This is a genomic window from Pseudomonas sp. Z1-14, assembly GCF_051132005.1.
In the GTDB taxonomy this organism is placed as follows: Bacteria; Pseudomonadota; Gammaproteobacteria; order Pseudomonadales; family Pseudomonadaceae; genus Aquipseudomonas.
In genome coordinates this window covers 225225-279794 of record NZ_CP071646.1, presented here as the reverse complement: position 1 = coordinate 279794, position 54570 = coordinate 225225, and the positions used below count along the sequence as shown (strand labels likewise).

The following is a 54570-nucleotide window of genomic DNA, read 5'->3' as shown; positions in this document are numbered from 1 at the left end:
GTCCGCATCACCGAGGCGTTGCTGCAACGCCTGCGCACTGAGCAGCAAGCTCGCGTCCGGCGCGCCGTTGAAAGTCCCGCGAGCAGCCTGCGGCGGATCCAGGCTCAGGGGCAGGCCGGCCGCATGCCAGGCCTTGAGCCCGCCGTCGAGAATATGCACGCCATCGCGTTTGCCCAACCAGGCCAGCAGCCACCAGGCCCGGGCGGCATAGGCGCCGGGGCCGTCGTCATACAGCACGACCTCGTTGTCATTGTTGATCCCCCAGGCCCGGAGACGCTCAACCAGCGCCTCGGGCTCCGGCAGCGGATGACGTCCCGTGACGCCCTTGATGACCGGTCCGCTCAGATCCCGCTCAAGGTCGACGAACGACGCGCCGGCGATATGGCCCTCGGCGTAACTGCGCTGGCCATAGTCCGGGTCCTCCAGGGCAAAACGACAATCGAGGATCACCAGCCCGGGCTGTGATCTCCGCTGTTCCAGGGCCTGAGGGCTGATGAGTTGCGCGATGGGCATGGTGAGCTCCTGTGGCTGAATCAAGGGGTCCGATCTACTGCCCTTCCTCCAGGGTCTGGGCCAGCGGGACATAAAATTCTTTGAACAGGGCATCTACCGCTTCGCGGGCCTGCTCGGTCACAAACCCCGCCTCGAGCACCAGCACCTGATACACGCCGCGCTTGATCGCCTGTTCGCTCAGGTGGTTGGAGTTTTCGCGCGTGGTGCAGAGGAACCGGACCCAGGACGTGAGGACAATCCAGGCATTGAGGGTCAGGGACTCGATCTGGACGCGGTCCATTGCCAGGATGCCGGCGTCGACGAAGCCTTCGTAGATAGCCGTGCCATGGATCAGGCAGCGTTGGGAAAAGCGTCGGTAGCGAGCCGCCAGTTCCGGGTCGCTGTCGAGCAGGTGCTCCAGGTCCCGGTGCAGGAACCGGTAGCGCCACATCGCCGAGAGCAGTTCCTGCAAGTAGAAGCGTTTGTCGTCCACCGTGGCCGCCCGCCCCTGGGGTGGACGCAGGAAGCTGTCCACCAGGTTTTCGTATTCGCTGAACAGCACGGCGATGATCGCCTGCTTGTTGGGGAAGTGGTAATAAAGATTGCCCGGGGACATGTCCATGTGGGCGGCAATGTGATTGGTGCTGACACTGCGCTCACCCTGCCGGTTGAACAACTCCAGGCTGTTCTGCACGATGCGCTCGCTGGTTTTTATTCGTGGGGCCATGGCTTGGGCTTAATTCGAAAAATCATGTGATGGGCATCTTACGACCTATCGGTCACGGGAGAAAACCCACGCCATCGCGGAGGCGGCATTTGACTTTTTAGAGCACAAGCTCTAGAAATCCACCATTCCAACAATAATCCGGTGCCGACATGCCAGCCGACGTTGCTTACCTGCACCAGTCTCAACAGCAGCTGGATGAAATTCGGACGATCTTCGAGGCCCAGCGCCGTGCTTTCAACGCTCATCCCATGCCAACGGCCGAGCAGCGCCGGCAGTGGCTCAAGGCATTGCGCGAACTGTTGAGCAATGAACGGCAAGCCCTGATCGACGCGATCAGCCAGGACTTCAGTCACCGCAGCGCCGACGAAACCCTGCTGGCTGAGCTGATGCCGAGCCTGCACGGTATCCATTACGCGAGCCGCAACCTCAAGGGCTGGATGAAACCTTCCCGGCGCAAGGTCGGCATGGCCTTCCAACCGGCATCGGCCAAGGTGATCTACCAGCCATTGGGCGTAGTCGGGGTCATCGTGCCGTGGAATTACCCGCTCTTCCTGGCCGTGGGCCCATTGGTCGGCGCCTTGTCAGCGGGCAACCGGGTCATGCTCAAGCTCAGCGAGGCGACCCCGGCCACCGGGCTGCTGCTCAAGCGACTGTTTGCCCGTATCTTTCCCCAGGACCTGGTGTCGGTGGTGCTGGGCGAGGCTGACGTCGGCATTGCATTCTCCAGGTTGCCGTTCGATCACCTGTTGTTCACCGGCGCCACCAGCATCGGCAAACATGTGATGCGTGCCGCCGCGGAAAACCTCACCCCCGTCACCCTCGAGCTGGGTGGCAAATCACCCGCCATCGTGTCCGACGACGTACCGCTCAAGGACGCCGCCGAACGCATAGCCTTCGGCAAGACCCTGAATGCCGGGCAGACCTGCGTCGCGCCGGATTACGTGCTGGTACCGCAGAGCCGCGTCGGAGCGTTCGTCGAGGCGTATCGCGAAGCGGTCCGCGGGTTTTATCCGACGCTGGCGGACAACCCGGACTACACCGCCATCATCAACGATCGCCAACTGGCGCGGCTCAACGGCTACATCGGCGACGCCACCAGCAAAGGCGCGCTGCTGATCGAGCTGTTCGACCAGGGCCAGGGACGCCGCATGGCCCACAGCCTGTTGCTCAATGTCACGGATGACATGACGGTGATGCAGGATGAGATCTTCGGCCCACTGCTGCCCATCGTGCCGTATGAAGGCCTGGACCAGGCTTTTGCCTACATCAATCGGCGGCCTCGTCCGCTGGCGCTCTACTACTTCGGCTACAACAAGGCCGAACAGCAGCGAGTACTCAATGAAACCCATTCCGGCGGCGTCTGCCTGAACGACACGCTGCTGCATGTGGCCCAGGACGACATGCCGTTCGGCGGCATTGGCGCCTCGGGGATGGGCCACTATCACGGTCACGAGGGATTCCTGACCTTCAGCAAGGCCAAGGGCGTCCTGATCAAGCAGCGCTTCAACGCCGCCAGACTGATTTATCCGCCCTATGGCAAGCCTTTGCAGAAGCTGATCCAGAAGCTGTTCATCCGCTAACAAGCGTCTCCCGGGTAATAACAATAATGAGCCCAAACCTGACCGATACGCCCGCCCTGACACGGCGTGGTTTGCTGCAACTGAGCCTTGGCGCCAGCGTTTTCCTCGCCTCCGTCGGCCTGGGCGCCAGCCTCAGCGGCTGTTCGTCCAGCCAACCGGCGGACGGCCTGAAGGCCCTGCGCGACAGCGACCTGGCATTTCTACGCGCCGTCATTCCGGTGATGCTCGACGGCGCAGTGACGGCAGGAACGATCCAGGCCGCCACCGACGCCACGCTGCAAAGCCTGGATCGCGGCCTGGCGCACTTGTCTGCGGCGATGCTCAAGCTCACGCATCAACTGTTCGACGTGCTCACGTTGGGTGTGACCCGCGGGCCGCTGACCGGAATCTGGGGCGGGTGGGAAAACGCCAGCGCCGATGACATTCAACAATTCCTGACACGCTGGGAAAACAGCTCGCTGAGCTTGTTGCGCCAAGGCCACAGCTCTTTGCTGCAAATGGTGATGATGGCCTGGTACAGCCGGCCCGAGGCCTGGGCACACTGCGGGTATCCGGGCCCGCCAACCGTCTGAAAGCCAGCCCCAATTCCTGTGGGAGCGGGCTTGTGTGGGAGCGGGCTTGCTCGCGAAGGCGGTGTATCAGCCGACATTAGTGTTGCCTGAATTACCGTTTTCGCGAGCAAGCCCGCTCCCACAAGGGCTCAGTCAGCTCACGACAATAAGGGAGTCTCAAGCATGCCCGTACCCGATCCGTTCCGCGAAGGCCTGGCCCGTGGCTGGACCACCTACAACGGCGCGCAACTGACCCAGGACCTCACGCTGGAAGCCGACGTGGCGATCATCGGCAGCGGCGCCGGCGGTGGCACCACGGCGGAAATTCTCAGTGCCGCCGGCTACAAGGTATTGCTCATTGAGGAAGGCCCGCTCAAGACCAGCCAGGACTTCAAGCTGCTTGAGGATCAGGCTTACACCAGCCTGTATCAGGAAGGTCTCGGGCGAATGAGCAAGGACGGCGCCATCACCATTCTCCAGGGCCGAGCCGTGGGGGGTACCACGTTGATCAACTGGACCTCGAGCTTTCGTACGCCTGACCAGACTCTCGAACACTGGGCGACCGAGCATGCCGTCCGGGGCCACGGCCCCGCCGAGATGGCGCCCTGGTTCGAACGCATGGAGCAGCGCCTGGGGGTGGCGCCATGGCTAATTCCGCCCAATGCCAACAACGACGTCATTCGCAAGGGCTGCGAGCAATTGGGCTACAGCTGGCATGTGATCCCGCGCAACGTGCGTGGCTGCTGGAACCTGGGCTATTGCGGGATGGGCTGCCCGACCAATGCCAAGCAATCGATGCTGGTCACCACCATACCCGCCACGCTGGACCAGGGCGGCGCCCTGCTCTATCTGGCGCGGGCCGAACGCCTGATCATCAGCAACGATGCGGTAGTGGAATTGCAATGCCAGGCCATGGACGAACGCTGCGTGGCGCCGACCGGACGGCGCATCAGGGTCAAGGCGCGGCATTACGTGCTGGCCGGTGGCGGCATCAACAGCCCCGCCCTGCTGCTGCGCTCCGACGCGCCGGATCCGCATCGATGCCTGGGCAAGCGCACCTTCCTGCACTTGGTGAACATGTCAGCCGGACTGTTCGACGAAGTCATCAACCCTTTTTATGGGGCTCCACAGTCGATTTATTCAGATCATTTCCAATGGCAGGATGGCGTCACCGGCAAAATGTCCTACAAGCTGGAAGTCCCGCCTTTGCATCCGGCCCTCGCCGCCACGCTGTTGGGCGGCTTTGGTGCGCAGAACGCAGCGCACATGGCAAAGTTGCCCCACACCCACGCCATGCTGGCGTTACTGCGCGACGGCTTTCACCCGGACAGCCCCGGCGGTACCGTGGAATTGCGCAGCGACGGCACGCCCGTGCTCGACTATCAGGTCTCCCCCTACACTTGGGACGGTTTGCGCCGGGCATTCCACAGCATGGCCGAGATCCAGTTCGCCGCAGGGGCCAGGTCGGTCATGCCGATGCACAGCGATGCCCGGCACGTGAAAACCCTGGCCGAGGCCCGCGCGCTGATCGACGGGCTGGACCTGGCCCTTTTCCGCACCCGCCTGGGCAGCGCTCATGTCATGGGGGGTTGCGCCATGGGCGAAGAGCCGAAACAGGCGGTGGCCGACAGCCTCGGCCGCCACCACCAACTGCGTAATCTTTCCATCCACGACGGCTCGCTGTTCCCCACCAGCATCGGCGCCAACCCGCAGTTGTCGGTGTACGGCCTGACCGCCAAACTGGCGACCTTGCTGGCCGAACGTCTGCAAAACACATGAAAAAACCGACTATTCGCAGCGCCTATAGTGCGTTCTTATCCCATCGCCGACTTGGCCGACCGAGTCGGCTGCGATACCATCCGACTCCCCAACGGACTCCCGCCAGGACGACGCGATGAACCGAGTGTTGTACCCAGGTACCTTCGACCCCATTACCAAGGGCCATGGCGATCTGGTCGAACGCGCCTCGCGCCTGTTCGACCATGTGATCATTGCCGTCGCCGCCAGCCCGAAGAAAAACCCGTTGTTCCCGCTGGAGCAACGTGTGGAGCTGGCCCGTGAGGTCACCAAGCACCTGCCGAACGTGGAAGTGGTCGGCTTCTCGACGCTGCTGGCGCATTTCGCCAAGGAAAAGAACGCCAATGTGTTCCTGCGCGGCCTGCGTGCGGTCTCGGATTTCGAGTACGAGTTCCAGCTGGCCAACATGAACCGCCAGTTGGCCCCGGACGTCGAGAGTCTCTTCCTGACGCCATCGGAGCGTTACTCCTTCATCTCGTCGACCCTGGTGCGGGAAATTGCGGCCCTGGGCGGCGATATCACCAAGTTCGTCCACCCGGCCGTGGCCGACGCGCTGACCCTGCGCTTCAAGAAGTAACCCGCCGACGCTGCGACTCGCTCGCAGCACAGCGCAGTCCATCGCCCCCGCGTGCACTGCGCTCGCCAATGCGGCACAATTGCGCCCATACGTTTTCAAATGCCCGGGCTCAACGCCCCGGCCGGAGCTTGCATGTCCCTGATCATCACCGACGACTGCATCAATTGCGACGTCTGCGAACCCGAGTGCCCGAACGCCGCCATTTCCCAGGGCGAAGAGATCTATGTCATTGACCCGAACCTGTGCACCCAGTGCGTCGGGCACTATGACGAGCCTCAATGCCAGCAGGTCTGCCCGGTGGATTGCATCCCGCTGGACGAGGCTCATCCGGAGACTGAGGAACAGTTGATGGCGAAATATCGCAAAATTACTGGCAAGGAATGAATCGGTAATCTGTAGCGCCTTTACTGGCCTCATCGCGAGCAAGCTCGCTCCCACAGGGGATCTATGGACATCGCAGCATCTGCGTACTGAGCAAATACCTTGTGGGAGCGAGCTTGCTCGCGATAGCGCCATCAGCGACACCCAATACCTCACTCCTGCCGCTCAAACCCCTCCCCAACACACCCCAGGCACCGCACAAACGTCGCTTTCGCCGGGTCGACCACCAACGCCTTCCCCGCATCGCCAACCCCGCCACCCAGCGCCGTAAAGGGCAACGACACGACAAACGCCCCGGCACCGATCACGGTAGCAGCGAGCAGCAACGGACGAGCAATCAGCAAGTCGCCGAGCATGGCGTACGCGGGTGGATTCTGGATGGTGTAGCGCGGGTCACCGCTTTCGGTGTTCGCCAAGGCAGGCAAGCCGACACTCAGCGAGAGTGCCAGGAGGAAAGTTCGAAGCAGAGTCATGGGGCGATCCTTCGGCTGAAACAGTATGACTACTGACTATAGACCGTAAGACGAATCACCTCTGGCAGCGAGGACACCAGACGCTGGCGCGCTGGCCCAGGCGGATTTCCCGCAGCCCCGTGCCACAGATCTTGCACAACTCCCCACCCCGACCGTACACGAACAGCTCCTGCTGGAAATAACCGGGCTGGCCATCGCCGCCGATGAAGTCTCGCAGGGTGGTTCCACCGCGTTCGATGGCATGGGCAAGGATGCGCTTGATCTCGATCGCCAGTTTCAGATAGCGCGCCCGAGCAATGCTTCCGGCGGCGCGCCGTGGGTCGATTCCGGCGGCGAACAGCGCTTCGGTCGCGTATATATTGCCCACGCCCACCACGACCGCGTTGTCCATGATAAACGGCTTGACCGCCATCGAGCGCCCACGGGAAAGCTGGAACAGCCGTTCGCCGTCGAACAGGTCAGTCAGCGGTTCCGGCCCGAGGCGAATCAGCAGTTCGTGATTGAGCGGGTCGAGGCTCCAGAGCATCGCCCCGAAGCGACGCGGATCGGTGTAGCGCAAGGCCAAGCCGGACTCCAGTTCGATGTCGACATGTTCATGCTTGAGGGCGGGCATGCCGATCTCGACCAGCCGCAGATTGCCAGACATGCCCAGGTGGCTGATCAGCGTGCCAACCTCGGCGTTGATCAACAGGTACTTGGCCCGACGTTCCACCTGCACGATGCGCTGCCCCGAAAGACGCACATCGAGGTCTTCGGGAATCGGCCAGCGCAAGCGGCGGTCACGTACGACGACGCGGCTGACCCGTTGCCCTTCGAGGTGTGGCGCGATCCCGCGGCGGGTGGTTTCGACTTCCGGCAGTTCTGGCATAGGGCTCTCGAATCAAGCGAAAGCTGGCACTCAACGAGAGGCCAGGTCGCGGATTTCCTGTTTCTGGGTCTCGAAGTCGTACTCCGGCAGACCGATGTAATCGAGCACCAGTGGCCCGACGCAATTCCACTCGTGGTCCTCGGCCTGGTTGCCCAGCACGCGATGGGAAGCACAGATGTTCTCGGACATCTTCAGGATCGCCAACAGGTTTTTCAACTGACTGTTATTACGCGAAGATTCGTCGCTGAAAATCGCCAGGGCGTTGTGGTGATTGGCGATGGCCTGGCTGACGTGGTCCGGCAGGCGCCAGGACTTGGAGGTGTAGTAACCGACCACCGCATGGTTGGTGTTGAACACGCGGTTTTCGGTGTCCACCACTCGGATCTCGGCGCTGGCATTGGCATAGGCCTCCTCCAGCACGCCCATGTAGGTGGGGAACTGCTTGAGCATCAGCGGCACGCCGCAGTCATGGAACAAACCCAGGGCATAGGCTTCGTCGCCGTTCTGCAGGCCGACGCGCTTGGCCAGGGTCAGGCAGGTCATGGCCACGTCCTGGGCGGTGTCCCAGAAGCGGTTCAAGGTGACGATGGCATCGTCGTGCAATTCTCCCTTGATCGACTGCGCGTTGATCAGGTTGATAATCGACCGGCTGCCCAGCAGGTTCACTGCGCGCTGGATCGAAGTGATCTTGTTGCTCAAGCCGTAGTACGGCGAATTGACGATCTTGAGCAAGGCACCCGAAAGGCCCGGGTCCTGGGAAATCAGCTTGGCAATGGTTTCCAGGTCCGGGTCGGGCATGTACTGCTCCATCTGCAAATCCACCATGATTTGCGGCTGGGGCGGCACACTGATGCCCTGCAGGGACTGTTGGATCTGTTCGGCGGAAAGTTCTTTGGACATGGGTACACACTCTGGGTAAGGCCGGGAGTCTAACCCCTAAATCTGGATCCGACACACCACTGGTAAATTGGCGGAACTTTCGTACAAGCCTGAGCTTCGGAATCTGTAGGACCAATGCCCAAGTCTTGTAATAAGGCTTAGGTCGGCAGCCAACCCATTCAGCTTTAGGAGATTTTCATGCCCGCTAATCTGAACAACAAGCGCGTCGCCATTCTGGTCACCGACGGTTTTGAACAGGCCGAACTGACCGGTCCCAAAGAAGCGCTGGAACAGGCCGGGGCCAAGGTCGACATCATTTCCGCCAGCGACGGCCAGGTCAAAGGCTGGAACCATGACAAGCCGGCCGACGACTTCAAGGTGGACCTGACTTTCAAGGCGGCGAATGTCGATCAGTACGAAGCGGTGGTGCTGCCCGGCGGCGTGCAGAATTCCGACACCATCCGCATCGACCCCGACGCGCAGAACCTGGTCAAGGGCTTCGAAGCGGCTGGCAAACCTATCGCGGTGATTTGCCATGGCGGCTGGTTGCTGGTGTCCAGTGGCCTGGTCAAGGGCAAGACCATGACCAGCTACAAGACACTCAAGGATGACCTGGTCAATGCCGGCGCGAACTGGGTCGACCAGGAAGTCGTCCGGGACGGCACCTGGATCAGCAGCCGCCAGCCGGATGATATTCCCGCGTTCAACCGTGAACTGATCAACTCGCTGTCGGCCTGAAGCCCTTGTGGCGAGGCGAGCAGCGCAGGCTCCCTCGCCACATGTCCACCGCCGGCCCCGCAAGGGTTGCAACACGGTATACTCCCGCTCTTTTTTCCGGAGCGACGTCATGTCCTTGCCCAGCCTGCGCCTCAAAGCCAACGCCGACCGTCGCCTGCGCGCCGGCCACCTGTGGGTCTACAGTAACGAAATCGATGTGGCTGCCACCCCGCTGCACGGCTTCAAGGCCGGCGACCAGGCGGTCCTCGAAGCCGCCGGCGGCAAGCCGCTGGGCATCGTTGCGATGAGCCCGAACAACCTGATCTGCGCACGCCTGCTGTCCCGCGACGCGAAGCTGGCGCTGGACAAATCCCTGCTGGTGCATCGCCTCAACGTGGCGTTGTCCCTGCGCGAGCGGCTGTTCGACAAGCCGTTCTATCGCCTGGTCTACGGCGATTCCGACCTGCTGCCGGGCCTGGTGGTCGACCGTTTCGGCGACATCCTGGTGGTGCAGATCGCCTCCGCCACCATGGAAGCCCACAAGGACGACGTGATCGCCGCCCTCACCCAGGTGCTCAAGCCTAGCGGCATCCTGTTCAAGAATGATTCCGCGGCACGCGACGCCGAAGGCCTGGAGCGCTACGTCGAGACCGTGTTCGGCCTCGTCCCGGAATGGGTCGCCCTGGAAGAGAACGGCGTGAAATTCGAAGCGCCGGTCATGCAAGGCCAGAAAACCGGCTGGTTCTACGACCACCGCATGAACCGTGCGCGCCTGGCACCCTACGCCAAGGGCAAGCGCGTTCTGGACCTGTTCAGCTACATCGGCGGCTGGGGCGTGCAAGCCGCGGCGTTCGGTGCCAGTGAAGTATTCTGCGTCGACGCCTCGGCCTTCGCCCTCGACGGCGTCGAGCGCAACGCCGCGCTGAACGGCGTTGCCGAGAAGCTGACCTGCATTGAAGGTGACGTATTCGAAGCCTTGAAGGAACTCAAGGCCAGCGAAGAGCGTTTCGACGTGATCGTTGCCGACCCGCCGGCCTTCATCAAGCGCAAGAAAGACCTGAAAAACGGCGAAGGCGCCTACCGCCGCCTCAACGAACAGGCCATGCGCCTGCTCAGCAAGGACGGCATCCTGGTCAGTGCGTCATGCTCGATGCACCTGCCCGAAGACGATCTGCAGAACATCCTGCTGACCAGCGCCCGTCACCTGGACCGCAACATCCAACTGCTCGAACGCGGCGGCCAGGGCCCCGATCACCCGGTACACCCGGCGATCGCCGAGACGCGCTACATCAAAAGCATCACCTGCCGGTTGCTGCCTAATAGCTGAGGCCGGGCGGGGCCACAGCCGTAGTGCTGTGGCCCTCATCCATTAACAATCTGATCGCAGCCTTGGCTGCGATTTTTTTTGCGCCTGATCATGACTTCAGCTCAAGCAAGAACCTGTAGGAGGTCCCCCACGCAATTACCAGAGCCTTCCTACACGATCTCTCCGTGCCTGGCGGGCGTTAAGCATTAGGATTGAAAGCTACTCCTCAGGTGCGCCTTGGAACTCGTCATGACTGATCCGCAAACCCGCCTGGCTACTCGAAAACATGCCACCGTCGGCTTACTGCTGACGCTGACATTACTCGGTGTTTTCCCGATTGATGTGGTGTTGCCCTCATTCCCTGCACTGTCCGAGCATTTTCAAAGTCCCTCATCCGATATTGCCCTGTCCGTTAGCCTGTTCGCGGTGGGCATCGCTCTTTCGCAACTGCTGATCGGCCCGCTTTCCGATGTCATGGGGCGGAAAAACCTGCTGCTGATCGGGATCGCCATTTCAGCGGTGGGAGCAACGGGTTGCGTGCTCGTCGACAGCTACTGGTCCTTTCTGTTCTTCCGTGTCATCCAGGCCTTGGGATGCGGTTGTTTCGTCCTGTCCCAAGCGCTGATCCAGGACCTGTTCACCGGCCAGGAACAGCAGCGGCTGCGAATTTTGCTGGTCACCTGCGGCGGTATTTTCATTTCCTTTTCGCCCCTGGCGGGCACTGGGCTGCAAAGCTGGATGGGTTGGCGAGGCAGTTTCCTGGTGTTCACTGCACTGTCGATTGGGGTGTTCGCAAGCGTCTGTCGTTTGCTTGAGCACTCTCGGGTCGACGGTCATCCCAGGCGTTTCAACTTCGTCGCATCCTATCGAAAGGTCTTCGGTGACTTCAGCTTCCTGGCCTATTGGTTGATTTCGGCGCTGGCTTTTTCCTGCCATTTTTCATTCATCGTCATTTCACCGCTGATCCTGATAGACCAGTTGCACTTATCATCCGAGGCTTTTTCGCTGGTACTGCTCGGCTATGGGCTGGCCTACATTGGCGGCGGCCTCATCGCGACCATGCTGAGTAACCGGATCGACCCCCAGACGCAAACCATGACGGGGCTGGGCCTGATCCTCGCCGCTGGCCTTCTGATGCTGGGGCTCGCCAACCAGCTGGGCTTGTCGGTGACCACTCTGTTGCTACCCATGATCGTATGCACCGCCGGAACGACCATCGCCCGGGCGGCAGCCAACAACCAAGCCATGACGCTGTTTCCGGGACAGGCCGGCACGTCCGCCTCGGCCGGTAGCGTACTGGTGTTCATCGTCGGCGGGCTGACCAGTGCCGTGATCAGCCTCATCCCGCTGGACTTGCAAGTCGCCCTGGCCCTGTGTCTGGTGTTGCTCAGCCTGCTCGGGCTGACGCTCAATGCCTTGGTCCGGCAACGTGACGGGGGGCTGTTGCCCGGCTGAACGCTGCCAGTCGTCATTCCAGGCGCGAGAATGGTCTCGATCGGCGCTTTGCGTCATTTCATCCTGACGCCAGCGGTGTAGAATCGCGACATTCATCGCCATTCATCCCCGGCGGGTTTATGAGCTCATGCTGAGGCGCGCAGCGATCCTGCAAAGTCATCAGCCACGTCCGGACTCACGGCCAAACCCGAGTGTTCCAGACGTCGACAGAAGCTCACTTCCCCATTGATACCTGATAAGTACCTGATTAGCCGCCCGGAGTGCTCCATGCCTGATTACCGTTCGAAAACATCCACCCATGGCCGCAACATGGCCGGCGCCCGTGCCCTGTGGCGCGCCACGGGGATGAAGGATGACGACTTCAAGAAGCCGATCATCGCCATTGCCAACTCCTTCACGCAATTCGTTCCAGGCCATGTTCACCTCAAGGACCTGGGCCAACTGGTTGCACGGGAAATCGAACGCGCCGGCGGGGTTGCCAAGGAATTCAACACCATCGCCGTGGACGACGGCATCGCCATGGGTCACGACGGCATGCTGTATTCGCTGCCCAGCCGCGAGATCATCGCCGACTCGGTCGAATACATGGTCAATGCCCACTGCGCCGACGCCATCGTGTGCATTTCCAACTGCGACAAGATCACCCCCGGCATGCTCATGGCTGCCCTGCGCCTGAATATCCCGGTGATCTTCGTGTCCGGTGGCCCGATGGAGGCTGGCAAGACCAAGCTCGCCAGCCATGGCCTGGACCTGGTGGACGCCATGGTGATCGCCGCCGACTCCAGCGCATCCGACGAGAAAGTCGCCGAGTACGAGCGCAGCGCCTGCCCGACCTGCGGTTCTTGCTCCGGCATGTTCACCGCCAACTCGATGAACTGCCTGACCGAGGCCCTGGGCCTGGCGTTGCCTGGCAACGGTTCGACTCTGGCCACCCACAGCGACCGCGAACAGCTGTTCCTGCAGGCCGGCCGGACCATCGTCGAGCTGTGCAAGCGCTACTACGGCGAAAACGACGATTCAGTGTTGCCGCGCAACGTCGCCAACTTCAAGGCGTTCGAGAACGCCATGACCCTCGACATTGCCATGGGCGGCTCGACCAACACCATCCTGCACCTGCTGGCCGCGGCCCAGGAAGCCGAGATCGATTTCGACCTGCGCGACATCGACCGCCTCTCCCGCCACGTGCCGCAACTGTGCAAGGTCGCGCCGAACATCCAGAAGTACCACATGGAAGACGTGCACCGCGCCGGGGGGATCTTCAGCATCCTCGGTTCGCTGGCCCGCGGCGGCCTGCTGCACACCGACCTGCCAACCGTACACAGCAAGACCATGGCCGAGGCCATCGCCAAGTGGGACATTACCCAGACCAGCGACGAAGCCGTGCATCACTTCTTCAAGGCCGGCCCGGCGGGCATCCCGACACAAACCGCGTTCAGCCAGTCGACCCGTTGGGAAACCCTGGACGACGACCGTGAGAACGGCTGCATCCGCAGCGTCGAGCACGCCTACTCCAAGGAAGGCGGCCTGGCCGTGCTGTACGGCAACATTGCCCTGGACGGCTGCGTGGTGAAGACCGCCGGCGTCGACGAGTCGATCCATGTATTCGAAGGCAACGCGAAGATTTTCGAAAGCCAGGACAGCGCCGTGCGCGGGATTCTCGCCGACGAGGTGAAAGCCGGCGACATCGTGATCATTCGTTACGAAGGTCCGAAGGGCGGCCCGGGTATGCAGGAAATGCTCTACCCGACTTCCTACCTGAAATCCAAGGGCCTGGGCAAAGCCTGTGCGCTGCTGACCGACGGCCGTTTCTCCGGCGGCACGTCGGGCCTGTCCATCGGCCACGCTTCGCCGGAAGCAGCGGCTGGCGGTGCCATCGGCCTGGTGCGCGATGGCGACAAGGTGCTGATCGACATTCCGAACCGTTCGATCAATCTGTTGATCAGCGATGAGGAACTGACTGCACGCCGCGTCGAACAGGACAGCAAAGGCTGGAAGCCGGTGGAAGTGCGTCCGCGCAAAGTCACCACCGCCCTCAAGGCCTACGCCCTGCTTGCCACCAGTGCCGACAAGGGTGCGGTGCGCGACAAGGCGATGCTTGACGGGTTGTAAGCGCCCCGAGCCACATAAAAATGCCCCGCCAAGTGCGGGGCATTTTTATTGGACCAGAGATATCCCCTGTGGCGAGGAAGCCGTAACTGATCCGGTTTACTGGACATCTTCCGGCTTGACGATCACCCAGTTCTTGTCCGCTGTCACGGGCAGTCCTTCCTTGGCCTGGGCGGCCGCGTGCTTGGCCATCATGCCGTTTATCTGCGTCATGTATTTATCCTTGCGATTGACCCACAAGTGGATGCCGCCCTTGGCCACGTCTACGTCATGGAACAGCATGTAGCCGTCGCTGCTCGGCGTGTCACCAGCCACCAGCACCGGTTTTTTCCATTCGTCGATGTAGGTCAGGATCGCCGCGTGCTTGCCGGCCATCCAGGTCGCCGGCGTCCACAGATACGGTGTGTATTCCAGGCCAAGATTGGCCTTTTCGTCATATTTACCGTTGGTGATTTGCTTGCGGGCGGTGGTCAGTTCGCCGGTCTTGCGGTCCTTGAGCAGCGTGGTTACGCCAATGACGTTCTGCGGCTTGAGGTTGTAGCCATACTTCGGGTCGGAGGCAACCATGCGCACCAGCTCTTCGGAAGCGGCGGTCATGACATAGACCTCGATGCCGTTCTCCATCAGCTTGTTGTACAGCTCGGCCTGCCCGGTGAATATCTTCGGTGGGTTGACGTTGTACTGGACCACTTTGTCGCCATCGTAATACGTGGTCGGTACCGGTTTGCCGGAAGCCATCAGCTCATCGACGTAGCCCTTCAGCTCCTTGAGGGTGTAGCCGGAAAACACCTGGGCCACCCACGGGTAGCAGACCATGTCGTCCACTTCGCAGAATCGATAGTAATAACTGAACAGGCTTTCCTTGTGGTCGGCGGTGTCCTTGAATGGCATCAGCTTCAAGGACGGGTCCAGGCTTTCCCGGGTGATGAGCCCCTTGTTCTCCATGAACGGTAGCAACGATTCTTCGAGATCGTAGCGGTAGCTGGTGTTGTCCATGTCGAACACCGCGTAGTTACCTTTGTTGGCGTTGGCCGCGATCATCGCTTCCAGCGCCTTGGCCTGTTCCGCGGGCCAATGCTTTAGGTCAGTGGCGAGCGCCTGGCCGGCGAGGCCCAGGCCTATAGCGACAGCGAGCAAGCGAGGTACGAGCTTCATCGACATTTACTCCCAGGTTGTAGGAGCTCGACGCTAACAAATGCCTGTGACAGATCTCGCCTGTGCGCGACCGCTTGCGTCTCGATAACGCCAGCGGCATACCCCTGGGCGTCAACGCTTATTCCAGAAGCGACAGTAAACATTCTTTTTAAGTATTAATTCTTTAGATATCAGGCTGTTAGGCTTTCCGGCTCACAGTCGCGACGCTTGGCGGCTGGCAAAGTCTTTTCGGAGTTTTTCATGAATCTTCCGCTGATCCTCAATCTGTTGGTGTTCATCGCCTTGCTGTACGGCTTGGCGCAAACCCGTCACAGCACTTGGAGCCTGGCCAAAAAGGTGCTGCTGGCGCTGGTCCTGGGCGTGGTGTTCGGTATCGCGCTGCACACGATCTATGGCGCAGGCGACCCGGTACTCAAAGCCTCGATCGGCTGGTTCGACCTGGTGGGCAACGGCTACGTGCAGTTACTGCAGATGATCGTGATCCCGCTGGTCTTTGCTTCGATCCTCAGCGCCGTGGCCCGCCTGCACAACGCCTCGTCCCTGGGCAAGATCAGCTTCCTGACCATCGGCACGCTGCTGTTCACTACCGCCATCGCCGCCCTGATCGGCATCGCTCTGACCAACCTGTTCGGCCTCACTGCCGAAGGCCTGGTGGCCGGAACCCAGGAGCAGGCACGGCTGCAAGTGATCCAGAGCGATTACGCCGGCAAGGTCGCCAACCTGAATATCCCGCAACTGCTGCTTTCGTTCATCCCGCAGAACCCCTTCGCCGACCTGGCCAGGGCCAAGCCGACGTCGATCATCAGCGTGGTGATCTTCGCGGCGTTCCTCGGTGTCGCGGCGTTGCAATTGCTCAAGGATGACGCAGAGAAAGGCCAGAAAGTGATCAACGCCATCGACACCCTGCAAAGCTGGGTGACGCGCCTGGTGCGCCTGGTGATGAAACTGACCCCGTATGGCGTACTGGCGCTGATGACAAAAGTGGTGGCTGGCTCCAACCTGCAGGACATCATCAAGCTCGGCAGCTTCGTGGTGGTGTCGTACCTGGGGCTGGGGCTGATGTTCGTAGTCCACGGCCTGCTGGTGTCCGCTGCCGGGATCAATCCGTTGCGCTTCTTCCGCAAGATCTGGCCGGTGCTGACCTTCGCTTTCACCAGCCGCTCCAGCGCGGCGACCATTCCCCTGAGTATCGAAGCCCAGACCAGCCGCCTCGGCATTCCCCGGGCGATTGCCAGCTTCAGCGCATCGTTTGGCGCCACCATCGGCCAGAACGGTTGCGCCGGGCTGTATCCAGCGATGCTGGCGGTCATGGTCGCGCCTACGGTGGGGATCAATCCGCTGGACCCGGTGTGGATCGCGACGCTGGTGGCCATTGTGACCTTGAGTTCAGCGGGCGTGGCCGGTGTCGGCGGTGGCGCAACGTTCGCCGCGTTGATCGTGCTGCCGGCCATGGGCTTGCCGGTCTCGCTGGTGGCGCTGCTGATTTCGGTCGAGCCGTTGATCGACATGGGCCGTACCGCGTTGAACGTCAGTGGCTCGATCACCGCCGGGGCGATTACCAGCCAGGTGATGCAGCAGACGGACAAGGCCTTGCTCGATGCCGAGGAGCATGGGGAGTTGGTGCACGCTTGATTGGTGGCGCCAAGTAGATCGCCTTCGCGAGCAGGCTCGCTCCCACAGTTGACCGATTTCCTGACCCAACTCGGTTACCTGTGGGAGCGAGCCTGCTCGCGAAGCCTTGGCTTCTAAAGCTTCTCCCACACCTCAAAGCTGTAGGCCGGCTTGTCCCCTTCAGCCGGGTTCAGCTGGTTCGACACCAGTTTCCACTGGCTCGAAGCAAACTCCGGAAACCACGCATCCCCTTCCGGGCTCAGCGCCACGCGGGTCAGGTACAACCGATCCGCCTGCTCCAGTGCCTGCGCGTAGAGCTGGGCGCCACCGATCAGCATCAGCTCGTCAACGCCCTGTTCCAGCGCCCAGGCTTCGGCCCGTTCCACTGCGGCCTCCAGCGAAGAGAAGACTTCCGCGCCTTCCAGCACCAGGCCCGGCTGGCGGCTGACGACAATGTTCAAGCGTCCCGGCAGCGGCCGACCGAGGGAGTCCCAGGTCTTGCGCCCCATGATGATCGGCTTGCCCAGGGTGGTGGCCTTGAAGTATTTGAAGTCCCCCGGCAAGTGCCAGGGCATGCTGTTGTCGATGCCGATCACACGGTTTTCACCGAGGGCTGCGATCAGGCTTAAGGGAAGAGTTTTTTTCATGACGGCGAGGATACCAGAGGCCCGGACCGGTGCCACAGCGGTTATGCTGATTGCTCATTCGAGCAACGGAAGCCCTCGTGACTGAACTGCAAAACCTCTGGTTGACCGAGACGATACGCCTGCGTGAAGAACATGCCGGCCCGCTCGAAGACCAGGAAGCCAATCGCCTGGCCCGCGCGGCCGGCGGCGATCTGTCCACGCGCATCCGTCATCGCGCCCACTGGCTGGCCGAGCGCGATGGCCTCGTCCAGGCCCTGCGTCACTGGCTGCAAGGCGCACGGCTGGCGCCGATCGCATTGGCCGTGCTCGCCGTGGCCAGCGGCGCCGGCCTGGGCTTTGCCGCCCTCGGCGATGGACGCGCGCCGGTCAACGTATTCTGGGCCCTCGGCAGTCTGTTGGGGCTGAACCTGATCCTGCTGATCGGCTGGGCCCTGGGCCTGCTGTTCGCCGGTGAGCAAGGCGCCACGCTCGGCCGCTTGTGGCTCTGGCTCAGCGAAAAACTCGCCCGCGACGCCAAGGCCGCGCAACTCGCGCCGGCCCTGCTGCTGTTGCTGCAACGGCACAAGCTCAACCGCTGGGCCCTCGGTGTGCTGGTCAATGGCTTGTGGTTGCTGGCGATGCTCAGCGCGCTGGTCATCGTTTTGTTGCTGATGGCGACCCGGCGCTATGGCTTCGTATGGGAAACCACCATTCTCGGTGGCGAGACCTTCGTCGCCATGACTCAGGCCCTCGGTGCGTTACCCGCCCTGCTGGGCTTCAGCGTGCCGAGTGTCGAGATGATCCGCGCCAGCGGCGACGCCGCGCTGGACATCGAAAGCGCCCGCCAGGCCTGGGCCGCCTGGTTGGTGGGCGTGCTGCTGGTCTACGGCGTGCTGCCGCGCCTGGGCCTGGCGCTGTTGTGCCTGTGGCGTTGGCGCCGTGGCCGCGCCAGCCTGCGCCTGGACTTGAACCTGCCCGGCTACGCTCAGCTGCGTGAGCGATTGATGCCAAGCAGCGAACGCCTGGGCGTCAATGACGCCGCGCCCGCACAATTGCATCAAGTCGAAAGCGCCGTGGGCGCCATGGAAAGCGACGGCGCGCTGCTGGTGGCGATCGAGCTGGATGAACGTCCCTGGCCGCCGAAGCTGCCGGGCACCGTGAAAAGCGCGGGCATCCTCGACAGCCGCGAATCGCGCCACAAATTGCTTGAACAACTTTCGCGCTTCCCGCCCGCGCGCCTGGCGATTGCCTGCGATCCCCGGCGCTCGCCAGACCGTGGCAGCCTGGCATTGATCGCCGAACTGGCTCGCAGCGCCAGCGCCACCCGCGTCTGGCTGTTGCAGGCGCCGCCCGGCGAAGCACTGGATGTCGAGCGCCTGGGTGACTGGCACAGCGCGTTGCAGCAGCTGCAGTTGCCGTTCGCCGACTGCGCGCCGTTGAACTGGCTGGAGACGGGCCATGACTGAAGCCATCAAGCCATTGAAGCTCGCCGTGGTCGGGCACACCAACGTCGGCAAGACCTCCCTGCTGCGTACCCTGACCCGGGATGTCGGCTTCGGCGAAGTCTCCCACCGCCCGAGCACCACCCGTCACGTCGAAGGCGCGCGTCTGTCGGTGGACGGCGAGGCGCTGCTGGAGTTGTACGACACGCCTGGGCTGGAAGACGCCATCGCCCTGCTCGATTATCTCGAACGCCTCGAGCGTCCCGGTGAACGCCTGGATGGCCCGGCACGCCTGGCCCGCTTCCTCGAAGGCAGCGAGGCGCGACAACGCTTCGAGCAAGAAGCCAAGGTGCTGCGGCAGTTGCTCGCCAGCGACGCCGGGCTTTATGTGATCGATGCCCGCGAACCGGTGTTGGCCAAGTACCGCGATGAACTGGAAGTCCTCGCCAGTTGCGGAAAACCGCTGCTGCCGGTGCTCAATTTCGTCAGCAGCGCCCAGCACCGTGAAGCCGACTGGCGCGAAGCCCTGGCGCGGCTGGGCCTGCATGCACTGGTCCGTTTCGACAGCGTCGCCCCGCCCGAGGACGGCGAGCGACGTCTGTATGAAAGCCTGGCGTTGCTGCTGGAAAGCGCTCGCGGGCAATTGGAGCGGCTGATCGCGGACCAACAGGCCCAGCGTCTGGCACGCCAGCAGAGCGCCAGACGGCTGATTGCCGAATTGCTGATCGATTGCGCCGCTTGCCGGCGCAGTGTCGCCAGCGACGCCGAACTGGAACGCCAGGCCATCAGCGAACTGCGCAACGCGGTGCGTCAGCGCGAACAGCGTTGTGTCGAGGCCCTGCTCAAGCTCTACGCTTTCCGCCCTCAGGATGCGGCGGCCAGCGATCTTCCCTTGCTGGATGGCCGCTGGGGTGATGACCTGTTCAACCCCGACACGCTCAAGCAATTGGGCGTACGGGTCGGTGGCGGCATTGCGGCGGGGGCGGCGGCCGGAGCCGGTGTCGACCTGCTGGTGGGTGGCCTGACCCTGGGCGCCGCCGCCCTCGCCGGGGCGATTGCCGGCGGCGCGCTGCAAACGGCCCGCAACTATGGCGACCGGTTGATCGGCAAGCTCAAGGGCCAACGTGAACTGAGCGTGGATGACAACGTGCTGCGCCTGTTGGCCCTGCGCCAACGGCAACTGCTGCAAGCCATCGACCAACGCGGCCATGCGGCGATGGACAGCATCCGTATCGCCACGCCCCAGGACAAGACCTGGAGCGAAGGCAAGCTGCCCGAAGCACTGGGCAAGGCCAGGGCGTATCCGCAGTGGTCGTCGTTGAATCCCCAGCCACGACTGAGCCAGGCCGAACGACAGGAACAGATCGAGCTGTTGGCTGAACAGCTCTAGACACCACAACTCCTGTGGCAAGCATCCCCCCGTGGCGAGGGAGCTTGCTCCCGCTGGGCTGCGCAGCAGCCCCAAAACCAGACACTGCGGTAGGTCAGGCTAAATCAATGGGGCCACTGCGTGGCCCAGCGGGAGCAAGCTCCCTCGCCACAAGAGCGACCGCGCACGCGTCTACAGTTCGCTAAGCGCTTGAAGGGCCAACGCCGCTTCAGCCAGCTCCAGCTCGCTGAACACCCGAACCCCATTGCGCTTGAGCAATGCCGCTGTCACGCCTTCGCCACTTACCTTCACCCCGCTGAACGTGCCGTCATACGTCAGCAGGTTGCCACACGAGGGGCTGTTGGCCTTGAGCACGGCGATGCGGATGCCGTGCTCGCGCACCAACGCCAGCGCTTGATACGCACCGGACAGAAACTGCGCGCTCACATCCTCGCCCTCGGTGGTGATCACCGCCGCGTTGCCATCGAGCACTCGCGCGCCCTGGCCGCCTGGAATCTCCGCCGCCGGCCGAGGCGTGGGCAGGCCGCCGGCGACTTCCGGGCACAGTGGCACGACGCGGCCTTCGTCGAGCCAGTGCTGGAGCAAGTCGAACGGCCCGCTGGCGCCACCGTCGTAGCGCACGCGATGGCCGAGCAGGCAGCGGCTGACAAGGATCTTTTGCATGTTCAGAACAACTCGTTGCCACGGCGCCGGAACCAACCGGTCAAGGACAGCCGATCACGCGTGGCCGGCATGACTTCATGCGGTATATCCCCCGACAGAAACACCACCAGGCAGCCGCCCGTGGGCACCACGTCATGCTCCACGCCTTCATCCAGGTACATGCGCAACTGGCCGCCGTGCTCCGGCAGCCAGGCGTCATTGAGGTAGAGCACCGCCGAGACCATGCGCCGGTCATCATCGCGGAAACGGTCGACGTGCTTGAGGTAGAACGCACCCGGCGGGTACAAGGCGAAATGACTTTCAAAATCCTCCAGGCCCAGGAACAACCCCCGGTTCAAGGCCTCGCGCAGGCTGTCCATCAGCCCCAGGTAACGATCACAGGCCTCGACCTGGCCGGGCTCGATCCACTGGATGCGATCGCCACGAACCCCTTCGCGAATTTCCGAAAACGGCCCACGCCCCACCGCGGCTGGAGCCAGTTCGCCTTCGGCGGCGCGCTGGCGACATTCGGCCGCCAGCGCGCGGGTGAGCGCATCCGGCAAGAAGATGTTCTGCTGCGACCACCCGCGCTCGGCCAGGTCGTCGACGATACGTAACAGCAACGGATGATCAGAAGGTATTCGCATGGCGCGCATAGTATTCCTGTGCCTGCAAAACCGACAGCGCCGCGCAGCGGGTTGGCTGCGCCTGTCAGCACCGTCGTACGAACTTGATACGAATTCTCGACAAGACCCCGCCCCCCACGGAGAATAGTCGGCTGCTGACAGGAGTCCCTATGCGCCGTTTGCTTTTCTCACTGTTGATGTTCTGCGTATTGCCCGCCTGGGCAGACAGCTATGACCAGTTGTACAAGGTCGCCGGCTGGCCGGAACAGCGGGCGCATTTCAATGATGCCTTGAGCGCCGCGCAGCAGCGCTACCAGAACAGCTTGCCGCCGGCGGTCTTCCAGGCGCTGGTGAACAACAGCAACCAGCGTTTCGCGCCCCAGGCCATGGACCAGCGGGCCGAGGCGCAACTGCGCAGCAATCTTGCCGACCCGAACCCGGCCCTGGCTTTTTTCCAGTCGCCACTGGGCCGCAAAGTCGTCGCCGCCGAACTGCTCGCCACCCGCCGCGACCAACTGGCGAAGAACGCCAAGGGCCTGCCGAAGATGCAAGCCAGCGACAATCGCCTGCTGATCATCGGCCACCTGGCCCAGGCCCTGCCTGCCCGCGAAGCCGGCGCCGAAGTCAGCCTGGCGATCGCCGGCGTGGCGGCCGACAGCTTGAGCTCGATGATTCCCGGCCTGCTCGGCGGCGGCCAGGCCCAGGGCATGCTGAACGGCCAGCGCCAGCGCCTGATGGATCAGATCGGCGCGGACCTGAACAACACGTTGCTGTACGTCTACCGCGACCTGACGGATACCGAACTGGAAGAATTCGCCACGTTTGCCGAGTCGGCCGAGGGCCAGGCTTATTATCAGGCGGCATTGGCGGCGATCCGGGCGGGGTTGGCGGTGGGGCAGAATCTGGGGCAGTAATCTTCAGCGCCTGTTGCATCGTCTTCGCGAGCAGGCTCGCTCCCACACTGGTCCCCCAGCACACCCAATACCCTGTGGGAGCGAGCCTGCTCGCGAAGGCCATAGCCCGATTACCGCCGAATCCGGCCCATCCGCTTGCTCAAAAACTCAAACATCTCCTGCCGTATCGCCAAGGTCTCGTTCGCCAGGTGATGCCGCCCCTCGGGCAACATCAATACCTGGGGCCGATCGAACTTGCCGCGCAACACTTGCAGGTTATGCCGCCAGTCCACGGTCATGTCCGCCTGCCCCTGCACGATCAGAGGTTGGCGCGGGCTGCTCGGCGCCGCCTCGATACGCCGGATCCACTGCGCCAGCGCCCCGACCCACGCAGTGGGCAGGCGCAGCGGTTGCAACGGATCGGCCTGCAGGAACGGCAGGAAATCCGGGTCGCTGGAGTTCTCGCTGAAGCGCCGGGCGATGCCGCTCACAAAAGGTTTGAGCAGGTAATAACTGAGGCGCGACCAGCCCCAGGCCCGTGGCCGAACCAAGGGCGACAACAGGATGACCTGGCCCTGGGCCGGGCTGTCCGCGCCGTGGTGCAGCACATGGTCCACCACGATCGCGCCGCCGGTACTCTGGCCGCACAGGTGCCAGGGTTGCGGCAGGTCCAGCGTCTCGGCTTCGGCCAGCAAGCCGCGCAAGGTCGCCTGGTATTCGGCGAAATCGCCGATGCTGGCGCGTTCGCCGCTGGACAGGCCGTGGCCCGGCAAGTCGCAGCTGATCACCGCCCATTGCTGATCGAGCGCCCACTCGACCAAATGCCGGTACAGCCCCATATGGTCGTAATAGCCGTGAAAGAGGAACAGCGTCCCCACGGCTTTTTCCGGCCACCAGACCTGGCCGACCAGTTCATACCCGGCAATGTCGAAACGTCCCAGGCCCCTGCGCAAGGTGCGCGCCGGAAAGTCCAGCCCATAGAATTGCTGGTAGGCCTGCGCTTGCGCAGACAGCGGTTGCCACTGCGCCAGGGGTTGCAGGCTGGCGCGCAGGTGATCGGGGTCGAAGGAGGCGGGCATCAATATTCCAGGCAAATGCGCATCGCGCGAAAACGGGCGTTATACGCCTGCGATATTCATCTGTCGCGCCAGCCATGGCAAGCTACGCGGCTTCAGAGGATCGACTCCATGCGCCCGTCCCACCGCACGACCTTGCTTGCCAGCCTCCTCGCCCTGACGTGCGCCGTCATCCTGTGGTTCGCCTACGACTGGTTCCAGGGGCGTTTCCTCCGGGCGTTCAGTCAACACACGGCGGTGTTTTCCGGCGACCCGCTGCGCCTGCCCGCCGACCTCGCCGGTCCGGGCGCAATCCGCCTGGTGCACTTCTGGGATCCGGCCTGCCCATGCAACGTCGGCAATCAGCAGCACCTCTCCGAGCTGATCGACAAATATGCGCCGCAAGGCGTCGAGTTCTACTCCGTACAAAAGACTGGCAGCCAAGGCCACTTGCCCAGCACGTTGAGCAATCTCAAACCCCTGACGGCGTTACCAGGCTCGGCAGAGATTCCCGCCAGCCCCGCCGTGGCGATCTGGGACCGCAGCGGCAAGCTGGCGTACTTCGGGCCTTACAGCGAAGGCTTGACTTGCAACTCGAGCAACAGCTTTATCGAGCCAATACTTGAAGCACTCAATATTGACCGGGAAGTTAATGCGACTCACACGTTGGCGGTCGGCTGTTATTGTCCGTGGTCGAACTCAAACTAATCCAACCCAACTACGATACGTATTGTTTAAACGTCTGTAGGCGCCTTACAAAATCAGAGCTATTGCTCTTTTCTAGAGTACTTGCTCAAACAGCGAGCTGGCGCTGAACCGTTTGTCGGATCCAATTTTTCGAAAAGCCTCCGAGATCCCCCGATTTTCGCTCCAGACGCCAACCAGGCCGGTCGCGCAGGGGTTTTCGGGGCGTTCTGGCTGCCGAGCTGAATCGTTTAACAACCGTCGGCGCTACGTGAACTTTTCTTTAATCGCTTCTCTAACCCTCGTACAGAAGATGTTGATTTTCCCTGCGATTGCGCGGCGGCGCTATATATCGAGGAAGTTGGATACGCCTTTTCATCGTTTTACTTGTCGACCCTCCTAAACCAAACAAAAAATGGAATCGTCAGTGATGCAAAAGTTGTTATGCGCTGCACTTTCCACTCCCACGAAAGAGGATGCTCTCAATCTTGAGGCGTTTGCCCAGTGCGTCGCCCCGCTAGGGGTCGATGTGCTGTTGCGCGGCGAGACCGGCACTGGCAAGGACACGCTGGCGGAAAAAATCCACCGCATGTCCGGCCGCTCCGGCAAGTTCGTCGCCATCAATTGCGCCGCTATTCCCGAGTCCCTTGCGGAGAGCCAACTCTTCGGAGCCAATACCGGCGCGTTTACCGGTGCCAGCCAGAATCGCGCGGGCTTCGTCGAAGCCGCGCACAACGGCACGCTGTATCTGGATGAGATCGACAGCATGCCGTTAGGGCTGCAAGCCAAGCTGCTGCGCGTCCTGGAGTCCAGGACTGTGCAGCGGCTGGGCTCGACCCAGAACATCCAGGTGGACATGCGGGTGATCGCCTCGGCCCAAAGCCCGTTGGCAGAAATGGTCGAACGTGGCGAGTTTCGTCGGGATCTCTATTTCCGCTTGAACATCATCAGCCTCAAGCTGCCACCGTTGCGCAGCCGCAAGGAACGCATCGTGCCGCTGTTCCAATCCCTGGTACGCCGGGAAGCCCAGGCACTCGACCAGCCCTACGTCGCGCCTTCGCCAGCGCTGTTGCGCCAGTTGCTCGGCTACGCCTGGCCTGGGAACATCCGCGAGTTGCAATCGGCTGCCAAGCGCTACGTGCTCGGCTTGCCGGCACTGCCCCGCGCCGAGCAGCTGGAGCACAACAGCTCGACCCTCAAGCTCAAAGAGCACCTGCAGCAGTTCGAAAAGATCCTCATCGAGGACTGCATGCGTCGCCACCATCACTGCATCGATAAAGTCATCGCCGAGTTGGGCATCGCCCGCCGCACGCTCTATTACCGGATGAAATGCCTGCAAATATCGACGAGCTGAGTGGATTGGTGGAACCGTTTTCGCAGCGGTCGCCACTTATTCGTCGAGACGTTCACGATCGTCTCGCCATTCCACAATCCGGAGATACGACTATGAGTTTTGGTGGAGCTTCTCTCGCCGCCTCCACGGCAGCCATGCAACAGATGGACGCCACGTCGGCGGCGATGACGACCATGAAATCCCAATTCGACCAGAAAAAACTGGTTGCCGACACCATGAACGCAATCGCGGCAGGGTCGATGGACACCGCGACCAAGGCCATCACCGCCATGGGGGAGGCATCCAAGAACATACGCTTCTGACCCTCTCGCTCCAGCCCCGCTCCGGCGGGGAATCCCATGCGCGTCGAGGGAGAAACCCGATGCAGATCCATTCGCCAGACAACCTTCGTAGCACCAGAGATTTGCTCGGTGACGACCCGACACTGCGCCAGGCCTCGCCTGCGAACGGCCTGGCGGATCGGGTCGTCGAGCACCTGGCGCTGCACGGTGCGAGCGATCGGCTGCGCGAGTCGCTCGTCCAATGGAGCAGCGAACACGGCTCGACTGGCGGGCAGCCCCGGTCAGGTTTATCCACCCCGCAGGACAGACTGGCCGCCGAGACCCAGGCCCCTCTGCATCTGGTGCTCGAAGATATTCTTGAGGAGATCAACGGAGGTACCGGGTCCACCCTCGATGTCGACAGCGACGATGCCTATTCCAACGAAGATCTGTTCAACGACCTGGCGCAGATGCTCGCCCACCGCCGGCAGCCTATCGGCGATAACGACGTCGACAGCCAGAGCGATTTCGGCAACGCCAACAACCCGTTCTGCGGTGCGCTGTTCGGCGCCTGGGAGCTGGAAGGCGACCGCGCCACGCGGCGCGACCGCTACGACACCAGCCTGTCGTTGTTGCTCAAGATCATCGCGGTGCTGGGCCGAAGGAAACTGCTGACCCTGCTGGACATCGACGAAGAACAAGGCCAGGCGCGTTATGAACAGGACGACCTGGACCTGCTGTTCGAGGTCGCGGCATTCATGGACCAGCACCCGTCGCGATACCCGCCACCGGCGAGCTTCGACGGGCAAGACTGGACATGGACCGAACGGATTGCCTGTGGCGCATGGCTGGAGTCTCAAGAGACACGGCTGTTCCAACTCGCACTGGAGGAACTGGACCTCGCTCTCGCCCGCCTGGCCGGCCAGCAGCCGTCCATGCAACGGCGCGGTCGACGCAGCCGGGAAGAAATCGAGTTTCATCTGAGCGTGACGGGTAGCGCTCGCAACGTCTTGAGGCTGATGTACGCCTGAAGGCCCACCTTGTAATCGGAGATATGCCATGACCGTACAAGCCATCGACACCACCAGCGTGGTTTCCACCGCAACCAAACCTGGCGCCAGTGCGCGGGCAGGCGCCGAGACCAGCGATGTCAGCTGGTTCAACGCGCAAATGCGAGAAAAAGCCCCCGCCCCCGACAGTGAAAACAACGTCGCGGCGAGGATCATCGATTCGTTGTCCAGCCGCTCCGGCGAATTGCAACGGCTGGACGATCGCGCCAACCGGGACATGCTCAAGGCCATCCGCACCGCCGATCCCCAGGACATGTTGCAGTCCAACCGGTCGCTGTCTTCCTTTCACCTGGAAAGCCTGATGACCGCAAAGATCGTCAGCAAGGGCTCCCAGGCCATCGAGAAGCTCACCAATCTCCAGTAAGGGAAAGCCGGTCATGTTCATGCGCGCATTCTCACCCCTAGTGCTGTGCCTGCTGCTCGCCGGATGCGACGAGAGGACAGCGCTGCACAGCCATCTTTCCGAGCAGGATGCCAATGAAGTGATCGCGGAACTGGCGGACAAGAACGTCGAGGCCAGCAAGCAGGTCGATAAGGACGGGCTGACCGTGCTGGTCGAGCCAGCGGACATGAACAGCGCGGTACAGGTTCTCGAAGCCGCTGGGCTGCCGCGTCGATCGCGCTCCAGCCTGGGGGAAATCTTCCGCAAGGAAGGCGTGATTTCCACACCGATGGAAGAGCGTGCCCGCTACCTCTACGCGCTGTCTCAGGAGCTCGAATCGACACTGTCGCAAATCGATGGCGTGGTGCTCGCCCGGGTCCATGTGGTGCTGCCGGAACGGGTCGCTCCCGGCGAGCCGGTCCAGCCCGCGTCGGCCTCGGTGTTTATCAAGCACACCAGTGCGCTGGATCCTGACAGCATCACGCCGAGAGTGCGCAACCTGGTCGCCAGCGGGATTCCCGGCATGGCTGACGCGGCCCAGAACCCGGCCAAGCTGTCAGTGGTCTTCGTCCCTGCGGCGGCTTATCAGGAACGGCGCAAGATGGCGTATTTCGGGCCGTTCCTCATGCAGGCCGACGACATCGGCTATTGGCGGGGAGTAACCCTGGCGGCCGGCCTCACCTTGCTCGCCCTCCTGCTGGGCGCCTCGTACGGCCTCTACCGGTTGTGGCGCAACGGCGTACTGGTGCTGCCGCGATTTTTCGAGCGCAAGAGCGCAACGCCGGCGGGCGCGCAAAACGGCACGGCGCCACCACTGTTCGCGGTGAAGAACCCGGGCGCCAAGCCTGACAGCAAGGGGACTGCTGCATGAACGCAGCGCTTGAATGGGCTCGCTGGTGGTGCCTGGCGTGGCGCGAAGCAGACCGTGATTGGTACCCAGCGGCGCTCGGCCTGCTGACCGGGCCACAAATCGACGCCTTGAGCCGCGGGCATCACGCCGCATTGGCCCGCGGTTTCGGCATGACGCCGTGCACACCGCCACAGCCCGACCCGGCGGTGTTGTCACTCTGTTGCGGCACGCCCCGAACCTTGGTCCTGGGCTGCCAATTAGTGGCGAACACATGCTCGCCGTTGACAACGATGGACACGCTTTCGCCGCAGGACCGGGCGTGGTGCGAGCGCACCGCCAAGGCGTTGCGCCCCGGACACTGGCTCGAACCAGGCCACGACCCGCTTGTACTGCTGCGCGCCTGGCTGGGGGAGCGGACCTGGGAGCGTACGCGCCTGGCCTTCCCGCGCAGCAGGATCATTGCCCTCGAATCACAGCCCACCCCACGGCCGCCTGCCGCCAAGCTCAACACGCTCTGGCAGTCCGCGTGCTGGAAAGCCGAGCAAAGCCTGGCGCCAGCGCCCCCCCAAACGGAGATACACGATGCTCGCTCGGCGCTCGCTTGACCTACGTCCCGGTGGCCAGGGCCTATTGCAACCCTGTATTCCTCGCGAAACCCTGGTGGACTGTGGCCGAGCACAGGCCGTTCTCGAACAGGCCCAGGCCCACGCCACGCAGCTGATCCAGGGTGCCGCCGAAGAGGCGGGTGCCGCAGTGCTCCAGGCACAGGCGCAGTTCTGGGAAACAGCCGAAACCGTGCTCGCCAGCTGGGAAGCCGAGCGCCAGGCCATGTGGGAACGGATCGAGACCAGCGCCGCGCAGTTGGTCAACGAGGCCTTGGGAACGCTGTTGAACGAAGTCCCGGATCAGACCCGCATCGATGCACTCGTTCGTCAGCTTGCCTCACGCCAGCATGATTCGGTCAGTGCGACTCTTCGCTGTCATCCCGACGACTTGGCGAAGCTGAGCCAAAGTCTGGACTCATCTGGCGAACGTCCCTGGACGCCGGTGGCGGATCCCGGCATGGAGGCGCATCAGCTGAAGCTGGAAACACCAGGTGGCATGTTCCTGCTCGATTGGGCCACGGCTGTTGAAGCGTTGCGCCTGCCCGAGCCGCAGCGGTAGCCCAAACGACCCGAAACCCGTGGCGAGGGAGCTTGCTCCCGCTGGCCTGCGCAGCAGGGCTCAACTTTATTCAGGCAGACCGCATCAGCCGGTTTTGCGACTGCTGCGCAGCCGAGCGGGAGCAAGCTCCCTCGCCACGGGGATTCGGATGTTTGACAGGTCCATCCTCGCCCCCCAACTGATCTTTTGCTCACTTTTCGCGGAACCGTCAGCGGCGGAATCACCACTCATCCGGTGAATACGCTTACCTCGGAGCAACCGCCATGTCTTCTACCGATGCCATCCAGCGCCGTCTCGATACCTATTTCCAACGCGCCAGCGACAACGTCAACAACGCTGCAATGAACGCCGCCGAGAGCCAGTCCCTCGACGATATGCACTCGTTCGTGACCAGCATGAACGGCATGTCGGTCGCGGTGAACGCGGCCACTCAACAGACCACCGCCCACCACAACCTCGCCAAGGCGATCATCGATGCAATGCCATGAGCTGCGCACACAGCTCGCCCGCTGGAACGCCGACGTCGACGGCGCGGAACATTTCGCCATCGTCATCGATGATGGCGAAGCGATCTTCAAGAAGCTGGATGACGGCCTGCTGGTATCGGTCGAGTTGAACTTCCCGCCGGGCAACGAAGGGTCCCTGGAAGACCTTCTGCGGCTGGCGCAGCCAAGCCTCTCGCGATTCCCCGGTGCGTTGGCCCTTTCGCCTCAGGACGAGCGTTTATGGCTACTGGCGCAACTGGCGACAGACGCGCACATCGACGACCTGGTCGAAGTGCTCGAAGCGCTGCTCAACCAGCGGGACACCTGGCAATCGATTCTCCATAAAGAACAACGTGCCGTGGCGCGACGCCCCTCGCACTTTCACTCGCTCGGAACAGGAATCCGCCATGCCTAACAGGTGGCTTGCACCGTACCGCTCGATGGCCGCCGGCCAGGTACACTTTCGCCGGTCCATCGTCCGTCGCTGGACCAAGACATCGCTGCTTGCACTGGCATTGGCCGGCGCGCTGGGCGCGGGCATGCCGGTCGAAGCGGCGGTACCGACCGACTGGAAAAACACGCCCTACGCCTACGATGCCCAGAACACGCCCCTGCCCAAGGTACTTGGCGACTTTGCCAATACTTTCGGGGTGCAACTGGTGCTCGATGGCACCGTGAAAGGCAGCGTCGATGGCCGGATGCGCGCCGAAAGCCCCCAGGCATTCCTCGACCGGCTCGGTCTGGAAAATCGTTTCCAGTGGTTCATGTACGGCAACACCCTGTACGTCAGCCCTTTGCAAAACCAGGATTCCACGCGCCTGGAAGTGTCCGCCGATGCCGCGCCGGACATCAAGCAAGCCCTGACCGACATCGGCCTGCTGGACCCGCGTTTCGGTTGGGGTGAGTTACCCGACGAAGGCGTGGTGCTGGTCTCCGGCCCGGAACGCTACGTGCGCCTGGTGGCGCAGTTTGCCGAGGCGCGCAAGACACCTGAAGAGAAGCAGGAGGTGATCAGCTTCCCGCTGCGCTATGCCACCGCCGCCGACCGGAGCATCAAGTACCGCGGCGATACGCTGGTGATTCCCGGGGTTGCCAGCATCCTCAAAGGGCTGCTGGAAAGCCGCAGTGCGGTGTCCGGCGGAATGCAGGCGACCTCGCCCCAGGCCTCGTTCCAGAACATGCAGGCCCAGCAGTCCATGACGATGGGCAATATCGAGCAGCTGGCATTGAGCGGCATGGGCCGCCCGAACACCAACCGCGTGCAAGGCCCGGAAAGCGCTGGCAAGGGCGGCCGCGGTCGGATCCGCGTCGAAGCCGACGTGCGCAACAACGCAGTGCTCATCTACGACTCGCCCAAGCGTCGGGAGATCTACACGCCGCTGATCCGTGACGTGGACGTGCCACGCAAACTGGTAGAAATCGATGCGATCATTCTCGACATCGACCGCACCCAACTGGCCGAGCTGGCGTCGAACTGGAACGTCGAGAGCGGCGATCTGATCGGCGGCGCCTCGATGATTCGCCCAGGCGCCAGCTCGACGGTATTCATCCAGGACTACGGCGACTTTTCCGCGCAACTGCGAGCACTGGAAGGTCGCGGCCTGGCCTCGGTCGTGGCGAATCCATCAGTACTGACCCTGGAAAACCAGCCGGCGGTCATCGACTTCAGCCGGACCGAGTACATCTCCGCCATTGGCGAACGGGTGGCGACCGTCGAGCCCATCACGGCCGGCACCAGCCTGCAGGTCGTGCCCCACACCATCGAGACCGGCGGCCGCAACCAGATCCAGATGTTCCTGGACATCGAAGACGGCAAGATCGAGCCCTCGGAGGTCGGCCAGCAGACGCCCAGCGTTCGGCGAGGAGTGGTCAGTACGCAGGCGGTGATGGGGGAAAGCCGGTCACTGGTGGTGGGTGGTTTTCATACCGAGGAAACCGGCGACAACCTCGAGCGGGTGCCGTGGCTCGGACGCATCCCGCTGATCGGACCGCTGCTGTTTTCCTCGACCACCCGCGAGACCAGCCGCCGTGAACGCGTATTCATCCTGACGCCCCGACTGATTGGCGACCAGGTCGACCCGGCCCGCTACATCTCCGAGCTCGATCGTGAACAGGTGGACAGCGCAATGGCACGCCTGGAAGAGCGGCGCAACGGCACTCGCCCCATCGGTCGCATCGAGATCAGCGACGTGCTCGCCCAATTGGCCGATGGCAACATTCCGCCGACGTTCAAGCAAGCCGCCTCGATTCCTTATTCGGCCGACACGCTGTGCGCGTTGCAACCGGGGCTATCGCTGGACGCCGGGCGCGCCCAGTGGTTTGCCGGGCCGGACTACGGCATCGCCGTGGGCGTGGTGCGCAACGATGGCGACCGACGGTTGCGCTTCGACGAGGCCAGTTGCAGCACCCGCTGGACCATGGCCACCTCCGCCTGGCCGAAGGTGTGGCTCGAGCCCGGTGAGGAAACCGAAGTGTTCGTCGTCATGAGACAACCCAAGCGCACACCAGGTGGCGGGCGCTCTTCCCTCTTGCAAACCAGTGCGAGGATCACGCCATGAGTCGCACCCCGAAGCTGCTCGTCTTGTTGCTGTGCCTGCCGGTTTTCGCCGGCTGCGCAAACCGTTGGGGCTGCCAGGGCGATGCCTGTAGCCGCGCCGAACCCGACAACGGCCGTCTGGTGATCTGGTGGTCGCCGGGTATGCGCGGCGGCCTGGGCTCCCCCGAACATCCGCTCGACCACTCGGTCGTTCCACTGGAGAACTGAAACGGTATGTCTTTTTCGGTACACAGCGTAAGCACCCGCCAGGCCTTTCAGAAAAACATCATCGCCGGCATCGCGACGTATTGGGAAATAGCCCCAGGCATCGAGTTCTGCCTGCGACGCGAGCCCCACAGCTTGGGGCTCGCGTTACAGATACAAAGCCAGGCACTAGGCGTGAGCCAGGTGCGACGGGCGCTCGAACGACGCTTTGCCCACCCGAGTGACTACGCGCAACTGTTCCTGTTTCTCGATCCGCAGCGCGCGCTGGTGGTCTGGCAGGCGCTGCCCGAATCACCGATCTCGTCGCAGATGCTCGACGAGATCCAGTCCCGGCAATTGTCGTTGCTGGGCCTGGAAGACCTTGACGATTATTCGGTTACTTACTGAAGGCCCGTGGCCGAGGGAGGCTTTGCATGACCACCACACCGCTCGCCCAGCGCTTGATCTCAGCCCTCGCGGAACACCTGCATGCGCAGTTGCAACTGGAGGGCGGCGTCTGCGCGCTGTATGACGCAAGCAACCGGGAAGCCGTGATCATCGAGCTGCCCGATCACGGCGATGTGGCCATCCTCCATTGCGCGATCGATGTGCCAGCCCATGCACCTGGCCTGCATAAACGCCTGTTGGAACTCAACTTTCGACTGGATCTGCTCGGCGGCAGTTGGCTGGCCCTGGACGAAAAGGGCAGCGTTCGCCTGTGTGCCCATTGCCCGTTGTCGATGCTCGACGAGGCGCGGTTCTGCCATTGGATCGTCGGTTTCATCGGCCAGGTCGGCGAAGTGCGCGCACGCTTGATGCCGTCCGCTACGTCAGCGGCCTCACGTCCAACCTCGCTCAATGCGAGCCGCACCCGACTCGGCTAGACAACAAAAAACCGTGGCGAGGGAGCTTGCTCCCGCTTGAGGGCGAAGCCCTCACAAAAGGTCTGCTGCGCAGCCCATCGGGAGCAAGCTCCCTCGCCACGGGTACAGCGTTTTTCCAAGTCATTGCGAGCCTTACCGAAGCTTCATCGCCTCACCTCCCTCCTGCATGACTCTCCTCGCAGTGTCCATGAAGCCCTTGGTGACTTCCGTCACCGTGTCGCTCATCAACTTGGCCATGTCGGCCGAGCTCTTGACGATCATCATTTCGCTCTGACGCTCCTCCATTCGCATCTGCATATCGAACTGCTTTTCCATCAACTGCTTTTGACGGGTTTCCATCTCGCTCATGAATGAGTCAGGGGTGCGAGGCGGCGCGGTGGAACCGGGGCTTTGCGTGTCATCCAGCGGTCGATCGTCAGACGGCGTAGCCGTGCGCTCGGCACCCCGTGTCCGGGTCCGGCCGCGCTGGTGGACCGCAGGGGGCGACGAAGACGAGCGACCCCGCCCATGCAGGCTTTGAGTGCCGGTACGCTGCTGGGCGTCGCGAGGCTGCTGGCTCAACGAGGGCGAGCGCGACGAGTGCAAGCCGTCGACGCCATGCAGGGCACCAGTGCCCCTTATGGAATTGGCCAGTGAATTGGGTTCAGGCATAGGGGAATCTCCACGAGTCGGTGTGTGCGGTGGGACTGCCGGCAAACCGGCATCGCCCGGGCGATCCCGGGCTCACTACCTGAGTGGCATCCCGGTGCGCACCGGTTCCATCGGCCTCAGCGCAGGTTCAGTTCCGGGATTTCGATCACCTCGCCCTTGGCCTCGTCATCCAGCTCGCGCAAAACCCGATAAATGTGCGCAACCGCCTGAAGCGTTTCCCGCGGGATATATCCACCTACGTCTTCCTTGTAGATCGTTCGCGCCAGCCAGATGCATTGAATGACCGGGATACGCGCCGCCTTGGCTCGCTCGATCAGGGCACGGGCGTCGGCATCGACGCCCTTGGTAATGAGCTGCGGCAACGGCGTCTCCTCCGGCCGATAAAGCAGCGCGACGGCGAAGTGAGTCGGGTTGACCACCAACACATCGGCCTCTTCCACCGGCTTGGTTTCCTTGCTGGCAGGTTGGTCTACCAACTGCCGGGCCAGGCTGCGTCGATGCATCTTGACGTGGGGATCGCCCTCCATTTCCTTGAATTCCTTACGCACCTCTTCTTCGCTCATACGCAGGCGCTTGGCGAAGAAATATTTCTGCAGGCCAAAATCGAGAATCGCCAGCACCAGCAACACGCCCAGACAGATGTGCATGATGTGCCGGAACAGGCTGGCGAGCCCGCGCCAATAGCCATGCAGGTCACCGTTGACCAGGCTGATCAACGACCCGAGGGCAGGCATCGTCACCAGGTAAAGCACGCTGGCGATGAACACTGCCTTGACCAGCCCCATGAACAGCTGGATCAGCGCCTGGGCGGAAAACATCTGCTGGGCCTGGTTCAACGGGTTCAAGCGGTTCGGATCGGGGTGAAGGGCTTCGGGCGCGAACAGGAAGCCGAACTGTACCCAACCGGCGATCAGGCGCGTGGCGATTGCCAACCCGACGGTCATCAAGGTGAAACTGAGCAACACGCCACCGGCATGGGCCAGGGTTTCCTCGAAGGCGCGCACGAAGTCGCCGTCCAGACGATGCAACGGGAACAAAACCATTTCACCCAGCGCCTGCATGCTGTTGTCAGCCTGGGTCAATGCCACTTCGGTGACTGCCGTGAGTACCAACAGGCTGCTCAGGTCCTGGCTCTGGCCGACCTGGCCTTTTTTGCGGGCGTCACGGATTTTCTTCGGTGTCGCGCGCTTGGTCTTCTCCCCGCTGTCTTCACTCATGAACAAGCCCTTCCTTCAAGGCGCCTGCAACAGCAGGTGGAGCAGGTTGCGGATTTCTCCGTAGCGGCCGAGACGGCCAGTCATCGCGTCCCATAACGTGGGCAGGTAGAACAGCAGGAAGCCCAGCCCGACCAGGCTTTTCGCCGGCATGGCGAGGACAAAGACCTGCAATTGCGGGCTATACAGGCTGAGCAAGGCCAAGGCGAACTCCACCAGCAACAGCAAGCCGATGAAGGGCGCCGCATAAAGCATCATGTGCATGAACATTTCGGCAAGCAGCCCGAGGAACACCCCGAAACCATCCGCGCCGGGCAACGGAAACCAGACCGTGGGCGACCAGACCAGGTAGCTGTCCCAGATCACCTGGGTCAGCGTGCCGATGCCCAGGGTGGCGACCAGCAACAGGATCGTCATCTCCTTGAACAGGTGGCCCAACGGCGTCGTATCCGTGCCGAGTGCCGGGTTCAACTGGCCGCCGATGAGCGCACCGCGCTGGTTATCGAGCAAGGCCCCCACCGATTCGTACAGCCAGAATGGCATGGCCAGCAGCACCCCGAGCAGCAGGCCCAGCACCACCTCCTTGAACATCAACCCAGCCAGGGTCAGCCAACTGACCTGGGCATCAATCAGGGCCTGGCGGATGCCCGGCGCCGGCAACATGCCCAGGGCGAACACCACGGCATGGCGCGGCAGGCCTCGCAAATGCTGGAAGCAGAACACCGGGACCAGGTAAGCCACCGGATAGATACGCGCCATGCCAAGGGCGATCGACAGCAGCAAGTCGAAATAGGGAAGGAAGGCCTGGGTCGTCATCAGGTGCTGGCCATCAGTTCAAAAGCCCGACGCAACAGGCCCAGCAGCTCGGCGCCAATCCAGCGACCGGTGACCAGCAAGGTCAGCCCGACGGCCACCAGCTTGATGCCGAAGGGCAAGGTCTGGTCCTGAATCTGCATCAAGGCCTGCACCAGGGAAGTCAGCACACCGACGATCACCGCGACGATCAGGGGCGGCGCGGACAGCAGGACCACCAGCAACATGCCTTCCTTGAACAATGTCATCGCGTCCATCGCATGCCCTCAGAGATAGGAGTAGAACAGGCTGTCGAGCAATTGCGTCCAGCCTTGCACGAGGACGAACACCAGCAGCTTGAGCGGCAACGAAATGGTCATCGGCGCGACCATCTGCATACCGAGCGCCAGCAGCAGGTTGGACACGATCAGGTCGATGACAATGAACGGGATGTAAATCAGGAAGCCCATCTGGAAGCCGGCCTCGAGCTCCGACAACATGAAGGCCGGGATCAGCAGCATCAGGTCGTCGCGACTGGCTTGCTCGGCGCGCTCCTTGGGCCACATGCGCTGGGTGTTTTCCAGCAGGTGGGTGAGGATGTCCGGGTTGGTATTGCGCGACATGAAGGCTTGCAGCGGTTTTACCGCGTTCAAGGCAGAACCCTGCAACGCCTCGGTATTGCTGAAATCCAGTGGCCGCTCTTTCAGTTCCTCGGCGATATCGTGGCCGACCGGCGCCATGATGAACAACGTCGCCGCCAGCGCAATGGCATACAGCGCCATGTTCGGCGGCACCTGCTGCACGCCGATGGCGTTGCGGGTAATCGTCAACACGATGGCGATCTTCAGGAAGGCGCTGCAAATGATCAGCAACAAGGGAACCAATGAGATCCCGCCGATGAACAGCGCCAGCAGAAAGGGGTCGACCCCCTGGAAGCTCATCCAGCCACATCCACGCGAGTGATCTGCAGACCGAGCCGGCCATCCACTTCTACCAGTTCGCCGTGGGCCAAGGCCCGTTCGCCATGGAACAACGCCGCCGCGCCCGGCGCCACGCCCTGGACCTGGAGCACCGAGCCGGGTGCAAGGTCGCGTAACTCGCCGAGGGTCAGGCTCAAGTGGCCGCAACGTATCGTCAGCGCCAATGGCAGGTCGTCGAAACGCTCGCGGGTGGCGGCAGGATCTGCAACCGGCACCTGCGTGGCATCGGAGTCGACGGGGTAAGGCGCTGGTTGCTCGTCGACTTCAGGTGCCTGAACGTCGGGTTCGTAGCGAGTGGTGTCGTCCCAGTCGGGCGTCAGGATGTCGGTATCGGCGGTGGTGCTCATAGCGGTTTCCTCCAGAGCGAGCAAGGTCAGGCGCAACGGCGCGGCACGGTCGTATACCCGGACCCGCGCACATTGCCGGCCCAGGCGAATGATTCCTTGGCCGGATTGATCGAACAGGGCGGACTCCGGAACCAGCACGTCACCGGGGCGCAGCGCGGCCACGTGCCTGGCGGCCAACGTCAGGTGCCCCAATGGCAGCGGAACATCCAGCGCAAGGTCGTTGCCCCAGGGCACACTCCGACGCTGCCATGGCGCTGCGCCAAGCACCCCCAGCAGCGTCGTCCCGGCGATTTGCAGATGGCTCGTGGCACGGGCCGCGCCTGTTTTCACCTCGATCCGGCAGGCGATGCCCTCGACGACGTGACCGGCCAGCGGTCTCAGAAAACCGAATGCCTGCCGCAAGGACTCGCTCAGGGTTTGCTGGAACAGCGCCCAGAACCAGGCGTCATCCGCGCAAGGCTCGGCGGGCAGGACCACTGGGCACTCGCCGAACAGGCTGAGTACCGGGCCGGGCTCGTCGAGGGCCAAGGCACCTTGCGCACACTCCAGCACAAACGGCGTCGCTCTCGCCGCGCCGCTGGCCGGGGTCAGTTCCACCACGCCCGCTTCGCCCGCCACCTCGAACGGCAGACTGACGCCAGCCCCCAAGCGCTGCCGGGCGGCGGCGTCATCGCTGCACATCGATCGCAGCGCCAATGCACGTACGCTCATGTCGCACTCGCCTCCTCTGCGGATGCCACGCGCACCGTCACCGGCTGGCCCAGGCTCTGACCCAACGCCTCTTCCAGGCGCCCGGACCGACTCGATAACCGCGAACGTACTTCTTCGGTTTCTCCACTCAGGCCAATGTCCCAGCCAGAGGTCCCGGCCAGACGCTGCGCAGAGACCCTAATCCGTCCCAGGTGGGGAAGGTGCAGCAGCAGGTCCAATTGCTGGTCGAGCGTGGCCCGCAGACGTGGCGAAAGCTGATCGACAAAGGCGTCCACTTCGCCGCTCTCCAGGCCCACCCACCCTGACAGGGAGCCGGCGCTGGCGGTGTCATCCTCGCCATTGCCCCGAGGTGCGTCGACCCACTGGCGAAACCAGTAGCCGTCACTGCGCCCGGCAATCACTTCGGGGTCGCGTTCGGAAGCGGGCGCAGGCTCGCGGGCCGCCGGACGGGTGGCCCGACTCATCTGGGCAGGCGCGTACTCATGCGCACGCGGCGCGTGCCGGGCGGATGCAGACGGCGGTCCACCGCGTACCGTGCGTTCATTCATCATCGGGGACCTCCACCAGGTATTCCATCATGGCGCCGAGCTTTTCCAGGTCACGCCTGCGCCCTTGCAATCGCTGCTGCGCGGCTTCGGTATGTCGTGCCTGCTGCGCCTGTTCCTCGTCCAGCGCCTGCAAGGCCCGCGCTTGCTCCGCCAGCTCACCGATCAAGCGCCGCTCCTCGGTGCTCCAGGCATTGAGTTCGCAAATGCTCAGCGCACGGCCACGGTGCTCGCCGTAGAGGGCCTCGCGCTGAGCCGCCTGCTGCTCACAGGCTGCCTGCCAGCGCGCCCGCGCGGCGGCGAACGCGGCCTGGCGCTCGCGCAAAAGCTCGCGCTGCTGGCGCCAGGCCCGTTCGGCTTGCGCCTCGCGATGCCGGCGCACCGGCGCCAGGGCGTCCAGATCAGCCCGGGACATAGGCGGTCAATTGCTGGAGGTGGGCCAATGTCGACGTGAACGTCTCCGGCTCACGCAAGTCCTGGCGCAGGAATGCGTCCAGGGCGCTGCGGGATTCCACCGCCAGGTCGGTCAAGGGGTCGGCGCCGGCCTGATATTCCCCCAGGCGCAGCATCAGTTCGATCTGCTCGTAGGCCGACAGCAACCGCCGCAGATTGATGCCCGCTCGAAGGTGCTCGGCCTCGGCGACATTGGCCAGGGTTCGCGAGAGACTGGCCAACACGTCGATCGCCGGGTAATGACCGCGCTCGGCGAGTTTGCGCGACAGCACGATGTGACCATCAAGCAGCGAACGCACTTCATCCGCCACCGGATCGTTCATCGAATCCTGTTCGATGAGCACCGTATAAAGCGCGGTGATCGCCCCCTCATTACTCAACCCGGCCCGCTCGACCAGACGCGGCAGCAGGCTGTAGACCGAAGGAGGCAAGCCGCCGCGCCCCAGCGGTTCGCCAGCGGCGAGGCCGATTTCCCGTTGGGCTCGGGCGAACCGGGTCAGCGAGTCGATGAGCAGCAGGACGCGCTGGCCGCGGGCGCGAAAGCCCTCGGCCAAGGCCGTGGCGGTGAATGCCGCGCGGGCCCGCTCCATGCTGGACCGGTCGGAGGTGGCACACACCAGGACTGCACGAGCGCGCAATTCATCGTCCAGTTCATGGTCGAGAAATTCGCGCAACTCGCGCCCGCGCTCACCGATCAAGCCGAAGACAATGACATCGCAGTCAACGTTGCGGGCGATCTCCGCCAACAATGTGGTCTTGCCGCAGCCGGCACCCGCGAACAACCCGACACGCTGGCCTTCGCCAAGTGTCAGCGGGCCGTCGATGGCGCGTACGCCGGTCATCAAGGGCTGTTGAATGCGCGGTCGCGCGGTCGGCGCAGGCGCCTCGCCAATCACTTGCGAGGCCTGCAGCACCTGCGCCCCGGCGAATGCGCCCACGCCACCGTCCAGCAGGGGCCGACCGAAGCCGTCCAACACTTGCCCAAGCAATTGCGGGCCGACAGTCACCCGATGGGGCATGCCCAGCGGTTCCACGACAGCGCCTACCCGCACGCCCTCAAGGCCACCCAAGGCGCTGAGCAAGGCATCGTGGCGGTCGAAGCCGACGATTTCGGCGAGCAACGGCTCGCGCGCGTCACGTTCGACCTGGCAGAGGTCACCGATCTGCGCTCCCGGCAGCCGGCATTGCAACAAGATGCCGCTGACCCGCTGTACCTGTCCGCGCACCATGACCGGTGAGAAGCGGCGCAGATGCGCCCGTTGGCCGGCCTCCCAGGTTTCCAGTCGTGCGATGGCCGCCTGCGTCATCACCAGGTGACCTCGTAGCGTTGCTCACCTTCGAAGGTGACCTTGCCGGCATCGATCGCGGTCAGGCGCAGCCCATCGATCTGGTCGCCCAAAAACAACCGGCGGCCGTCGGCCGTGACGACATGCCCATGTTTGCCGCCGACGATCTGGGCGATCTGAAACGGCAGTTGACTGAGCCGCTCCCTGACGTTGGTCGTGATCGCGACCGACGTATCGTAGCGGGCATGGAAACGCTCCATCAGCCGTTCGACCATCGCCAGGCGTTGACGCGGCAACTCACCCACCAGGGCCAGTCGGCCGTCCTGGACCTCGGTCTGCACCTGGGCATCCAGGTCACGCTCCTGAAGCATGCGATCGAGCTCCAGGCGGACCGCCTCGACAGTGTCCAGGGCCACCTTGGCCGGCTTGAGCTGTTGCACCGCGCCGGGCGCCACGGTCGGTGCCGGCTGGCTGGTGAAGGCCAAGGCGCTGGAGGCAACGGTGATCACCGCGGCAGCGATGCCCAGGCGCTTGGTCCAGGAAGGCCGCGCCGTGGCCCTTTGCGGTTCGCGCTCTACCGCCAGGTGCGCGGCTTCGTCCAGGGCTGCTTCTTCAGGCCAGGGCTGATCCGCCGGGGCCAGGCACAACCAGACGCCAGCGATAGAGAACGGCGCATTGCTTTGCAACGCCCCGGCGGGAATCCAGGGCTGGCCTTGTGCATCACAGACCTTCCCCTCCAGTGAGTCCAGCAACCATTGGCCCTGAACCTGCTTGAGGGCCACGTGATGTGCGCAGATACCTGGATCGTATAACGCCAGGTCGGCGTCTTCCGCCGCTCCCACTACCCATTGCTCGCCTACCAGCGGCAATGCCGCACCTCGGTGCAGACCACTCAATACACGCAGCTCGAACATGGCCAGCTCCTCAAGGCGCGACGGGGGTGCGCCCACAATCCGGTTGAACGACGGGGCACGGGTAGCCCTCGTCCACTGTCACAGCCAGGCCATCGAACGCGCCTGGATTTACATCGTTACGCGTGGCAGCGCTGCCCGCGCGCCGAGGGAAAAAAATCCTCATGCGGCGTCCTCGATCCGCAGTTGTTCCTGCTCGAGATCGAAGCGCCCCAGCACGGTGACCTGGGCATTGCTGTGCAACTCGCTGAAGGCAAGCACGGGCACGTGATTGAACTCGTCACGCAGCAAGTCACGCAGCGGCGCGCGCAAGTCCTGGGCGACCAACAGCACCGCCACGCGTTTGGCCCGCAACGGGAAGCCTTCGCGCAGCTGCAAGACCAAGGCGCGGGTATGTACGCTTTCCAAGGCAAAAAAGGTTTCCGTCTGGGTCTGGCGCAGCGCGTCGCGCAGCAGCCCTTCGGTTTCCGGCGTCAGCAGCCAGACGTGCAAGCCGTCTTCATCGCGGTACTGGTGATAGATCTGCGACTTCAGGGCGATGCGGGCGTAGTCGGTGAGCGCACCGACATCGCGCTCGTGCTGCCCATGCTCGATCAACGACTCGGCGATCAATCGCACCGCTCGCAGCGGCACGCCTTCGCCTGCCAAGCGTTGCAGCACGGCGGCGAAACGGGCCAAGGGCATGGTCCGCTGCAGCTCCTGCACCAGCTCTGGCTGTCCGGCTTCGAGCCAGCTGAGGATCGACTTGCTTTCCTGCAGGCCGAGGAACTGCGGGCCGGTGGCAAACATGGCCCGGCTCATGCGTTCCACCAGCAGCTCCCCCGCCGGCACCGCTTCCACGCGCTCGTCCGCCAGCAGCGGGTCGTCGGGGGCCAGCCAAAGCCATTGATGCTCGTCACGCACCTCGCTGCCGACCCGGGCATCCTGCGGCTCGAATGGCAGCGGCCCGCGCGCCACCGCCACGCGGTCACCGAAGGTCGCCCGCAACATCGGCACTTCGTGCACGCAGAACCGGAACTCGTCGTCTTCCAGCTGCGTGCTGTATTCGATCTCGAAGGGCGGCAAGGTCAGGCCAAAACCTGCAACCAGCGCGTTGCGCTTTTTGCGGATCGACTGGATAACGTCCTCGGCGGCCGGGTTGCCTTCCATCGCCTTGGAAAATTGCAAGAGATAGGCCCGGGTCGGGTCGAAGCTGCGCAGGTCCTCGGCGCCATTGTGTTCCGGCGTGACGACCGTTTCAGACTGCTCCGCCTGGCGGGCCTGTTTTGCCCGGCCATGCAACTGGATGATGCCCGCCGTGCCGGTGATCAAGGCAATCACGATGAACACCAGCGTCGGCATGCCGGGCAACGCGGCGAAGCCGAGCATTCCCACCGAAGCGATGACCCAGGCCTTGGGCTCGGCGGTCAACTGCTTGGCGATTTCCTTGCCTACGCTGCTGCCGGCTGGCTGTCCTTCCGGCGAGACGCGGGTAATGATCATGCCGGCGGTCAGGGAAATCAGCAGGGCCGGGATTTGCGCGATCAGACCGTCGCCAATGGTCAACACGGCATACAAGTGCATCGAGTCGGACGCGCTCATGTCATGCTGGACCATGCCGACCGAGAAGCCGCCGATGAGATTGATCACCACGATCACCAGGCCTGCGATGGCGTCGCCCTTGACGAACTTCATCGCCCCGTCCATCGCCCCGAACAGTTGGCTTTCCTTGTTCAGTTCCTCGCGGCGGCGACGGGCCTCGCTGACATCGATGAGGTTCGCCCGCAAGTCGCTGTCGATGGACATCTGTTTGCCAGGCAGCGCGTCCAGCGTGAACCGCGCCGCGACTTCGGCGACCCGCTCGGAGCCCTTGGTGATCACCAGGAAGTTGACCACCGTCAGGATGAGAAAGATGACCAGCCCGACCGCAAGGTTGCCCCCCACCACGAAATTGCCGAACGCCTGGACGATATGACCCGCGTCGCCCTGGAGGAGAATCAAGCGCGTGGTCGCCACCGACAGCGCCAGCCGGAACAAAGTGGTCAGCAACAGCACCGCCGGGAACGAGGAAAACGCCAACGGACGCGGCAGGTACAGCGAGAGCACGATCAGCAGGCAAGAGATGCAGATGTTGATGGCGATCAGCGCATCGACCACCGCCGTCGGCAACGGCAGGATCAGCATGAACACGATGCCGAGCACCACGAACGCGCCGGCCACCTCGATACGTTGCACCGCCGCCTGGGCGACTTTGTTCAGCATGGCGATCATGGACGCGCTCCAATAACCGGTTCGGCGGTCTGTCCACGGGTCTCGCCACGGGAACGCTCATCGAGCAGCACGAGCAGATTTTTCAGCGCGCTCTGGCGGCTTTTCGCATCGCGCCAGAGCGCCAGCGGCAAACGCTTGAGCAAGGGGTACAAGCCGTTCAAGGAGACCAGTTGGTCGCGCTCCTGATCGCCGCCCAATTCACGGCCGATGCGACGCACCTCCGCCGAAGACAGGCCGCTGCTGACAAACCCCAGCATGCGCTGGAGCAACAGCACAGCCGTAAGCTGGCTGGCCGGGCAACTGTAGGCCAGTTGCTCCAGCAAACGGCGACAGCTTTGCAGCACGCTGCTCAGTTGCGTCGAGGCAGCGAGGCCGATCAGCAATGTGCGCAGCAGAGCGGTAGGGCGCGAAGGGGCATGGGCGGCGATGTCGTCAGCCAGCGCGCGGCGCATCATGTCGAGCCCCGAGACGAATGCCGCTTCGCCGAACAGACCAAGCAACGCCTGCATCATGGTCGGCAAGGATTGCTTGAGCACCACGGTGTCGTAATAGAGGCGCCGTACCGCCTGGCGCAGTTCCGGATCGCCACCGGAGGCCCGCAGGGCCTCGGCGATGTTCATGCCGGCCTGGATCTGCGCGCCATAACGCTCGCGCAACAGTTGCAGATAGTCGCGGGCACGCTTGGCTTCGACGAGACGACCCTGCGTCTCGGCGTCCAGCAGTGCCTGCTTCAGGATCAGGTCGGTGCGGGCCGGATCTCCGCCAGTCGATTGCACCAGTTCTTCAAGTACCGGCTGGCCACCGAGCAGGACGCCGGCCTGGGCAGCCATGGCCCCCAGGCTCTGCTTGCCGGGGTGGCCGAGTTGGTCGTACCACTCTTCCAGTTGTTCACGGGTCTCGACCCGCACCTGGCCCACCTCGCTGCGGGCATTACGGATGCGGCGCTGGTTCAGCGCCTTGGTATTGCGTTCCACATGATGGCTGAAGGTCATGCCGACCTCCTCCATCGAACTGGACTGCGTGGCCTGCGACGACTCGACAGGCCTGCCAACGCCCGCGACAGCCGAAACGGCCTGGGCGAGATTGGCGGCAATGTGCGCATTTGTCGGGGCTTCTACTTTCATGATGACCGGCAGCGTGGTTTCGGACGCTCAGTGGGTGGCGGTGATCCACCATTCGGTTCCATCGCCATCACGGGCTTTTCTAAAGCGAACGACCGAGTCGTCCGCGGGCCGTTTCCCGAAGAGCCGGTCGGTGCAATTTCATGCAGTGGACGTCTGGAAAGCCGTGCACGGCCTTGCACAAATAGAGCATTTGCACCAATAAAAATACCTTAAATTTCAAATAGATAAGCGTTAAATCTGGCTTGGCACAGGTCCTGCTGAAGGGGAAAAGTCGACACACCCGTCGACACCAGGGAACCCATTCAGAGGGATTTATTGATGAACAGCCTGAACCTCATGCTTCCCCCGCAAACCTCACCGACACGTCCGAGTGCGCCCGGTGTCAGCTTCGGCGAGGAGCGTAAGCTGCGTCTGTTTGTGCAAAAGCGTGTACTCAATCAAGACGACGCCGACGACATCATCCAACTCACGTATCTGGAAGCCTGGCGCAACCAGGAAAAATTCAAGGGGCTGGCCAAGCCGGACACCTGGCTATGCGGCATCGCCTTGAACCTGATACGCAATCACTTCCGCCGTTTCTATGCGCAACCGCCACTGAGCACGTTCGACGAAAGCGATTTTCACGAATCCAGCGACGACATCGACCTGAGTGAGCTGTGCGACAACCGGCGGCTGCTGGACCGCACGCTGCTGGCGATGGACGCCCTGCCCAAGGACATGCGCGACACCTTGTGGACTGCCGTGGACACCGAGAGCAGCTACCGCGATGCCGCCGAACGGCTGGGCGTGCCCATCGGCACCGTGCGCTCACGATTGTTTCGGGCCCGTGAACAACTCAAGAAAAGCGTCTATGGAGAAACCCGGCCATGACCAGTAATCGTTTGAACAGCCGAGCCGACCTGCCACGTGGCGTACGTCGCTATACGCCCGATGACCTGCCAGTGATGACGGATATCTTCAACGAAAGCGCTCTGGGGGGAACCAGTTCCCCGGTACTCAGAGCGTTTTCCCTGAAGGAAATGACGTTCTTCGTCGATTGTTTCGTCAAGGAAGGTGACCCGATCTACGTGCTCGAGCGCGGCGGCGAGGTAGTCGCCTGGTTGATCGTCAACCGCTTCTGTTGGGGTGCCCAGGCCTGCCGGTTGACCGGCGAAGTATCGATCTATGTGCGCAACGACCACATTGGCAGCGGCGTCGGCATTCGCCTCGGCCAGGCCGCCGTGGTGTTGGCCAGACGTTATGGTTTCGAGACGCTGGTGGCCTGGATCATCGAGCACAACGAGGCGAGCAAGCGGGGCGTGCAAGGATTGGGAGCGACGCTATGGGGACGTTTTCCGGGTATCGCCCGATTCGCTGACAAACGTGCGGATGTGGTGCTCTATGGATTGGACCTGATACCTATCGACACCACACCCGTCAGCGCTTCAGTGCCTGCGCAGACAAGGGAGGCCAGCCTGGCTTGAAACAACGGCTCGTCCGGCAAGAGGCCGGGCGAGCCGTTGCCATTTTTTGCACTGGCAACCGCTGATTTCTTGGCGATGATTCACCCGCAAACCCATTTGGCCACCCGGATCAATCCACCGACCAACGCACCGGCAACGCATCCGGCCCCCTGAAATTGGGTACATAGCGCCAGCGCACGGCGCTGGGCTCCACCGCCAGTTGCAGCCCGGGACAACGCCGCAGCAAGGTCGCCAAGGCTATCTCCAGTTCCTGCCTCGCCAGCGAAGCCCCCAGGCAGTAATGAGTACCTTTGCCAAAAGACATGTGCGGGCAGGCCGGGCGAGTGATATCCAGTGTGTCCGGATCGGCGCACATCGCCTCGTCACGATTGGCCGCCCCCACCACCGCCACCAGCAGTTGCCCCCGCTGCAAACGCTGTCCGGCCAGTTCCGTGTCCTGGGTGACGAAACGAACCATGGCCCGTTCCACCGCCGAGTCATAACGCAAGAACTCTTCCACCGCGTCGGGCATCAATGTCGGCTCATCCCGCAATTGGATCAATGCCTCGGGATGCTGCATGAGCGTGTGCACGGCATTGCCAATCATCGATGCCGAAGTTTCGTGCCCGGCGATGATCAGCAGCGCAATCATGCTGCACAGCTCACTTCGGCTGAGCATACTGCCCTCTTCCTCCACCTGGGCCAGGGCCGACACCAGATCGTCGGCCGGTTGGGCCCGGCGCTGCTCGATCAAGGCGAGCATGTAGCGGGCAAATTCTTCGTAGCAGCGCTGCAGTTCGCTCAGGTCATGGCCCACCTGCCGGACAATCATGTGGGACCAGCGCCGGAAATCGTCGCGATCCTGAGCAGGGACACCCAGCAGTTCGGCGATGACGGTAATCGACAGAGGAAAGGCATATTGGCTCACGACGTCCATCTGTCCGCTCGACTGCACTGCGTCCAGCAACGTCTCGGCGATTTGTTCAATGCGCGGTCGCATGGCGTTCACTGCCTTCAAGGTGAAGGCCTTGTTGACCAGGCGACGCAGGCGGCGATGGCTCTCCCCGTCGCGGTTGAGCATGTGCTCATTGAGAAATGCGATGGACTGCTCGCCGCCGAGCATCGCCGCGAACCGCGGATCGATGCGCGACGGATCACGGGCGAAGCGATCATTGTCCAGCAGGACCTCTTCGACTTCCCGGGCACCGGTGACGTACCACATCGGCAACTGCCCGTCGGGCTGGCTGAGGAACACCGGAGACGACTGGCGCAGCGCCGCATAGTGCCGATAAGCCTCGCCGCGAAACGCGTCGCTATTCAAATCAAGGGTCCGCTCGTACGCCATGAACACTCTCCAGAGGAAGGAATCGTTGCCCATGAGTGGCTGGACTGGCGTAAAAAGATCCCTGCCAGAGCAAGCTCGCCCACCAGCCCCTATCGCCTATCACCGGATGAACCGTTTGCCCGGCCAGCGTCACTCAAGGGGAACCCAACCCCGCGTGGAGCTGACATGACGCATGCACTTGCCATCCATGGCCACTGTGACCCTCGCTTCGAGCCGGTCAGAGAGGCTTTTATCCAACTGATGAAAAGCCCTTTCGAACGCGGCGCCGCCCTGTCCATCCAGATCGACGGCGAAACGGTGATCGATCTGTGGGTCGGAATTGCCGGGCCGGAACCGGACGTCCAATGGCAGCGCGACACCCTACTCAACCTGTTCTCTTGCACCAAGCCGTTCACCGCAGTGGCGATAATGCAACTGGTGGGCGAAGGACGCCTGGACCTCGACACGCCGGTCTGCCGCTACTGGCCCGAATTCGCCAACGCCGGCAAAGCGTCCATCACCGTGCGCCAGGTACTGTGCCATCGCGCCGGGCTACCGGCGTTGCGCACTCCCCTGGCGCCGGAAACGCTTTACGACTGGGACACCATGATCGACCTGATCGCCGAGGAACGGCCCTGGGCCGACGCCGGCAAACAGCAGACCTATTCGCCGCTGCTGTTCGGCTGGATTCTCGGTGAATTGCTGCGCCGGGTGGATGGCATGGCCCCGGCGCAAAGCATCCACCAGCGGGTGGCGCTGCCACTCGGGCTGGATTTCCATATGGGCCTGGACGACGCGGACATCGCTCGATGCGCCTACATGGCGCGCACCAAGGACGACGTCGATGACGAGGCCTTTGGTCGAGTGCTGCAGTTCGTGCTCAACGAGCCGATGGCCATGAGTTCATTGGCCTTCGCCAATCCGCCGATGGTGCTGGGGCGTAGTAACGAAATCGGCTGGAAGCGCATGACCCAGCCGGCGGCCAACGGCCACGGCAACGCCCGCAGCCTAGCGGCGTTCTACGCCGGCCTACTGGACGGACGCCTGCTGGAATCACCGCTGCTCAACGAAATGCTGTGCGAGCACAGCGCCGAATACGACCCGACGATCCAGACAGCCACCCGTTTCGGCCTGGGCATCATGCTCGACCAGCCGGACGTGGCGAACGGCAGCTACGGCATGGGAACGAGCGCGTTCGGCCACATGGGCGCCGGTGGCACCATCGGCTTTGCCGACCCGGAGCGCGGCGTGGCCTTCGGCTTCGCCTGCAACACCATCGGCTCCTACGTCCTGATGGACCCTCGCGCACGCGGCCTGGCGAATGTCGTGATGGATTGTTTGTAAAATCCGAAATCGGCGATGGTTAATCAGTGGCGAGGGAGCTTGCTCCCGCTGGATTGCGCAGCGATCCCGTTTGTTTGATGGGCGCTACGCACCCAAGCGGGAGCAAGCTCCCTCGCCACGGGTTAGATATCGACAAGCGAATCTTTTCTGCACCAGTGCGCTCACACCCCAGGTGGCACCGCCGCCTCGGCCACCTGCGGCTCGACCGTATCTGGCGAAGCGACCACTTGCTCTTCGCCATCGCCGACCCGGGGCAACGCAGCCTTGGCGATCATGTCCGGTTGCGCCAGCAACTTGCGCGATGCTTCCACCGGCATCAGCAGACGCCCCCTTACGCGGCCACGGCCGGCCGGGTTGAGCATGCGCAACTCCCGCTCATGCACCCCCGATAACTGCGCCAGCTGCGCCAGGTCCACCGGCTGCGCCAAGGCGACCATCTGGAAGTACGGCTGGTCGGCAATGGGGGCCAGGCTCACGCCGTAGTCCGCGGGAGTGTTGATCAGTTGCGACAAAGCCAGCAGCCGCGGCACGTAATTCTGGGTCTCGCCGGGCAACGACAGGTTCCAGTAATTGGTCGCCAGGCCACGGGCGCGGTTACGCGTGATGGCGTCGCGTACCCGCCCTTCCCCGGCGTTGTAGGCAGCCAGCGCCAGCAGCCAGTCGCCGTCGAAGTAATCGTGCAAGTAAGACAAGTAATCCAGGGCAGCCCGGGTGGAGGATGGAATATCTCGGCGCTCATCGTAGTCACCATGCTGCTGCAATTGGTAACGGCGTCCGGTGGCTGGAATGAACTGCCAGAGCCCCAACGCCTGCGCAGGCGAACGTGCATTGGGATTGAATCCGCTTTCGATGGCCGGCAGCAAAGCCAGCTCCAGGGGCATGTTGCGCTTGTTCAGCTCGCCCACGATGAAGTGCAGGTAACGGCTACCGGCACGGCCGGTCTGGGTAAGAAAAGCCGGGCGCTCCATCAACCAGCGACGCTGCTCGTCGATGCGGGCCACGCCCTGGGTCCGGGTCTGCAAGGAAAATCCCTGGCGCATGCGCGCCCACAGGCTGCCGCCGCTTTGCGGGGATGACTCGCCAATCTCGATGATCGTGTCCGTGGGCGCCGGCTCAAGCCAGCGTAGCTGCGCGCGGTAAGGCTCGTTGGCGAAACGGTCGCCAATGGTCAACTGCGGTTCGAGATGCTGGCATCCGTACAGCAAGGTGCCCATGGCCAGCATGGACAAGCCTTTGGGGATGGATCGCAGAGCTGGCGAAGATGCAAGTGATCGGGACATGGGCGGTCAACCTTAATGAGGTGGCGCCATTGGGTGGCGGATCACCGGCCAGCGGTTCCACCGGTCAGTGGAACCGAAATGCCCCGGCTGTCACTCATCAGGGGCAGCAGGCGCTCATCGGTGCCTGAATGACAATGCGAGGTCCATCATGGCGTCACCCACCTATTGCAAGCTGATCGATCAGTTGTGCGAACTCACGATGATTCCCAGCCCGTCAGCTTTCTACGAAGAGGCGAACCTGTCGGTCAAGGATGTGGACTTTTCCTTGAAGCACACGCCTGGCGTGGGCGAGGGAGACGTTTTTATCTACTGCGGCTTCGGCCCCCTGCCCGTGGCGAATCGTGAAGCGGTCCTGCAACGGCTGCTGGAAACCAACCTGTACCTGCTCAGCGGCGCGTTCTGCCCATCGCTGTCGTACAACCGCGACAGCAAACAGGTGGTCCTGATCGGCCACGTCCCGCTGGAGGGCCTTACAGCCGAGCGCCTGCTCGGGCTGATGGGGGGTGCCGCCGACATGGCGCTGATCTGGCGCGATGGCTATTTCTTCGACGGTGCCAGCCCAGACGACGCCGCCAAGACCGCCCAGCCCAAACCCACCCCGCGTAGCGCAGGGCTCAACAACGCCCTGTCGATCTAGGAAGGAGAACACGACATGCCAGCAGTATCAGTAGGCGGAACCTCAAGTTCGGCGCCATTGCACCCGCAGCAGGACGATCGGATCCTGCCGGTGAGAACCAGCCTTTCCGAGCAGGTTCGCCCGTCCACGACCCCCCTTGTGCCGTATCACTTCGAAGGAAAGGCGTCCGACAAGACTCAGGAAACGCTCAGGGTCAAACAGGAGCGCTTGCAAGGAATGATCGGCAGGCTCGGTAAAAAAGATCCTGAGGGGGACCCCATCGGCTTTGCCCGTGAGCATATGAAACTGGAAGCAAAGGTATTGAGCTATGCGCCAGGGACAAGCTATCAAGACGTGCAAAAGCACCTCGCCGAACTCGGCGGCACGCCCCACCCGATGCTGTCAGGCCAGGAAGAAACCGAAGCATTCGCCAAGGATTTCAACGAGTACCTGGCCAAGAACGAGGGCGACAGGGAAGAGAGCGGAGGTTTCAAAGCGGTCTGGGACAGGCACTGCGAACGCGTTGGTAATACCCTCGGCGCCTATCATTCGCTGTGTCAGGAAGTGATCGATCAAACCCCTGGAGAAGGCGATCTCAAGCTGCTGCGCAGCAGTCATGAAGCCTTTCGCGGTTATGCCAAAGGCGTCACGCAAGCCATGACGCAGGACATGCCCCAGCGGCTGAACACGTTCATGGAAAGCCGGATCGAGCACGCGCAACTAGCGGCGGACAACGAGAGCCTCCCCCAGGCCGACCGAGACAAGGCGAGGGGTGAGTTAGGCCAGTTGCGTGAGGTCAACAAAGAGCTTGGCGGGTTGCTGAAGAAGGAGGACGACAAACCTAGCAAGCTGGCAGCGGCGACGAAAAAAAACGAGGTGCTGGACACCGCGCTGAAGAACGTCGCACGCCAGGACTACGTGGCCGAACTCAAGACCCATAGCGGCTTCGTGACAGGCCTGGCTGTATTTGCCGACGCAGGAATCCCCCAAGGCCTCGCGTCTGCCGGACACTTCGGCGCTGCCACCGCGGCGATCGACGAGGCGATGGCGGACCAGTCCTTCGGCAAACATGTGGCGGCGACGTCAACCGTCCTGGGTACCGCCCACAAGGTAATCAGCGATGGCCTGCGCCCGTTTGTCCAGGTCGTCGTCGACAAGACGATCGGCCGGGGGCTGGAAAAGGTCGACCCGCTGGCGGTATACCCCAAGGCCCTGCAAGACATCACCGTGAACGGACGCCGGGTTGCCAACGCCCAACGTGAGACCATCGACGCGACACAGAGCGAAAAGCGCGCCGATTTCAAACTTAAACAGAACGCCAACAATTTTGGCACCATGAGCGGCGACTTCACCGGTTACCTCGCCTTCGGCGCGGCTCATGCGGTGAGGGACACGATAGATCAGTTCACGTCCGTCAACGCCTCCGGTATCGCGGCTCGCAGTGTCGCCTCTGCGGTAGGCGGCACCTTCATGGCGGGCGGGCAGGCGGTTGCCAAATATGCCCAGACCCATGGCGATGAGCAAATCCCCACCTACCGCGTCACGAAGGAAAACCGCGAGTGGAAAGAACTCCTGCCCAAGGCGTTTGCCGAGGCGACTGGCAAGCTCAACCCGATCAGCATGGCCAATGTCAGTGACTTGGCCAACCGGATCGTGGGGGTGGGCCCAGGGATCGCCATGCGCACCGGCGTTGGGGATGCCGCCGCGGTGGGTGAAGACCCTGAAGTCAAAGAAAAAATGGAGCAGATCGTCACTACCTTCTTCTCGTCCGGCCTGACGCTGCTCCCATTCTTTGCCAACAGCGTGGCGGCACCGCTCGAGAACAAGGCACTGAGCGACGGCACTGACGACCTTGCCAAGCGGGCGCAGGTACCGTGGCAGAACGTAACCAACCCTAACCGGGACAGCCTGCCACACACCCAGACCGAAGGCTTGACCCGCAATCTGGAGAACGTCTATCACGTCACCCGCGGGCTGACCCAGATTGTTCCGCAGGGCAGCCTCTCCGCGCTCAACATCACCTCCGACTTTGCCAAGGGGTTGGTAACGAATCGGAAAAAAGCGCCCGCTGGCGACAACATGGAGCTGGCAGAACGCGGCGAAGCTCCGCCACTGAGCGGACCGTCCAACGAACCAACACCCACCCCTCGACCTAGCTGAGAAAGCCGCCGGACCATCGCTAGGTGGCCCGGCATCCCTCCTTCCACGCTGGCTGCAGGAAATTCCTGCGCCAGCCCTCGCGACACACTCCGACCGCCCCCCGTGGCGAGGGAGCTTGCTCCCGCTCGGCTGCGCAGCAGTCGTAAACCGGCCAATGCGGTATGACTGAATTACCATGGTGCCTGGCTTCTGGGGCTGCTGCGCAGCCCAGCGGGAGCAAGCTCCCTCGCCACGGGGATTCGCTCGGGTTGGGAAAAATCCTTCCGAGGAACGATGCGTCGGGAAGCGCTCGCGTGTTAAACAGGGGATCAACGGGACCGCTGCCACTCGCATAAGGAATGACCATGAAACGCCTGCTCGTCGCTTTCCTGTCACTGGTTGTCACCGCCATCATCGTCGCGGGCGGCTACCTCTACAGCAAGCAGCCCACGCGCCAGGGCACCGTGCAGCTGCAGGGGCTGCAAGGCTCGGTGACGGTGCGCTACGACGAACGTGGCGTGCCGCATATCCGCGCCGAGAACGAAACCGACCTGTACCGCGCCCTGGGTTATGTCCACGCCCAGGATCGACTGTTCCAGATGGAATTGATGCGCCGCCTCGCCCGTGGCGAGCTGGCCGAGATCCTCGGGCCGAAGCTGCTCGACACCGACAAGCTGATGCGCAGCCTGCGCATCCGCGAGCGCGCCGCCAGCCATGTCGCCGAGCAGGATCGCCAATCGCCGGCGTGGATCGCGACGCAGGCTTACCTGGACGGTATCAATACCTACCAGCAAACCCATACGCGGCCGCTGGAGTTCGATGTGCTGGGCATTCCCAAGCGGCCATTCACCGCGGAAGACACCGCCAGCATCATCGGCTACATGGCGTACAGCTTCGCCGCCGCCTTTCGCACCGAACCGCTGTTGACTTACGTGCGTGACAAACTCGGTGCCGAGTACCTGAATATCTTCGACCTCGATTGGCAGCCTCAGGGCGTCCTTCAAAAAGATCCCGCAAGCGGTCCGTCCCTGACCAGCAATGACTGGAAAGACCTCAACGCCCTGGCGCGCCTGAGCGAACAGGCCCTGGCCGAAAATGGCCTGCCGCAGTTCGAAGGCAGCAACGCCTGGGCGGTTTCCGGCAGCCGCACGCACAGCGGCAAGCCCTTGCTGGCGGGTGACCCGCACATCCGTTTTTCCGCGCCGTCGGTGTGGTACGAGGCGCATTTGTCGGCGCCGGGTTTCGAGCTCTACGGCCAATACCAGGCGCTGGTGCCCTTTGCGACGCTGGGCATGAACAAGGATTTCGGCTGGAGCATTACCATGTTCCAGAACGACGACCTGGACCTGATCGCCGAGAAGACCAACCCGGACAACCCCGAACAGGTCTGGTATCGCGACCAATGGGTGGACATGACCCGCAGCGAACAGCAGATCGCCGTCAAAGGCCAGGCACCCGTGACCCTGGTGCTGCGCCAGTCGCCCCATGGCCCGATCGTCAACGATGCCCTCGGCGCCAATGCCGGCAAGACGCCGATCGCCATGTGGTGGGGGTTCCTGGAAACCCGCAACCCGATCCTCGAAGCCTTCTACCAGCTCAACCGCGCCGACACCCTCGCCAAGGCTCGCGGCGCGTCGGCCAGGATTCACGCGCCGGGCCTGAATGTGGTCTGGGCCAACGCCAAGGGCGATATCGGCTGGTGGGCCGCGGCGCAACTGCCCAAGCGTGCGGAGGGTGTGAAGCCCGGTTTCATTCTCGATGGCGGTAGCGCTGAAGCGGAAAAACCGGGCTTCCAGCCTTTCACCAGCAATCCCCAGGAAGAGAACCCGGCCAGGGGTTACGTTCTCTCGGCAAATTTCCAGCCGGTGCCGGCCAGCGGGATCGAGATTCCCGGTTACTACAACCTTGCCGACCGGGGCCAGGAGCTGGATCGGCAGTT

The 54570-nt window shown here is 62.9% G+C and carries 57 protein-coding genes (2 of these 57 running past the window's edge); 33 read left to right on the top strand and 24 right to left on the bottom strand.

Features of this window, described 5'->3' with window-relative positions; all coding sequences use genetic code 11:
- Positions 1-513, bottom strand: the 5' portion of a protein-coding gene (locus tag J3P89_RS01365; protein ID WP_434696516.1) for a sulfurtransferase. It extends 342 nt beyond the left edge of the window; 513 of the gene's 855 nt are visible here — the first part of the coding sequence; its start codon is at positions 511-513; the stop codon falls past the left edge of the window.
- 34 nt (positions 514-547) lie between these two features.
- A complete protein-coding gene (locus J3P89_RS01360; RefSeq protein WP_305498144.1) occupies positions 548-1219 on the bottom strand; it encodes a TetR/AcrR family transcriptional regulator in 672 nt (223 codons plus the stop codon).
- A 149-nt stretch (positions 1220-1368) separates the two neighbouring features.
- On the opposite strand from J3P89_RS01360, the gene J3P89_RS01355 reads away from it, so the two are divergent.
- The 5 genes from J3P89_RS01355 (at position 1369) to J3P89_RS01335 (ending at position 6108) form a co-directional block, all read left to right on the top strand.
- Positions 1369-2799, top strand: a complete 1431-nt coding sequence (locus J3P89_RS01355) for a coniferyl aldehyde dehydrogenase (RefSeq protein WP_434696515.1) — start codon at positions 1369-1371, stop codon at positions 2797-2799.
- A gap of 26 nt (positions 2800-2825) precedes the next feature.
- Positions 2826-3371, top strand: coding sequence for a twin-arginine translocation pathway signal protein (locus tag J3P89_RS01350; RefSeq protein ID WP_434696514.1), 546 nt, complete (start codon positions 2826-2828; stop codon positions 3369-3371).
- Positions 3372-3533: 162 nt separating this feature from the next.
- Positions 3534-5129: a GMC family oxidoreductase N-terminal domain-containing protein gene (locus tag J3P89_RS01345; protein ID WP_434696513.1), complete on the top strand. Its 1596-nt coding sequence runs from the start codon at positions 3534-3536 to the stop codon at positions 5127-5129.
- A 115-nt stretch (positions 5130-5244) separates the two neighbouring features.
- Positions 5245-5724, top strand: a complete 480-nt coding sequence (gene coaD, locus J3P89_RS01340; protein ID WP_007897855.1) for a pantetheine-phosphate adenylyltransferase — start codon at positions 5245-5247, stop codon at positions 5722-5724.
- A 132-nt stretch (positions 5725-5856) separates the two neighbouring features.
- Positions 5857-6108, top strand: coding sequence for a YfhL family 4Fe-4S dicluster ferredoxin (locus J3P89_RS01335; protein ID WP_434571149.1), 252 nt, complete (start codon positions 5857-5859; stop codon positions 6106-6108).
- A gap of 149 nt (positions 6109-6257) precedes the next feature.
- On the opposite strand, the gene J3P89_RS01330 is transcribed toward J3P89_RS01335, so the two are convergent.
- From J3P89_RS01330 to J3P89_RS01320, 3 genes are read right to left on the bottom strand one after another with little or no spacing between them, the layout of a single operon-like run.
- A complete protein-coding gene (locus tag J3P89_RS01330) occupies positions 6258-6578 on the bottom strand; it encodes a multidrug transporter (RefSeq protein WP_305498139.1) in 321 nt (106 codons plus the stop codon).
- A gap of 55 nt (positions 6579-6633) precedes the next feature.
- Positions 6634-7446: a bifunctional DNA-formamidopyrimidine glycosylase/DNA-(apurinic or apyrimidinic site) lyase gene (mutM, locus tag J3P89_RS01325; protein WP_434627337.1), complete on the bottom strand. Its 813-nt coding sequence runs from the start codon at positions 7444-7446 to the stop codon at positions 6634-6636.
- Positions 7447-7476: 30 nt separating this feature from the next.
- Positions 7477-8292, bottom strand: a complete 816-nt coding sequence (locus J3P89_RS01320) for an HDOD domain-containing protein (protein ID WP_434574069.1) — start codon at positions 8290-8292, stop codon at positions 7477-7479.
- 231 nt (positions 8293-8523) lie between these two features.
- Between J3P89_RS01320 and J3P89_RS01315 the strand changes: the two genes are divergently transcribed.
- The 4 genes from J3P89_RS01315 (at position 8524) to ilvD (ending at position 13912) form a co-directional block, all read left to right on the top strand.
- A complete protein-coding gene (locus tag J3P89_RS01315; RefSeq protein ID WP_434654925.1) occupies positions 8524-9063 on the top strand; it encodes a type 1 glutamine amidotransferase domain-containing protein in 540 nt (179 codons plus the stop codon).
- A gap of 109 nt (positions 9064-9172) precedes the next feature.
- Positions 9173-10369, top strand: coding sequence for a class I SAM-dependent rRNA methyltransferase (locus tag J3P89_RS01310; protein ID WP_305498134.1), 1197 nt, complete (start codon positions 9173-9175; stop codon positions 10367-10369).
- Positions 10370-10597: 228 nt separating this feature from the next.
- A complete protein-coding gene (locus J3P89_RS01305) occupies positions 10598-11803 on the top strand; it encodes an MFS transporter (RefSeq protein WP_434696512.1) in 1206 nt (401 codons plus the stop codon).
- Positions 11804-12070: 267 nt separating this feature from the next.
- Positions 12071-13912 carry a dihydroxy-acid dehydratase gene (gene ilvD, locus J3P89_RS01300; protein WP_434696511.1) on the top strand — a complete coding sequence of 614 codons (1842 nt, stop codon included), beginning with the start codon at positions 12071-12073 and terminating at the stop codon, positions 13910-13912.
- 96 nt (positions 13913-14008) lie between these two features.
- Here ilvD and J3P89_RS01295 read toward each other — a convergent pair whose 3' ends face one another.
- Entirely contained in the window at positions 14009-15064 is a 1056-nt protein-coding gene (locus J3P89_RS01295; protein ID WP_434696510.1) for a haloacid dehalogenase-like hydrolase, read from the bottom strand.
- A 240-nt stretch (positions 15065-15304) separates the two neighbouring features.
- Between J3P89_RS01295 and J3P89_RS01290 the strand changes: the two genes are divergently transcribed.
- Positions 15305-16696, top strand: a complete 1392-nt coding sequence (locus J3P89_RS01290; protein ID WP_434673049.1) for an L-cystine transporter — start codon at positions 15305-15307, stop codon at positions 16694-16696.
- Positions 16697-16809: 113 nt separating this feature from the next.
- Here J3P89_RS01290 and J3P89_RS01285 read toward each other — a convergent pair whose 3' ends face one another.
- Complete coding sequence (locus J3P89_RS01285) at positions 16810-17322, bottom strand: dihydrofolate reductase (RefSeq protein ID WP_434627323.1); 513 nt, start codon at positions 17320-17322, stop codon at positions 16810-16812.
- Positions 17323-17399: 77 nt separating this feature from the next.
- Between J3P89_RS01285 and J3P89_RS01280 the strand changes: the two genes are divergently transcribed.
- Both J3P89_RS01280 and J3P89_RS01275 read left to right on the top strand, forming a co-directional pair.
- On the top strand, positions 17400-18767 hold the full coding sequence (locus J3P89_RS01280) for a DUF2868 domain-containing protein (protein ID WP_434696509.1): 1368 nt from the start codon (positions 17400-17402) through the stop codon (positions 18765-18767).
- A complete protein-coding gene (locus tag J3P89_RS01275) occupies positions 18760-20133 on the top strand; it encodes a GTPase/DUF3482 domain-containing protein (RefSeq protein WP_434696508.1) in 1374 nt (457 codons plus the stop codon). Before J3P89_RS01280 ends, J3P89_RS01275 begins: the two co-directional genes overlap by 8 nt.
- A 171-nt stretch (positions 20134-20304) precedes the next feature.
- On the opposite strand, the gene J3P89_RS01270 is transcribed toward J3P89_RS01275, so the two are convergent.
- Positions 20305-20796 (bottom strand): DUF523 domain-containing protein, encoded by a 492-nt coding sequence (locus J3P89_RS01270; protein ID WP_434696507.1) that lies wholly within the window; start codon positions 20794-20796, stop codon positions 20305-20307.
- Between the two features lie 2 nt (positions 20797-20798).
- Complete coding sequence (locus tag J3P89_RS01265) at positions 20799-21431, bottom strand: 2OG-Fe(II) oxygenase (protein WP_434654904.1); 633 nt, start codon at positions 21429-21431, stop codon at positions 20799-20801.
- A gap of 140 nt (positions 21432-21571) precedes the next feature.
- Here J3P89_RS01265 and J3P89_RS01260 point away from each other — a divergent pair, with 140 nt between their 5' ends.
- Positions 21572-22315 carry a DUF2059 domain-containing protein gene (locus tag J3P89_RS01260; RefSeq protein WP_434627313.1) on the top strand — a complete coding sequence of 248 codons (744 nt, stop codon included), beginning with the start codon at positions 21572-21574 and terminating at the stop codon, positions 22313-22315.
- A gap of 110 nt (positions 22316-22425) precedes the next feature.
- On the opposite strand, the gene J3P89_RS01255 is transcribed toward J3P89_RS01260, so the two are convergent.
- Positions 22426-23373 carry an alpha/beta hydrolase gene (locus J3P89_RS01255; RefSeq protein WP_434696506.1) on the bottom strand — a complete coding sequence of 316 codons (948 nt, stop codon included), beginning with the start codon at positions 23371-23373 and terminating at the stop codon, positions 22426-22428.
- Positions 23374-23481: 108 nt separating this feature from the next.
- Between J3P89_RS01255 and J3P89_RS01250 the strand changes: the two genes are divergently transcribed.
- The 14 genes from J3P89_RS01250 (at position 23482) to J3P89_RS01185 (ending at position 33222) form a co-directional block, all read left to right on the top strand.
- Positions 23482-24057 carry a DUF6436 domain-containing protein gene (locus J3P89_RS01250; RefSeq protein WP_434696505.1) on the top strand — a complete coding sequence of 192 codons (576 nt, stop codon included), beginning with the start codon at positions 23482-23484 and terminating at the stop codon, positions 24055-24057.
- A gap of 406 nt (positions 24058-24463) precedes the next feature.
- On the top strand, positions 24464-25387 hold the full coding sequence (locus J3P89_RS01245) for a sigma 54-interacting transcriptional regulator (protein WP_434602147.1): 924 nt from the start codon (positions 24464-24466) through the stop codon (positions 25385-25387).
- Positions 25388-25479: 92 nt separating this feature from the next.
- Complete coding sequence (locus tag J3P89_RS01240) at positions 25480-25689, top strand: hypothetical protein (protein ID WP_003206573.1); 210 nt, start codon at positions 25480-25482, stop codon at positions 25687-25689.
- Between the two features lie 59 nt (positions 25690-25748).
- Positions 25749-26678 carry a type III secretion protein gene (locus J3P89_RS01235; RefSeq protein ID WP_434696504.1) on the top strand — a complete coding sequence of 310 codons (930 nt, stop codon included), beginning with the start codon at positions 25749-25751 and terminating at the stop codon, positions 26676-26678.
- A 28-nt stretch (positions 26679-26706) separates the two neighbouring features.
- On the top strand, positions 26707-27081 hold the full coding sequence (sctI, locus tag J3P89_RS01230) for a type III secretion system inner rod subunit SctI (RefSeq protein ID WP_305498116.1): 375 nt from the start codon (positions 26707-26709) through the stop codon (positions 27079-27081).
- 13 nt (positions 27082-27094) lie between these two features.
- Positions 27095-27970 (top strand): type III secretion system inner membrane ring lipoprotein SctJ, encoded by an 876-nt coding sequence (gene sctJ / locus J3P89_RS01225; RefSeq protein WP_434627303.1) that lies wholly within the window; start codon positions 27095-27097, stop codon positions 27968-27970.
- Complete coding sequence (locus J3P89_RS01220; RefSeq protein WP_434696503.1) at positions 27967-28554, top strand: hypothetical protein; 588 nt, start codon at positions 27967-27969, stop codon at positions 28552-28554. Before sctJ ends, J3P89_RS01220 begins: the two co-directional genes overlap by 4 nt.
- The gene (gene sctL / locus J3P89_RS01215; RefSeq protein WP_434696502.1) at positions 28532-29113 is read left to right on the top strand and encodes a type III secretion system stator protein SctL; all 582 of its coding nucleotides are present in this window, start codon (positions 28532-28534) and stop codon (positions 29111-29113) included. The genes J3P89_RS01220 and sctL overlap by 23 nt, the downstream gene beginning before the upstream one ends.
- Before the next feature lie 263 nt (positions 29114-29376).
- Positions 29377-29601 carry a serine kinase gene (locus J3P89_RS01210; protein ID WP_434602154.1) on the top strand — a complete coding sequence of 75 codons (225 nt, stop codon included), beginning with the start codon at positions 29377-29379 and terminating at the stop codon, positions 29599-29601.
- Positions 29588-30013 carry a type III secretion system chaperone gene (locus J3P89_RS01205; protein WP_434627297.1) on the top strand — a complete coding sequence of 142 codons (426 nt, stop codon included), beginning with the start codon at positions 29588-29590 and terminating at the stop codon, positions 30011-30013. Before J3P89_RS01210 ends, J3P89_RS01205 begins: the two co-directional genes overlap by 14 nt.
- Positions 30006-32156, top strand: a complete 2151-nt coding sequence (gene sctC / locus J3P89_RS01200) for a type III secretion system outer membrane ring subunit SctC (RefSeq protein ID WP_434602156.1) — start codon at positions 30006-30008, stop codon at positions 32154-32156. The genes J3P89_RS01205 and sctC overlap by 8 nt, the downstream gene beginning before the upstream one ends.
- Positions 32153-32362, top strand: coding sequence for an HrpT family type III secretion system protein (hrpT, locus tag J3P89_RS01195; protein ID WP_305498107.1), 210 nt, complete (start codon positions 32153-32155; stop codon positions 32360-32362). The genes sctC and hrpT overlap by 4 nt, the downstream gene beginning before the upstream one ends.
- Before the next feature lie 6 nt (positions 32363-32368).
- Positions 32369-32746 (top strand): type III secretion protein HrpV, encoded by a 378-nt coding sequence (locus J3P89_RS01190; protein ID WP_434571107.1) that lies wholly within the window; start codon positions 32369-32371, stop codon positions 32744-32746.
- Positions 32747-32772: 26 nt separating this feature from the next.
- Positions 32773-33222, top strand: coding sequence for a type III secretion system chaperone (locus J3P89_RS01185; protein ID WP_434696501.1), 450 nt, complete (start codon positions 32773-32775; stop codon positions 33220-33222).
- 132 nt (positions 33223-33354) lie between these two features.
- Here J3P89_RS01185 and J3P89_RS01180 read toward each other — a convergent pair whose 3' ends face one another.
- The 12 genes from J3P89_RS01180 to J3P89_RS01125 all read right to left on the bottom strand — a co-directional run bounded on the left by J3P89_RS01180 (position 33355) and on the right by J3P89_RS01125 (position 44354).
- The gene (locus J3P89_RS01180) at positions 33355-33873 is read right to left on the bottom strand and encodes a type III effector (RefSeq protein ID WP_434571103.1); all 519 of its coding nucleotides are present in this window, start codon (positions 33871-33873) and stop codon (positions 33355-33357) included.
- A 116-nt stretch (positions 33874-33989) separates the two neighbouring features.
- On the bottom strand, positions 33990-35090 hold the full coding sequence (gene sctU / locus J3P89_RS01175; protein WP_434571101.1) for a type III secretion system export apparatus subunit SctU: 1101 nt from the start codon (positions 35088-35090) through the stop codon (positions 33990-33992).
- 15 nt (positions 35091-35105) lie between these two features.
- A complete protein-coding gene (sctT, locus tag J3P89_RS01170) occupies positions 35106-35903 on the bottom strand; it encodes a type III secretion system export apparatus subunit SctT (RefSeq protein WP_434654877.1) in 798 nt (265 codons plus the stop codon).
- Entirely contained in the window at positions 35903-36157 is a 255-nt protein-coding gene (gene sctS, locus J3P89_RS01165; RefSeq protein ID WP_305498097.1) for a type III secretion system export apparatus subunit SctS, read from the bottom strand. Before sctS ends, sctT begins: the two co-directional genes overlap by 1 nt.
- A gap of 9 nt (positions 36158-36166) precedes the next feature.
- Positions 36167-36820 carry a type III secretion system export apparatus subunit SctR gene (gene sctR / locus J3P89_RS01160; protein ID WP_305498095.1) on the bottom strand — a complete coding sequence of 218 codons (654 nt, stop codon included), beginning with the start codon at positions 36818-36820 and terminating at the stop codon, positions 36167-36169.
- Positions 36817-37917, bottom strand: coding sequence for a type III secretion system cytoplasmic ring protein SctQ (gene sctQ, locus J3P89_RS01155; protein ID WP_434696500.1), 1101 nt, complete (start codon positions 37915-37917; stop codon positions 36817-36819). The genes sctR and sctQ overlap by 4 nt, the downstream gene beginning before the upstream one ends.
- Positions 37914-38468, bottom strand: coding sequence for a type III secretion protein (locus J3P89_RS01150; RefSeq protein WP_434696499.1), 555 nt, complete (start codon positions 38466-38468; stop codon positions 37914-37916). The genes sctQ and J3P89_RS01150 overlap by 4 nt, the downstream gene beginning before the upstream one ends.
- Positions 38458-38877 carry a hypothetical protein gene (locus tag J3P89_RS01145; protein ID WP_434602163.1) on the bottom strand — a complete coding sequence of 140 codons (420 nt, stop codon included), beginning with the start codon at positions 38875-38877 and terminating at the stop codon, positions 38458-38460. The genes J3P89_RS01150 and J3P89_RS01145 overlap by 11 nt, the downstream gene beginning before the upstream one ends.
- The gene (locus tag J3P89_RS01140; RefSeq protein ID WP_434696498.1) at positions 38864-40222 is read right to left on the bottom strand and encodes a FliI/YscN family ATPase; all 1359 of its coding nucleotides are present in this window, start codon (positions 40220-40222) and stop codon (positions 38864-38866) included. The genes J3P89_RS01145 and J3P89_RS01140 overlap by 14 nt, the downstream gene beginning before the upstream one ends.
- On the bottom strand, positions 40222-41115 hold the full coding sequence (locus J3P89_RS01135; RefSeq protein ID WP_434696497.1) for an FHA domain-containing protein: 894 nt from the start codon (positions 41113-41115) through the stop codon (positions 40222-40224). Before J3P89_RS01135 ends, J3P89_RS01140 begins: the two co-directional genes overlap by 1 nt.
- 159 nt (positions 41116-41274) lie before the next feature.
- On the bottom strand, positions 41275-43362 hold the full coding sequence (gene sctV, locus J3P89_RS01130; RefSeq protein WP_434627275.1) for a type III secretion system export apparatus subunit SctV: 2088 nt from the start codon (positions 43360-43362) through the stop codon (positions 41275-41277).
- On the bottom strand, positions 43359-44354 hold the full coding sequence (locus J3P89_RS01125) for a TyeA family type III secretion system gatekeeper subunit (protein ID WP_434602167.1): 996 nt from the start codon (positions 44352-44354) through the stop codon (positions 43359-43361). The genes sctV and J3P89_RS01125 overlap by 4 nt, the downstream gene beginning before the upstream one ends.
- Positions 44355-44804: 450 nt before the next feature.
- On the opposite strand from J3P89_RS01125, the gene J3P89_RS01120 reads away from it, so the two are divergent.
- Both J3P89_RS01120 and J3P89_RS01115 read left to right on the top strand, forming a co-directional pair.
- A complete protein-coding gene (locus J3P89_RS01120; RefSeq protein ID WP_305498082.1) occupies positions 44805-45356 on the top strand; it encodes an RNA polymerase sigma factor in 552 nt (183 codons plus the stop codon).
- Positions 45353-45949 carry a GNAT family N-acetyltransferase gene (locus J3P89_RS01115; RefSeq protein WP_434696496.1) on the top strand — a complete coding sequence of 199 codons (597 nt, stop codon included), beginning with the start codon at positions 45353-45355 and terminating at the stop codon, positions 45947-45949. The genes J3P89_RS01120 and J3P89_RS01115 overlap by 4 nt, the downstream gene beginning before the upstream one ends.
- A 109-nt stretch (positions 45950-46058) precedes the next feature.
- On the opposite strand, the gene J3P89_RS01110 is transcribed toward J3P89_RS01115, so the two are convergent.
- A complete protein-coding gene (locus J3P89_RS01110; protein ID WP_434627268.1) occupies positions 46059-47273 on the bottom strand; it encodes a cytochrome P450 family protein in 1215 nt (404 codons plus the stop codon).
- Between the two features lie 165 nt (positions 47274-47438).
- Between J3P89_RS01110 and J3P89_RS01105 the strand changes: the two genes are divergently transcribed.
- Entirely contained in the window at positions 47439-48596 is a 1158-nt protein-coding gene (locus J3P89_RS01105) for a serine hydrolase domain-containing protein (RefSeq protein WP_434696495.1), read from the top strand.
- Between the two features lie 161 nt (positions 48597-48757).
- On the opposite strand, the gene J3P89_RS01100 is transcribed toward J3P89_RS01105, so the two are convergent.
- Positions 48758-49876: a transglycosylase SLT domain-containing protein gene (locus J3P89_RS01100; protein ID WP_434696494.1), complete on the bottom strand. Its 1119-nt coding sequence runs from the start codon at positions 49874-49876 to the stop codon at positions 48758-48760.
- Between the two features lie 148 nt (positions 49877-50024).
- Between J3P89_RS01100 and J3P89_RS01095 the strand changes: the two genes are divergently transcribed.
- From J3P89_RS01095 to J3P89_RS01085, 3 genes are all read left to right on the top strand, one after another.
- Positions 50025-50513, top strand: coding sequence for a CesT family type III secretion system chaperone (locus J3P89_RS01095; RefSeq protein WP_434627262.1), 489 nt, complete (start codon positions 50025-50027; stop codon positions 50511-50513).
- A 15-nt stretch (positions 50514-50528) separates the two neighbouring features.
- Positions 50529-52652: a type III effector gene (locus J3P89_RS01090; RefSeq protein ID WP_434696492.1), complete on the top strand. Its 2124-nt coding sequence runs from the start codon at positions 50529-50531 to the stop codon at positions 52650-52652.
- A 344-nt stretch (positions 52653-52996) separates the two neighbouring features.
- Positions 52997-54570 carry the 5' portion of a penicillin acylase family protein gene (locus J3P89_RS01085; protein WP_434696490.1) on the top strand. 835 nt of this gene lie beyond the right edge of the window, so the window shows 1574 of its 2409 coding nt (coding positions 1-1574); it begins with the start codon at positions 52997-52999; its stop codon lies beyond the right edge, outside the window.

What these genes read in the sequence shown, in the direction of transcription:
- J3P89_RS01360 (WP_305498144.1), bottom strand. Translation starts at nt 1,219, where the DNA reads ATGGCCCCACGAATAAAAACCAGCGAGCGCATCGTGCAGAACAGCCTG.
- J3P89_RS01355 (WP_434696515.1), top strand. Translation starts at nt 1,369, where the DNA reads ATGCCAGCCGACGTTGCTTACCTGCACCAGTCTCAACAGCAGCTGGAT.
- J3P89_RS01350 (WP_434696514.1), top strand. Translation starts at nt 2,826, where the DNA reads ATGAGCCCAAACCTGACCGATACGCCCGCCCTGACACGGCGTGGTTTG.
- J3P89_RS01345 (WP_434696513.1), top strand. Translation starts at nt 3,534, where the DNA reads ATGCCCGTACCCGATCCGTTCCGCGAAGGCCTGGCCCGTGGCTGGACC.
- coaD (WP_007897855.1), top strand. Translation starts at nt 5,245, where the DNA reads ATGAACCGAGTGTTGTACCCAGGTACCTTCGACCCCATTACCAAGGGC.
- J3P89_RS01335 (WP_434571149.1), top strand. Translation starts at nt 5,857, where the DNA reads ATGTCCCTGATCATCACCGACGACTGCATCAATTGCGACGTCTGCGAA.
- J3P89_RS01330 (WP_305498139.1), bottom strand. Translation starts at nt 6,578, where the DNA reads ATGACTCTGCTTCGAACTTTCCTCCTGGCACTCTCGCTGAGTGTCGGC.
- mutM (WP_434627337.1), bottom strand. Translation starts at nt 7,446, where the DNA reads ATGCCAGAACTGCCGGAAGTCGAAACCACCCGCCGCGGGATCGCGCCA.
- J3P89_RS01315 (WP_434654925.1), top strand. Translation starts at nt 8,524, where the DNA reads ATGCCCGCTAATCTGAACAACAAGCGCGTCGCCATTCTGGTCACCGAC.
- J3P89_RS01310 (WP_305498134.1), top strand. Translation starts at nt 9,173, where the DNA reads ATGTCCTTGCCCAGCCTGCGCCTCAAAGCCAACGCCGACCGTCGCCTG.
- J3P89_RS01305 (WP_434696512.1), top strand. Translation starts at nt 10,598, where the DNA reads ATGACTGATCCGCAAACCCGCCTGGCTACTCGAAAACATGCCACCGTC.
- ilvD (WP_434696511.1), top strand. Translation starts at nt 12,071, where the DNA reads ATGCCTGATTACCGTTCGAAAACATCCACCCATGGCCGCAACATGGCC.
- J3P89_RS01295 (WP_434696510.1), bottom strand. Translation starts at nt 15,064, where the DNA reads ATGAAGCTCGTACCTCGCTTGCTCGCTGTCGCTATAGGCCTGGGCCTC.
- J3P89_RS01290 (WP_434673049.1), top strand. Translation starts at nt 15,305, where the DNA reads ATGAATCTTCCGCTGATCCTCAATCTGTTGGTGTTCATCGCCTTGCTG.
- J3P89_RS01285 (WP_434627323.1), bottom strand. Translation starts at nt 17,322, where the DNA reads ATGAAAAAAACTCTTCCCTTAAGCCTGATCGCAGCCCTCGGTGAAAAC.
- J3P89_RS01275 (WP_434696508.1), top strand. Translation starts at nt 18,760, where the DNA reads ATGACTGAAGCCATCAAGCCATTGAAGCTCGCCGTGGTCGGGCACACC.
- J3P89_RS01270 (WP_434696507.1), bottom strand. Translation starts at nt 20,796, where the DNA reads ATGCAAAAGATCCTTGTCAGCCGCTGCCTGCTCGGCCATCGCGTGCGC.
- J3P89_RS01265 (WP_434654904.1), bottom strand. Translation starts at nt 21,431, where the DNA reads ATGCGCGCCATGCGAATACCTTCTGATCATCCGTTGCTGTTACGTATC.
- J3P89_RS01260 (WP_434627313.1), top strand. Translation starts at nt 21,572, where the DNA reads ATGCGCCGTTTGCTTTTCTCACTGTTGATGTTCTGCGTATTGCCCGCC.
- J3P89_RS01255 (WP_434696506.1), bottom strand. Translation starts at nt 23,373, where the DNA reads ATGCCCGCCTCCTTCGACCCCGATCACCTGCGCGCCAGCCTGCAACCC.
- J3P89_RS01250 (WP_434696505.1), top strand. Translation starts at nt 23,482, where the DNA reads ATGCGCCCGTCCCACCGCACGACCTTGCTTGCCAGCCTCCTCGCCCTG.
- J3P89_RS01245 (WP_434602147.1), top strand. Translation starts at nt 24,464, where the DNA reads ATGCAAAAGTTGTTATGCGCTGCACTTTCCACTCCCACGAAAGAGGAT.
- J3P89_RS01240 (WP_003206573.1), top strand. Translation starts at nt 25,480, where the DNA reads ATGAGTTTTGGTGGAGCTTCTCTCGCCGCCTCCACGGCAGCCATGCAA.
- J3P89_RS01235 (WP_434696504.1), top strand. Translation starts at nt 25,749, where the DNA reads ATGCAGATCCATTCGCCAGACAACCTTCGTAGCACCAGAGATTTGCTC.
- sctI (WP_305498116.1), top strand. Translation starts at nt 26,707, where the DNA reads ATGACCGTACAAGCCATCGACACCACCAGCGTGGTTTCCACCGCAACC.
- sctJ (WP_434627303.1), top strand. Translation starts at nt 27,095, where the DNA reads ATGTTCATGCGCGCATTCTCACCCCTAGTGCTGTGCCTGCTGCTCGCC.
- J3P89_RS01220 (WP_434696503.1), top strand. Translation starts at nt 27,967, where the DNA reads ATGAACGCAGCGCTTGAATGGGCTCGCTGGTGGTGCCTGGCGTGGCGC.
- sctL (WP_434696502.1), top strand. Translation starts at nt 28,532, where the DNA reads ATGCTCGCTCGGCGCTCGCTTGACCTACGTCCCGGTGGCCAGGGCCTA.
- J3P89_RS01210 (WP_434602154.1), top strand. Translation starts at nt 29,377, where the DNA reads ATGTCTTCTACCGATGCCATCCAGCGCCGTCTCGATACCTATTTCCAA.
- J3P89_RS01205 (WP_434627297.1), top strand. Translation starts at nt 29,588, where the DNA reads ATGCAATGCCATGAGCTGCGCACACAGCTCGCCCGCTGGAACGCCGAC.
- sctC (WP_434602156.1), top strand. Translation starts at nt 30,006, where the DNA reads ATGCCTAACAGGTGGCTTGCACCGTACCGCTCGATGGCCGCCGGCCAG.
- hrpT (WP_305498107.1), top strand. Translation starts at nt 32,153, where the DNA reads ATGAGTCGCACCCCGAAGCTGCTCGTCTTGTTGCTGTGCCTGCCGGTT.
- J3P89_RS01190 (WP_434571107.1), top strand. Translation starts at nt 32,369, where the DNA reads ATGTCTTTTTCGGTACACAGCGTAAGCACCCGCCAGGCCTTTCAGAAA.
- J3P89_RS01185 (WP_434696501.1), top strand. Translation starts at nt 32,773, where the DNA reads ATGACCACCACACCGCTCGCCCAGCGCTTGATCTCAGCCCTCGCGGAA.
- J3P89_RS01180 (WP_434571103.1), bottom strand. Translation starts at nt 33,873, where the DNA reads ATGCCTGAACCCAATTCACTGGCCAATTCCATAAGGGGCACTGGTGCC.
- sctU (WP_434571101.1), bottom strand. Translation starts at nt 35,090, where the DNA reads ATGAGTGAAGACAGCGGGGAGAAGACCAAGCGCGCGACACCGAAGAAA.
- sctT (WP_434654877.1), bottom strand. Translation starts at nt 35,903, where the DNA reads ATGACGACCCAGGCCTTCCTTCCCTATTTCGACTTGCTGCTGTCGATC.
- sctS (WP_305498097.1), bottom strand. Translation starts at nt 36,157, where the DNA reads ATGGACGCGATGACATTGTTCAAGGAAGGCATGTTGCTGGTGGTCCTG.
- sctR (WP_305498095.1), bottom strand. Translation starts at nt 36,820, where the DNA reads ATGAGCTTCCAGGGGGTCGACCCCTTTCTGCTGGCGCTGTTCATCGGC.
- sctQ (WP_434696500.1), bottom strand. Translation starts at nt 37,917, where the DNA reads ATGAGCGTACGTGCATTGGCGCTGCGATCGATGTGCAGCGATGACGCC.
- J3P89_RS01150 (WP_434696499.1), bottom strand. Translation starts at nt 38,468, where the DNA reads ATGATGAATGAACGCACGGTACGCGGTGGACCGCCGTCTGCATCCGCC.
- J3P89_RS01145 (WP_434602163.1), bottom strand. Translation starts at nt 38,877, where the DNA reads ATGTCCCGGGCTGATCTGGACGCCCTGGCGCCGGTGCGCCGGCATCGC.
- J3P89_RS01140 (WP_434696498.1), bottom strand. Translation starts at nt 40,222, where the DNA reads ATGACGCAGGCGGCCATCGCACGACTGGAAACCTGGGAGGCCGGCCAA.
- J3P89_RS01135 (WP_434696497.1), bottom strand. Translation starts at nt 41,115, where the DNA reads ATGTTCGAGCTGCGTGTATTGAGTGGTCTGCACCGAGGTGCGGCATTG.
- sctV (WP_434627275.1), bottom strand. Translation starts at nt 43,362, where the DNA reads ATGATCGCCATGCTGAACAAAGTCGCCCAGGCGGCGGTGCAACGTATC.
- J3P89_RS01125 (WP_434602167.1), bottom strand. Translation starts at nt 44,354, where the DNA reads ATGACCTTCAGCCATCATGTGGAACGCAATACCAAGGCGCTGAACCAG.
- J3P89_RS01120 (WP_305498082.1), top strand. Translation starts at nt 44,805, where the DNA reads ATGAACAGCCTGAACCTCATGCTTCCCCCGCAAACCTCACCGACACGT.
- J3P89_RS01115 (WP_434696496.1), top strand. Translation starts at nt 45,353, where the DNA reads ATGACCAGTAATCGTTTGAACAGCCGAGCCGACCTGCCACGTGGCGTA.
- J3P89_RS01110 (WP_434627268.1), bottom strand. Translation starts at nt 47,273, where the DNA reads ATGGCGTACGAGCGGACCCTTGATTTGAATAGCGACGCGTTTCGCGGC.
- J3P89_RS01105 (WP_434696495.1), top strand. Translation starts at nt 47,439, where the DNA reads ATGACGCATGCACTTGCCATCCATGGCCACTGTGACCCTCGCTTCGAG.
- J3P89_RS01100 (WP_434696494.1), bottom strand. Translation starts at nt 49,876, where the DNA reads ATGTCCCGATCACTTGCATCTTCGCCAGCTCTGCGATCCATCCCCAAA.
- J3P89_RS01095 (WP_434627262.1), top strand. Translation starts at nt 50,025, where the DNA reads ATGGCGTCACCCACCTATTGCAAGCTGATCGATCAGTTGTGCGAACTC.
- J3P89_RS01090 (WP_434696492.1), top strand. Translation starts at nt 50,529, where the DNA reads ATGCCAGCAGTATCAGTAGGCGGAACCTCAAGTTCGGCGCCATTGCAC.